At 71.9% G+C, this 53,581-nt stretch carries 49 protein-coding genes and 1 pseudogene (1 of these 50 only partly in view); 15 read left to right on the plus strand and 35 right to left on the minus strand.

All coding sequences use genetic code 11. The annotated features are described in order from the left end of the window. Window positions 1-442: the 5' portion of a right-handed parallel beta-helix repeat-containing protein gene (locus tag ABZ490_RS24925; protein WP_358993787.1), read on the minus strand. It extends 716 nt beyond the left edge of the window; the window shows 442 of its 1,158 coding nt (coding positions 1-442); its start codon is at window positions 440-442; the stop codon falls past the left edge of the window. Window positions 443-660: 218 nt separating this feature from the next. Here ABZ490_RS24925 and ABZ490_RS24930 point away from each other — a divergent pair. Then, window positions 661-2,133 (plus strand): annotated as a pseudogene (locus tag ABZ490_RS24930) (family 43 glycosylhydrolase); the annotation flags it as partial. Here the strand turns inward: ABZ490_RS24930 and ABZ490_RS24935 are convergent. The 21 genes from ABZ490_RS24935 to ABZ490_RS25035 form a co-directional block, all read right to left on the minus strand. Next, a complete protein-coding gene (locus ABZ490_RS24935; protein ID WP_358993790.1) occupies window positions 2,126-2,923 on the minus strand; it encodes an HAD family acid phosphatase in 798 nt (265 codons plus the stop codon). The pseudogene ABZ490_RS24930 and the gene ABZ490_RS24935 sit on opposite strands and share 8 nt — an antisense overlap. 119 nt (window positions 2,924-3,042) lie before the next feature. Further along, window positions 3,043-4,155: a chondroitinase-B domain-containing protein gene (locus tag ABZ490_RS24940; RefSeq protein WP_358993793.1), complete on the minus strand. Its 1,113-nt coding sequence runs from the start codon at window positions 4,153-4,155 to the stop codon at window positions 3,043-3,045. A gap of 49 nt (window positions 4,156-4,204) precedes the next feature. Beyond that, a complete protein-coding gene (locus ABZ490_RS24945) occupies window positions 4,205-5,266 on the minus strand; it encodes a dienelactone hydrolase family protein (RefSeq protein WP_358993936.1) in 1,062 nt (353 codons plus the stop codon). A gap of 424 nt (window positions 5,267-5,690) precedes the next feature. Then, on the minus strand, window positions 5,691-6,722 hold the full coding sequence (locus ABZ490_RS24950) for a pectinesterase family protein (RefSeq protein WP_358993939.1): 1,032 nt from the start codon (window positions 6,720-6,722) through the stop codon (window positions 5,691-5,693). Between the two features lie 7 nt (window positions 6,723-6,729). Then, window positions 6,730-7,845 carry a pectinesterase family protein gene (locus tag ABZ490_RS24955; protein ID WP_358993796.1) on the minus strand — a complete coding sequence of 372 codons (1,116 nt, stop codon included), beginning with the start codon at window positions 7,843-7,845 and terminating at the stop codon, window positions 6,730-6,732. Window positions 7,846-7,953: 108 nt separating this feature from the next. After that, the gene (locus ABZ490_RS24960) at window positions 7,954-9,228 is read right to left on the minus strand and encodes a pectate lyase (protein WP_358993941.1); all 1,275 of its coding nucleotides are present in this window, start codon (window positions 9,226-9,228) and stop codon (window positions 7,954-7,956) included. 73 nt (window positions 9,229-9,301) lie between these two features. Next, window positions 9,302-10,096 (minus strand): rhamnogalacturonan acetylesterase, encoded by a 795-nt coding sequence (locus tag ABZ490_RS24965; protein WP_358993798.1) that lies wholly within the window; start codon window positions 10,094-10,096, stop codon window positions 9,302-9,304. A gap of 99 nt (window positions 10,097-10,195) precedes the next feature. Then, complete coding sequence (locus ABZ490_RS24970; protein ID WP_358993801.1) at window positions 10,196-11,533, minus strand: sugar ABC transporter substrate-binding protein; 1,338 nt, start codon at window positions 11,531-11,533, stop codon at window positions 10,196-10,198. A gap of 170 nt (window positions 11,534-11,703) precedes the next feature. Further along, window positions 11,704-13,212: a family 43 glycosylhydrolase gene (locus ABZ490_RS24975; RefSeq protein ID WP_358993804.1), complete on the minus strand. Its 1,509-nt coding sequence runs from the start codon at window positions 13,210-13,212 to the stop codon at window positions 11,704-11,706. Continuing rightward, complete coding sequence (locus ABZ490_RS24980; protein WP_358993807.1) at window positions 13,209-14,060, minus strand: PmoA family protein; 852 nt, start codon at window positions 14,058-14,060, stop codon at window positions 13,209-13,211. Before ABZ490_RS24980 ends, ABZ490_RS24975 begins: the two co-directional genes overlap by 4 nt. Beyond that, entirely contained in the window at window positions 14,060-15,214 is a 1,155-nt protein-coding gene (locus tag ABZ490_RS24985; RefSeq protein ID WP_358993810.1) for a Gfo/Idh/MocA family oxidoreductase, read from the minus strand. The genes ABZ490_RS24980 and ABZ490_RS24985 overlap by 1 nt, the downstream gene beginning before the upstream one ends. Then, the gene (locus tag ABZ490_RS24990; RefSeq protein ID WP_358993813.1) at window positions 15,211-16,446 is read right to left on the minus strand and encodes a pectate lyase; all 1,236 of its coding nucleotides are present in this window, start codon (window positions 16,444-16,446) and stop codon (window positions 15,211-15,213) included. The genes ABZ490_RS24985 and ABZ490_RS24990 overlap by 4 nt, the downstream gene beginning before the upstream one ends. Further along, the gene (locus ABZ490_RS24995; protein WP_358993816.1) at window positions 16,443-17,342 is read right to left on the minus strand and encodes a carbohydrate ABC transporter permease; all 900 of its coding nucleotides are present in this window, start codon (window positions 17,340-17,342) and stop codon (window positions 16,443-16,445) included. Before ABZ490_RS24995 ends, ABZ490_RS24990 begins: the two co-directional genes overlap by 4 nt. Continuing rightward, complete coding sequence (locus ABZ490_RS25000; RefSeq protein WP_358993819.1) at window positions 17,339-18,274, minus strand: sugar ABC transporter permease; 936 nt, start codon at window positions 18,272-18,274, stop codon at window positions 17,339-17,341. Before ABZ490_RS25000 ends, ABZ490_RS24995 begins: the two co-directional genes overlap by 4 nt. Before the next feature lie 121 nt (window positions 18,275-18,395). Continuing rightward, complete coding sequence (gene araD / locus ABZ490_RS25005) at window positions 18,396-20,141, minus strand: L-arabinonate dehydratase (protein ID WP_358993822.1); 1,746 nt, start codon at window positions 20,139-20,141, stop codon at window positions 18,396-18,398. Then, on the minus strand, window positions 20,138-21,049 hold the full coding sequence (locus ABZ490_RS25010) for a dihydrodipicolinate synthase family protein (RefSeq protein ID WP_358993825.1): 912 nt from the start codon (window positions 21,047-21,049) through the stop codon (window positions 20,138-20,140). Before ABZ490_RS25010 ends, araD begins: the two co-directional genes overlap by 4 nt. Beyond that, window positions 21,046-21,702, minus strand: coding sequence for a GntR family transcriptional regulator (locus ABZ490_RS25015; protein ID WP_358993828.1), 657 nt, complete (start codon window positions 21,700-21,702; stop codon window positions 21,046-21,048). Before ABZ490_RS25015 ends, ABZ490_RS25010 begins: the two co-directional genes overlap by 4 nt. A gap of 106 nt (window positions 21,703-21,808) precedes the next feature. Next, a complete protein-coding gene (locus ABZ490_RS25020; protein WP_358993831.1) occupies window positions 21,809-22,561 on the minus strand; it encodes an MBL fold metallo-hydrolase in 753 nt (250 codons plus the stop codon). A gap of 113 nt (window positions 22,562-22,674) precedes the next feature. Further along, entirely contained in the window at window positions 22,675-23,295 is a 621-nt protein-coding gene (locus tag ABZ490_RS25025; RefSeq protein ID WP_358993835.1) for a TIGR03086 family metal-binding protein, read from the minus strand. Window positions 23,296-23,363: 68 nt separating this feature from the next. Next, window positions 23,364-24,527, minus strand: coding sequence for a hypothetical protein (locus ABZ490_RS25030; protein WP_358993838.1), 1,164 nt, complete (start codon window positions 24,525-24,527; stop codon window positions 23,364-23,366). Beyond that, window positions 24,524-25,471, minus strand: a complete 948-nt coding sequence (locus ABZ490_RS25035; RefSeq protein ID WP_358993841.1) for a 5-dehydro-4-deoxyglucarate dehydratase — start codon at window positions 25,469-25,471, stop codon at window positions 24,524-24,526. The genes ABZ490_RS25030 and ABZ490_RS25035 overlap by 4 nt, the downstream gene beginning before the upstream one ends. A gap of 182 nt (window positions 25,472-25,653) precedes the next feature. Here ABZ490_RS25035 and ABZ490_RS25040 point away from each other — a divergent pair, with 182 nt between their 5' ends. The 7 genes from ABZ490_RS25040 to ABZ490_RS25070 all read left to right on the plus strand — a co-directional run bounded on the left by ABZ490_RS25040 (window position 25,654) and on the right by ABZ490_RS25070 (window position 33,065). Continuing rightward, window positions 25,654-26,463 (plus strand): NAD(P)-dependent oxidoreductase, encoded by an 810-nt coding sequence (locus ABZ490_RS25040; RefSeq protein ID WP_358993844.1) that lies wholly within the window; start codon window positions 25,654-25,656, stop codon window positions 26,461-26,463. Window positions 26,464-26,781: 318 nt separating this feature from the next. Beyond that, entirely contained in the window at window positions 26,782-27,549 is a 768-nt protein-coding gene (locus tag ABZ490_RS25045; RefSeq protein WP_358993944.1) for a DeoR/GlpR family DNA-binding transcription regulator, read from the plus strand. A 116-nt stretch (window positions 27,550-27,665) separates the two neighbouring features. Further along, on the plus strand, window positions 27,666-29,036 hold the full coding sequence (locus ABZ490_RS25050) for a sugar ABC transporter substrate-binding protein (RefSeq protein ID WP_358993847.1): 1,371 nt from the start codon (window positions 27,666-27,668) through the stop codon (window positions 29,034-29,036). Continuing rightward, the gene (locus tag ABZ490_RS25055; RefSeq protein WP_358993850.1) at window positions 29,033-29,971 is read left to right on the plus strand and encodes a sugar ABC transporter permease; all 939 of its coding nucleotides are present in this window, start codon (window positions 29,033-29,035) and stop codon (window positions 29,969-29,971) included. The genes ABZ490_RS25050 and ABZ490_RS25055 overlap by 4 nt, the downstream gene beginning before the upstream one ends. Continuing rightward, window positions 29,968-30,792, plus strand: coding sequence for a carbohydrate ABC transporter permease (locus tag ABZ490_RS25060; RefSeq protein ID WP_358993853.1), 825 nt, complete (start codon window positions 29,968-29,970; stop codon window positions 30,790-30,792). Before ABZ490_RS25055 ends, ABZ490_RS25060 begins: the two co-directional genes overlap by 4 nt. Further along, window positions 30,789-31,778 carry a zinc-dependent alcohol dehydrogenase family protein gene (locus ABZ490_RS25065; protein ID WP_358993856.1) on the plus strand — a complete coding sequence of 330 codons (990 nt, stop codon included), beginning with the start codon at window positions 30,789-30,791 and terminating at the stop codon, window positions 31,776-31,778. The genes ABZ490_RS25060 and ABZ490_RS25065 overlap by 4 nt, the downstream gene beginning before the upstream one ends. A 63-nt stretch (window positions 31,779-31,841) precedes the next feature. Next, the gene (locus ABZ490_RS25070) at window positions 31,842-33,065 is read left to right on the plus strand and encodes a TerD family protein (protein WP_358993859.1); all 1,224 of its coding nucleotides are present in this window, start codon (window positions 31,842-31,844) and stop codon (window positions 33,063-33,065) included. Between the two features lie 61 nt (window positions 33,066-33,126). Here the strand turns inward: ABZ490_RS25070 and ABZ490_RS25075 are convergent, their stop codons facing one another. Then, window positions 33,127-33,693, minus strand: a complete 567-nt coding sequence (locus ABZ490_RS25075; RefSeq protein ID WP_358993862.1) for a helix-turn-helix domain-containing protein — start codon at window positions 33,691-33,693, stop codon at window positions 33,127-33,129. 166 nt (window positions 33,694-33,859) lie between these two features. On the opposite strand from ABZ490_RS25075, the gene ABZ490_RS25080 reads away from it, so the two are divergent. Then, entirely contained in the window at window positions 33,860-35,305 is a 1,446-nt protein-coding gene (locus ABZ490_RS25080; RefSeq protein WP_358993865.1) for an MFS transporter, read from the plus strand. Here the strand turns inward: ABZ490_RS25080 and ABZ490_RS25085 are convergent. The 4 genes from ABZ490_RS25085 to ABZ490_RS25100 form a co-directional block, all read right to left on the minus strand. After that, window positions 35,287-36,312: a 1-aminocyclopropane-1-carboxylate deaminase gene (locus ABZ490_RS25085; protein WP_358993868.1), complete on the minus strand. Its 1,026-nt coding sequence runs from the start codon at window positions 36,310-36,312 to the stop codon at window positions 35,287-35,289. The two genes, ABZ490_RS25080 and ABZ490_RS25085, sit on opposite strands and share 19 nt — an antisense overlap. A 14-nt stretch (window positions 36,313-36,326) precedes the next feature. After that, window positions 36,327-36,974: a GntR family transcriptional regulator gene (locus ABZ490_RS25090; RefSeq protein WP_358993871.1), complete on the minus strand. Its 648-nt coding sequence runs from the start codon at window positions 36,972-36,974 to the stop codon at window positions 36,327-36,329. A 113-nt stretch (window positions 36,975-37,087) separates the two neighbouring features. Then, window positions 37,088-38,536 carry an alkaline phosphatase PhoX gene (locus ABZ490_RS25095; RefSeq protein WP_358993874.1) on the minus strand — a complete coding sequence of 483 codons (1,449 nt, stop codon included), beginning with the start codon at window positions 38,534-38,536 and terminating at the stop codon, window positions 37,088-37,090. A 726-nt stretch (window positions 38,537-39,262) separates the two neighbouring features. Further along, window positions 39,263-40,693, minus strand: a complete 1,431-nt coding sequence (locus tag ABZ490_RS25100) for a hypothetical protein (RefSeq protein ID WP_358993877.1) — start codon at window positions 40,691-40,693, stop codon at window positions 39,263-39,265. Between the two features lie 273 nt (window positions 40,694-40,966). Between ABZ490_RS25100 and ABZ490_RS25105 the strand changes: the two genes are divergently transcribed. Further along, on the plus strand, window positions 40,967-42,793 hold the full coding sequence (locus ABZ490_RS25105; RefSeq protein ID WP_358993880.1) for an endonuclease/exonuclease/phosphatase family protein: 1,827 nt from the start codon (window positions 40,967-40,969) through the stop codon (window positions 42,791-42,793). Between the two features lie 18 nt (window positions 42,794-42,811). Here ABZ490_RS25105 and ABZ490_RS25110 read toward each other — a convergent pair whose 3' ends face one another. Together ABZ490_RS25110 and ABZ490_RS25115 are read right to left on the minus strand one after the other, a co-directional pair. Next, a complete protein-coding gene (locus ABZ490_RS25110; RefSeq protein WP_358993883.1) occupies window positions 42,812-43,546 on the minus strand; it encodes an SRPBCC domain-containing protein in 735 nt (244 codons plus the stop codon). Window positions 43,547-43,566: 20 nt separating this feature from the next. Further along, a complete protein-coding gene (locus tag ABZ490_RS25115) occupies window positions 43,567-44,205 on the minus strand; it encodes a winged helix-turn-helix domain-containing protein (protein ID WP_358993886.1) in 639 nt (212 codons plus the stop codon). A gap of 185 nt (window positions 44,206-44,390) precedes the next feature. Between ABZ490_RS25115 and dapA the strand changes: the two genes are divergently transcribed. After that, a complete protein-coding gene (dapA, locus tag ABZ490_RS25120; protein ID WP_358993889.1) occupies window positions 44,391-45,290 on the plus strand; it encodes a 4-hydroxy-tetrahydrodipicolinate synthase in 900 nt (299 codons plus the stop codon). Between the two features lie 12 nt (window positions 45,291-45,302). Here dapA and ABZ490_RS25125 read toward each other — a convergent pair whose 3' ends face one another. Then, on the minus strand, window positions 45,303-46,526 hold the full coding sequence (locus tag ABZ490_RS25125; RefSeq protein WP_358993892.1) for a WD40 repeat domain-containing protein: 1,224 nt from the start codon (window positions 46,524-46,526) through the stop codon (window positions 45,303-45,305). Then, window positions 46,523-47,080, minus strand: coding sequence for a SigE family RNA polymerase sigma factor (locus tag ABZ490_RS25130; protein WP_358993895.1), 558 nt, complete (start codon window positions 47,078-47,080; stop codon window positions 46,523-46,525). The genes ABZ490_RS25125 and ABZ490_RS25130 overlap by 4 nt, the downstream gene beginning before the upstream one ends. Window positions 47,081-47,220: 140 nt before the next feature. Here ABZ490_RS25130 and ABZ490_RS25135 point away from each other — a divergent pair, with 140 nt between their 5' ends. Together ABZ490_RS25135 and ABZ490_RS25140 are read left to right on the plus strand one after the other, a co-directional pair. Further along, a complete protein-coding gene (locus tag ABZ490_RS25135; RefSeq protein WP_358993898.1) occupies window positions 47,221-47,763 on the plus strand; it encodes an HAD domain-containing protein in 543 nt (180 codons plus the stop codon). Between the two features lie 56 nt (window positions 47,764-47,819). Continuing rightward, window positions 47,820-48,290 (plus strand): DUF6221 family protein, encoded by a 471-nt coding sequence (locus ABZ490_RS25140; RefSeq protein WP_358993947.1) that lies wholly within the window; start codon window positions 47,820-47,822, stop codon window positions 48,288-48,290. On the opposite strand, the gene dapD is transcribed toward ABZ490_RS25140, so the two are convergent. After that, window positions 48,214-49,203, minus strand: a complete 990-nt coding sequence (dapD, locus tag ABZ490_RS25145) for a 2,3,4,5-tetrahydropyridine-2,6-dicarboxylate N-succinyltransferase (RefSeq protein WP_358993901.1) — start codon at window positions 49,201-49,203, stop codon at window positions 48,214-48,216. The genes ABZ490_RS25140 and dapD overlap by 77 nt on opposite strands. Before the next feature lie 101 nt (window positions 49,204-49,304). After that, entirely contained in the window at window positions 49,305-50,534 is a 1,230-nt protein-coding gene (locus ABZ490_RS25150; protein ID WP_358993904.1) for an MFS transporter, read from the minus strand. 82 nt (window positions 50,535-50,616) lie between these two features. Here ABZ490_RS25150 and ABZ490_RS25155 point away from each other — a divergent pair, with 82 nt between their 5' ends. Beyond that, window positions 50,617-51,546: a winged helix-turn-helix transcriptional regulator gene (locus tag ABZ490_RS25155; RefSeq protein ID WP_358993907.1), complete on the plus strand. Its 930-nt coding sequence runs from the start codon at window positions 50,617-50,619 to the stop codon at window positions 51,544-51,546. On the opposite strand, the gene ABZ490_RS25160 is transcribed toward ABZ490_RS25155, so the two are convergent. Beyond that, complete coding sequence (locus tag ABZ490_RS25160) at window positions 51,518-52,072, minus strand: TetR family transcriptional regulator (protein ID WP_358993910.1); 555 nt, start codon at window positions 52,070-52,072, stop codon at window positions 51,518-51,520. The genes ABZ490_RS25155 and ABZ490_RS25160 overlap by 29 nt on opposite strands. Then, window positions 52,072-52,392, minus strand: a complete 321-nt coding sequence (locus ABZ490_RS25165) for a multidrug efflux SMR transporter (protein WP_358993913.1) — start codon at window positions 52,390-52,392, stop codon at window positions 52,072-52,074. Before ABZ490_RS25165 ends, ABZ490_RS25160 begins: the two co-directional genes overlap by 1 nt. Window positions 52,393-52,593: 201 nt before the next feature. Here ABZ490_RS25165 and ABZ490_RS25170 point away from each other — a divergent pair, with 201 nt between their 5' ends. After that, entirely contained in the window at window positions 52,594-53,472 is an 879-nt protein-coding gene (locus ABZ490_RS25170) for an AbfB domain-containing protein (protein ID WP_358993916.1), read from the plus strand. Window positions 53,473-53,581: the final 109 nt, after the last annotated feature.

The raw sequence follows: 53,581 nt of genomic DNA on the forward strand, positions 1-53,581 counted from the left end.
AGACACCGCCGGTGGAGGAGGTGACGACGAAGCCCTGGGCCGGGGAGTTCTGGAAGGTGAGGTTCTGGACGGTCCAGTAGCTGCCGTAGATGCCGGTGAGCCAGGAGCCGGCGGGCAGTCTGGAGCCGTCGATCTTCACCTTCTCGCCGCCGTGGGCCTGGAGCGTGATGCGCGACGTACTCGTCCCGCTGGCCGTGGACTTGAGGGTGGCCGCCGGGTAGTAGGTACCGGCGCGGACCTGGATGACCGTGCCGGCGACCGCGTTCCTCACGGCCGACTCCAGCTGCGCGGTGGTGGAGACGGTGACGGTGGCGGACGCGGCCTGGGCGCCGCCGCCGCCCGACAGGCCGAGGTAGACCCCGCCGCCCCCCGAGGCGAGCGCCACGGCGGCGGCGATCGAGAGGGTGCGCGTCCTGCGGTGGCGTCCGGTGCTCAAACGCACGGGCGTTCCTTTCAACGTGAGGCTGCCGGGAGGAAGCGGGCGGAGGGGCCGCCCCGGCCCGCTTCCGCACACCAGTCGCCGCCATGGCCGAAAAGGGTTGCCGCGCCGCACGAGAAAGACCGACGAAACTTTCGCTGTCCTCCCGCCCCGCCTCCACCGATTGACGCACCGTCCGCCACTGGTGACACTCCGAGGGCCCCACGCCCCACAGAACCCCCGGAGCCCCGTCCGTGACGCACCCGAAGCACGCCGGCCATCTCTTCGTCTACGTCACCGGCGGGGGAACCGCCGACGGCGAGCGGATCCGCTACGCCCTCAGCCGGGGCGGCGACCTCCTGCACTGGCGGGAGCTGCACGGCGGACGGCCCGTCCCCACCGCCACGACCGGGGAACCGGCCCTGCCCGACCCGTTCGTGATCGATCCGGACCCGGGCAGCGGAAGCGCGCCTGCGGACCACCGGCTCCCGGCCGACGCGCGCCACGGCACCGTGCTCCCTCTCACCCGGGCGGAGTACGACCGGCTGCTCACCGCGCACCCGAGCACACCGGCGTCGGTGACGGACGTGACGGCACCCGGGCAGCTGGCGTACGCCATCGTCACCGAGTCCGCCGCCAAGGTGGTGCTGCCGATGCGGCCGGACGCGGAACTGCACGCGCTCGCACCCGAGGTGTGGGTGAGCGAGGGGGCGACGGTGAGCCCGGGCTCCGGAACCCCCCGGGACTTCCGCACACCGCGGACGTACACGGTGACGGCGGCCGACGGGACGCGCCGCGCCTGGACCGTGGAGGCCGTCCCCACCCGCAGCCCGGTCCTGCCCGGCCTCACCGCGGACCCCGACGTGCACCGTCTGGACGGGGAGTACTGGATCTATCCGACGACCGACGGCTTCGCGGGCTGGGGCGGGACGCGCTTCACGGCGTACTCCTCGAAGGACCTGGTCCACTGGCGGGAGCACGGGGTGATCCTCGATCTGGTGACCGACGTGGACTGGGCGGAGAAGTACGCCTGGGCCCCGGCGATCGCCGAGCGCGACGGGACGTACTACTTCTACTTCTGCGCCGACCAGCAGATCGGGGTGGCCGTCGCGGACTCCCCCGCCGGTCCGTTCACGGACGCGCTGGGCGGGCCGCTGGTCGCGAAGGACGGCGCGTGGCGCGGTCAGATGATCGACCCGGCGGTGTTCACGGACGACGACGGGACGTCGTACCTCTACTGGGGCAACGGGCACGCGTACGGGGTGCCGCTCGACGACGGCATGGTGTCCTTCGACCCGGCGGGGGTGCGGGACATCACCCCGGCGAACTTCCGCGAGGGGTCCTTCGTGGTGAAGCGGAACGGCACGTACTACTTCATGTGGTCCGAGGACGACACCCGCAGCGAGGACTATCACGTGGCGTACGCGACGGGACCGTCCCCGCTGGGCCCGTGGACCGAGCGGGGGACGATCCTGTCCAAGCGTCCCGAGTACGGCATCCTCGCCACCGGGCACCACTCCGTGGTGAACGTGCCCGGCACGGACGAGTGGTACATCGTCTACCACCGGTTCGCGCTGAACCGCCCCGGCGGGCCGGGCGGTGACGGGACGCACCGGGAGACCACGATCGACCGGCTGCGGTTCGCGGCGGACGGCACGATCGAACCCGTCGTGCCGACGCTGGAGTCGGTCCGGCCGCCGCGGGGTCTCAGCTGACGAAGTACGTCGGGTTCGGCAGCTTGTAGCGCCGGTCGGCGTAGCCGCCCTCGAGGTCGGAGTACTGGTCGCCGAAGTTGGCGATGATCTCGTACCCGAGGTCGTTCTCGATGTGCTTGCGGGTGCCCGACTTGTACTGGACGGTGGTGCAGGTCCAGCTGTTCGCGGTGGCGCAGGCGCTCAGGTAGGACGGCGGGTTGGCCGCGTCCTTGAGGAACATGTGGTCGGCGTCGAGGTTCACGTCGGCGCCGACCTTCTTCAGGTTCTCGACGGCCGAGACGCGCTGCGACTCCTTCAGGCCCGAGTTGTAGAAGACCTCGACACCCTTGGACTTCGCGTACCGCACCAGCTCGGGGCTGCCGAAGACCGCCGGACGGTCCGCCTTCGCCACGTACTCGGCCCAGGTGGCCGAGTTGTAGGTGTAGTTGGTCTTCTTCTCGTAGTCGAGGCTGAGCAGCAGTGTGTCGTCGATGTCGAAGACGACCGCGGGCTTCTCGCCGTGGTGGCGGGCCTTGCGGGCCGCCTGGTCGATGTACTTCCGCGCGGACTTGTCGATCGCCGCGAGGTCCTTGGCGTACGGGCTGGTCGGCGAGGCCTGGTAGACGCCGTTCGCGTCCGCCGCGGTGCCGTAGTAGGTGTCGATGTCCTTCACCAGGAGCCCGATGTTGTAGGGCTCGTGGGTGGAGTTGGCCGTGGACTGGCCGGCCGTGGCCGCGCCGGCGCCGTAGAGCGCGGCACCGGCGACGGCACAGGCGGCCACGGAGGCCGCGATGCGCAGTGACTTATGCATGACAGGTTTTCTACGCGCGTCACGTGGTCGGGCGCGAGACCCGTTGCCCGATCGATACCCGTTCGGCGGGCAAAAATCGGGTCAAGCGCCCGGTTGGCTCAGTGGGGCCCGGTGGAAGGTCAGTCCATCGTCGCCCCGATCGTCGTCGAACCCGTCGTCAGGAACGTGGTGGTGGGCAGAGTGCCGCTGGAACTCCGGGCGTTGTACGTCGTGGAGGCGTCCGTCGACCGGAAGGCGGGCGTCGAGATGCCGCTGTCCCAGTTGTTGCCGGCCGAGGTGACCGACGAGCCCTTGCTGACCGAGCCGCCGCCGTTGCTCACCGCGAGGTTCTTGCCGAGCTTGGCGGAGCCGGTCGCGAAGTAGTAGCCCCACTTGCTGTTGGCGTAGGCGGTGGTGCGGTTGATGACGATCGCCCCGGTGTTGGAGTTCTCGGTGAAGCCGTTGCCCGCGTTGCCCCAGGCGGCGGAGTTGTTGACGACATGCGCGACGACCTCGCCGTCGCCGCCCAGCTTGTAGCCGTTGCCGTCGCCGGCGAACGCGGAGTCCGACCAGCGGTTGACGCCGTTGCCGAAGGACCAGGTGTGCTCGATGGTGACGGGCGAGGAGAAGGACCAGAAGTCGATCCCGTCGTCCGCGTTGTTGTAGAGACGGGCGCCGGTGATCAGGTTGCCGGTGCCGGAGCCGAACTTCACGGCGACCCCGTCGGCGTTCTCGCCGTGGTTGGCGGCGTCGTAGTTGCCGTAGGAGTCGATGTTCCTGACGGTGTTGTTGACCGTGCCGTCCCCGGTGAGGGTGAAGCCGGAGTCGCCGCCGTTGATGGTCTTGATGTTGTTCCAGACCGTGCCGGTGCAGGACTGGCAGACGACCGCGCTGTCCGGGGAGTTCTGGAATGTGATGTTGGAGACGTTCCAGTAGTCGGCGGTCAGCTTGAAGATCCAGTCGCCGTCGGGGAGCGAGGAGCCGTCGATCTTCACGGTCTCCGAGCCGTACGCGGTGAGCGTGATCGGCGAGGAGGAGCTGCCGTTGGCCGTGGACTGGAGGGTGGCCGTCGGGTAGTAGGTGCCGCCCCGGACCTGGATGACCGTGCCCGCGGTGGCGTTCTTGATGGCGTTGGACAGGTCGGTGGAGTTGCTGACGACCACCGTGGCGGCCTGCGCCTGGGTGGGGAGGACGGCGAGACCTGCGCCGAGGGCGAGGGCCGCGCCGAGCGCGAAAGCGGTGCGACGAGACATGGAGTGCGGGTCCTTTCTCGTGTGCTTCTCGTGTGGGGAGAGGGGTGGTTCACAGGACGCGGTCGAGCCAGTCGAAGACCTCGTCCTGCATGCGGTCGACGAAGACATGGCCGAGCTCGGGCCAGGTCTTCAGTCGCAACCGCTCCTCGGCGTGGCGCGAGCGCCAGACGGCACGCAGCTTCTCGTGGGCGGTACGGACACCGTCGGTGGGGAACAGCGGGTCCAGTGCGCCGGAGAAGAACAGCATCGGCCGGGGCGCGGCGATGCTCGCCACGTCGGGGAAGTCGAGGAACCGGGGCAGTCCCGGGTGGAGCATGTAGTACGACGACTGCCCGCGCAGGGTGTTGTTGCCGGGCACCATCATGTCCTTGAGGCCGGTCATCCAGCAGACGCTCGCGACGGCGCGCACGGCGTCGGTGAGGGCCGCGGTCTGCCAGGCCCGGTAGGCGCCCATCGAGAAGCCGACGGCCGCGACCCGGCGCGCGTCCACCCGGTCCAGGCCGGCCAGGAAGCCGGCGGCGCGGGCGTCCTCGCGGGCCATGAGTCCGGCCAGCGAGGAACCCAGGTTGAAGAAGTTCGAGGCGAGGGCCTGCTGCTGGTCGTAGGAGAGGGGGCCGCGGTCGCCCCAGCCGAGGGCGTCCGCGCACAGCACGACATGTCCGCGCCGGGCCAGCTCGTCGCCGACGAACCGTCCGCTGAAGTACTTCGCCGCCCAGGCCTGCGCGGACGCGAGCCGGACGTCGTCGTCCCAGGGGCGGACCAGTTTCTCCTTGCCGATGTCGAACTTCGCCCCGTGGTCGTGCAGCAGCAGCACCGCCGGGAAGGGGCCCGGGCCGTCGGGGGTGAGCAGGGCGGCACGGACGCGCTCGTGCCGGGTGAGCGAGAGGGTGACCGACTGGGCCCGGTAGCCGTCCCGCCGGACGGGCTCGCCGAACTCGGGGGCGTACGGCGTCCCGTCCTCCCGGCCGACGATCAGCAGCTCGTCCACCTTGGCCCGGGCGGCCCGCCGCCAGGCCCGGAAGTCCCGGATCGGGGAGGCACCCCAGGCGAGGGGAAAGGTCAGGGCGGCCTTGAGCGCGGGGTGGAAGCCGGGGAGGGGACCATCGACCACGGAGGCCCCGGCGAAGGTCCGGGCGGCGAAGGTCCGGGCGGCGAAGGTCCGGGCAGCGGAGGCCCCGGCAGCGGAGGCCCCCGCAGCAGCGGTGTTGGCGGCGATCTCGGCGCCAGCCATGTCGGCGCCAGCCATGTCAGCGGCTGCGGTTCCGGCGCCAGCCGTACCGACACCAGCCACATCGGCGGCAGCCGTACCGACACCAGCCGTGCCGGCGCCGGCCATATCGGCGCCAGCCGGCCCGGTGCCGGCCCTCGACGCGACGCCGGTCCGCCCCGCGCCGGTCGTCCCGGCACCGGTCGAGGAGGCGACGCCCGCCACCCCGGCGGGCGGCTCCGCTCCCTTCGCCGCCGCGCGCCCCGCCGCTCCCCCGGCCAGCAGGGCCGCCCCCGCGCCGGCCACGAACGCCCGCCGTCCCAGGGGGTCACGGCCGCCGGTCATACGGTCTCCAGTCCCCGAGGTAGGTCCGCCGGGTGTGCAGGGCTGCCTCCTCGGCCGTGAGCCGGGGCCGGTTCTCCGGTACGGAGATCTCCGCGCCGGGGCCGGAGTTGGCGTACTCGCGGAAGCGCATGGTCTGCCAGGGGTAGGCGTCCCGCATGTTGGTGTAGGGGGCGGCCGCGTCGATACCGGGGCCGATCCAGGTGTCCCGGACGACCAGGGAGGGCCAGGCGGTCGTCTCGTACGACGGCACCCAGGGCCGGGCGATCTTGTACGCCGCGTCCTCGGCGCCGGAGGTGATCCGGGAGCGGAGGGCGAGGAAGCCGTAGGGGTTGGCCCGGGCGGTGGAGGGGGCGAAGACCATGCCCTTGGGGGTGAAGGTCACGTCCCGCTGGAGGGTGTGGAAGCGGCAGCCCTCGAAGACGGCCCGGGCCCGCCCGAAGACGAAGTCGACGTCCCCCTCGATGTGGCAGTGGCGGTAGTACTGCCGGTCGAAGGCGTCGAGCGCGGTGGTGTCCGCGAAGAGGGTGTCCTGGTGGGCGAGCAGGCGCACGTTCTCGAAGTGGCTGCGGTCGCCGGTGACATACGCGGCGACGGCCTGGGTGCCGGTGATGTCCGGGTGGTCGGCGCGCAGCCAGTCGTTGGCGAGGGTGAGGCCGTGGACGGTGAGGCCGGGGGCGGCGGAGGTGAAGGTGGCGGAGCCCGCCGTGCCGTAGGTCCCCGAACCGTCGGGCTTCGGCGTCCCGTTGGCGTTGTCGTAGACGATGACCGCGGCACGTGGGTCACGGCTCGCGCCGCGCAGGGTCAACCCGCCCTTGTCGGCGGGGATGTCGACGACTTCCCGGTACGTCCCCGGGTGTACGACGATCGTCCAGCCGGGGCCGTCGGCCGTGTCCACCGCCGCCTGGACGGAGTCGCCGGGGCGGACGTGCAGGACGCGGCGGGACCCGGCGTGGGCGGGGGTGGTGCCGAGCAGTGCGGCGCCGGTGAGGCCCGCCAGGAGGGTGCGTCTGCGCAGCGGCATCTCAGCACTCCCCCCGCCAGGGCGCCCAGTCCCCGAGGTAGGTCTCCCGGGTCGCCGACCCGGCCTGTTCGTCGGTGAGCTGGGGCCGGTTCTCGGGGACGGTGATCTCGGCTCCCGGGCCGGTGTTGCGGTACTCGGCGAACCGCTGGTCCTGCCAGGGGTAGGCGGCCGACATGTTGGTGTAGGGGGCGACCGCGTCGATGCCGGCGCCGAGGTGGGTGTCCCGGACGGTCAGCGAGGGCCGGGCGGTGGTGTCGGAGCTGGGCACCCAGGGGCGGGCCAGTTTGTAGGCGGCGTCCGGGGCTTCGCTGCTGATACGGCTCCTGGTCACCAGGTAGCCGCGCGGGTTGGCGCCCGCCGTGGAGGGGGCGAGGACGAACCCGTAGGGGGCGGCGGCCAGGTCGGTGCGGTTCAGGGTGCGGAAGTGGCAGTGCTCGTAGACGGCGGTGGCCCGGCCGAAGACGAAGTCGACGTCGCCCTCGACATAGCAGTGGGCGTAGTACTGCCGGGCGAAGGCGGTCAGGGCGATCGAGTCGGCGTACAGGGTGTCCTGGTGACCGAGGAAACGGCAGTGGTGGAAGGCGGAGCGGTCGCCCTGGACCTTGATGGCGACGGCCTGGGTGCCGGTGATGTCGGGGTGGTCGGCGCGCAGCCAGTCGTTGGCGAAGGTGATCCAGCGGGCGGTGAAGCCGTCGGCCTGCACGGTGGTGGTGGCCGAGCCGGTGGTGCCGTAGGTGCCGCCGCCGGGCTTGGGGGTGCCGGCCGCGTTGTCGTGGACGATGACGACGGCCCGCGGATCCTCGGCGGCGCCGATCCAGGTGGCCTCGGTGCGGGTGGTGTCGAGGACGACCGTCTCGCGGTAGACGCCCGCGGCGAGGACGAGGGTCCAGCCGCTGCCGGTGGTGGCGGCGACGGCGTCGCGGACGGTGGTGAAGTCGCCCCGGCCCAGCGGGTCGACGTACAGGGTCCGAGGGGTGAGCCGGGCGGCCGGGCTGCCGTGGCGGCCGAACGGGCCGCGTCGGCCGGGGGCGGCCTGCGCGGGCGCGGCGGCCAGGGCGAGGGCGGCCACCGTGCCGCCGGTCGCGGCGAGGAACCGCCTTCGGGAAGGGGAGGACATGCGGGTGCTCCTTGGCGGGTGCGACGGGGTGCGGCGGGATGCGGCGGTGCGCGGAGGGGCCGGGGTGACGACGACGGGACGCCGCCCCGGCCTTCGGGAAGGGAGCGATCAGCCCAGGCGTCCCGCGCCCGCGCCGCAGTCGACGATCCGGGGCACGGACCGCGTGGGGTCGACCTTGGTGCGCAGGGTCGGGGTCCAGCCCGCGCCGGACTGGAGGACCTCGCCGGGGATCTCGGCGTTGTGGACGGCGATCAGGTCGGTGGCGGTGCCGTTGACGTAGTTGTCGTCGGCGGTCAGCGGCGAGACGTTCCAGCGCTTGAGCACCTTGGCCGCGCTGACCCCGTCGGGCAGGGTGAACGCGTTGTGCTCGGCGACGAGCTGGGACTCCTTGCCGATGCCGAAGCTGTAGGAGTAGTCGCCGTTCGCGACGAAGTGGTTGTTGTAGGAGTCGACCTGGCCGAAGCGGACGCGGGGGGCGCGCTCCACCAGGTTCGAGAACAGGTTGTGGTGGAAGGTCACCTTCAGGTGGCCCCGGTCGCCCGCCGCGGTCGACTCGCTGTCGCTGTTGCCGATGAGGATCGTCTTGTCGTGCTCGGAGAAGACGTTCCAGGAGGCGGTGACGTAGTCGGCGCCGCGGACGATGTCCAGCTCGCCGTCGTGCTGCTGGTAGAGCATCCCGAAGTAGGTGGGGGCGGCGCTGTCGGGGTGGGAGCCGTCGGTGAAGGTGTTGTGGTCCAGCCACACATGGGTGGACCCGTACACCACGGCGGTGTCGTACTCGGAGTTCCAGTTGCCGTTGGTGCCGTCGGTCGGGTCCCACTGCGGGAAGCAGTCGATCGGCGACTCGAAGGACAGATTGCGGACGATCACGTTGTCGACGGCCTTGATCTGGAGGCTGACGCCCTTGAACCCGGCGTCGCGGCCGATGCCGACGATGGTCGTGTTGGAGGGGACGATCGCCTTGATCGCCTTGTCCTGGTTGGCCTGCGAGACCCGGCGCAGCCCCTCCGGGCTGTCGTCGGGCTCGGCGCTGAGGTCGGTGTCCAGGCCCCAGGCCTCCGGTGAGTATTTCGCCAGGTAGGCGTCGAAGTCGTAGCCGGGCGCGGCGAAGGCGTCACAGCCCTCGGCGACGGCGTCGATGACGCCCTTCACCTTGATGATCTTCGGGGCGGAGCCGCCCGCGGCGAGGGCGTCCTTGAACTCGGCCCAGGTGGTGACGGTGTAGACGTGCTCGGCGTCGGCGGCCGACCCTCCCGTGGTGCCCGTCCCGTACGAGGCCCAGCCGTCGTTCGCGGCCAGGACCTGCCGGCCCAGGTCCCGGGGCGCGGCGTGGGCGGCGGCCGTACCGGTGACGGACAGCACCAGCGCGGTGCATCCCACCAGGGCTCCAATGACGCGTCCATGACACTTCTGTGTACGCACTGTGCGGTTCTCCTCTTGCTGACGGCAGGTCGGCTTACGAAGGGTCGGGCCAGGTGATCCAGGACGTGGGGATCTCGTCGTGCAGCCGGATGACGTCCCGCGGTCCGAGCACCCGGGTCCGCGGCAGCTCCCGCGCGAGAAGCCGCGCCACGGCGATCGCGCCCGGCGGATTGAAATGCGTGTTGTCCTGCTCGGTGTCGGTCCAGTTGAAGTAGGTCTTCGTCGCCTCGACACCCAGCTCCTGCCAGAGCGCCAGCGACAGCGCCTGGAGGTCGAGCAGCGCCACGCACTCCTCCTCGGCGAGCGCCCTCATGGCCGCCGGGTACTCCCCGTGCGTCGGCAGGGCGTTCCCCTCGGCGTCGAACCGCCGCCGCTCCACGGGCGTCGCGAGCACCGGCCGCGCCCCCTTCGCCCGGGCACCGGAGAGGTACATCCGCAGATAGTCCTGGTACGTCGTCCAGGGCTCGGTGTAGCGGGTGGGGTCGGCGCTCTTCTCGTCGTTGTGCGCGAACTGGACGATGAGGAAGTCCCCGGGCCGGACGGCCGCGAGGATCGCGTCGAGACGCCCCTCGTCGACGAAACTCTTGGAACTGCGCCCGTTCACCGCGTGATTGGCGACGACCAGACCGGACCGGAGGAAGAAGGGCAACGCCATGCCCCAGCCGGTCTCGGGCGCGGCATCGGAGTACTTCTGGGCGGCGGTGGAGTCACCGGCGATGAAGACCGTACGGGACCGGTGAGTACCGGCCCGCGCCGGTGCGGCGGCGACCGCACCGAGGGGAAGGGCGGCGAGCGCCGCGGAGGTGACTTGCCGACGGGTAAGAGACACGAAGGTTCACCTGTCCAAGTTGTCTTGTCCTGGGGGCGCGGGGAACTGCGCGGCCGGCCACGACGGACCCGCAGCCGCCCCGCGCCCGAACCACCCGAGTTATCCGTGGTTCTTCTTCCAGTCGGCCTGCGCGGCGTTCAGCTGCTCGGCCAACGTGTCCAGAAAGTCCTTCGCGCTCATCTTCCCGAGCAGCACCTTCTGGAAGTTCGGCTCGTTGTCGGCCTTGGAGATCGTGTTCCAGTCCGGCAGGTAGTACGGCAGCTGCACGATCTTCGTGCCGTCCCCCGACAGCGCCTCCGCGGCGAGCTTCGTCGGCTCCGAGGACTGCACCCAGCTGTCCTGCGCCGCCTCCAGGTTCGCGGGCACCTGCCCGGCCGTCTCGTTCCACTTGCTGTTCGCCTCGTGGCCCGCGGCGAACTCGATGAACTTCCAGGCGGCGGTCTTGTTCTTGCCGGACTTGAACAGCCCGAGCCCGTCGACGGGGTTGGACACCTGCACCCGCGTGCCGTCGTCCTGCGTCGGCGCGGGGATGCCCTTGAACTTGCCGGCGAGCGCCTTCTGGTGGTCGCCGTAGGAGCCGAGGTTGTGGCTCAGCATGCCGATGGTGCCGCTGTCCCACTGGGCGACCATCTTGGTGAAGTCGTTGTTGACGTCGGCGGCCGGGGTGTCCTTCTTGTACAGGCCGACGTACTTCTCCAGCGCGGCCACGTTCTTGGGGTCGTTGACCGTGGTCGAGTCACCGCTCCAGAACTCGGTGATGCCGCTCTGCCCGTAGGTGGCGTCGAGGGCCTGGGCGATGGAGCCGGCACCGCCGCGGATGGTGTAGCCGAACGCGTTCTTGCCCTTGTTCGTGAGCTTGTCGGCGGCCGTGTAGAACTTCGACCAGGTCGTCGGCGCCTCCAGACCGGCCTGCTCGAACAGGTCGGTGCGGTACCACAGGGTGCCGTTGTTGGCGGAGGTCGGCACGCTGTACGTCTTGCCGTCGACCCCGGCCGCCTTGACGCTGTCCAGGAACTTGGCGTTGAGCTGGTCCTTCAGGTCGCTCTTGGCGAGGCGGTCGTCCAGCGGTTCGAGGGCGCCCTGCGCCGCGACCTCGGCGAGCATCGCGGTGCCCACACCGCCCACGTCGGGCAGGCCGCCGCCCTGGATGGCGGTGTCGTACTTGGACTGGACGCTGTCGGCGGGGACACCGACGTACTTCACCTTGATGTCCGGGTTCGCCTTCTCGAAGTCGGCGATGATCTCCTTCCAGACGTCGGTGCGGACACCGCCGTTGTTGTCCCAGAAGGTGATCTCGCCCTTGCCCGAGCCGTCGCCTCCCTTGTCCCCGGCGCTGCCGCTGCCGTCGTCACCGCAGGCGGTGGCGGTCAGCGCGAGCACGGAGCCCAGGGCGACGGCCAGTGCGGCGCGCCTGCTTCTGCGGATGCTGCTCTTCATGTGCGGCTCTCCCTCGTGGGTACCCCCGGCTTCAACCGGGGAAGAAATCGAAGCTCCCGCGAAACGGAGCGGGAAGAATGAGGAACCCAGCGGGTGACCGCTGGAATCCCCCGCCGTCAGACAGGGGAGGAAGCCCATGCGGCTCCCGACAGGCGTACGGGGGAAGGGGGTCAGAGCGGTCTGATCCGGAATTCCGTGAACGAGGCCGCTCCGGCGTGTCCCGGTCCCGAGGGGGCGAGCGCGAAGAGACCGAGCAGGGCGCCGACCCAGCGCCAGGGGGTGGCGGCGAAGACCGGGCCGGACCAGCGCAGGCCCTCGCCGATGTCGTGGGCGAACCGGCAGCGGGCGCCCGCGCCGATCTCGATCCGCAGCCGGGCCCGGCCCCGGGGCGCGAGCCGTGGGTGGGCGGCGTCGCGTTCGTGTTCGGCGACCGGCTCGGCGAACCGGTGGACGAGGTGGACGCCTCCGTCACCGGCGCGCTCCAGCCCGATCCAGGCGAACGCGTCGCCGAGGACCGCGAGTCCGGCCCGGGCGCCGGGCTCCTCGCCGTGCAGGGTCAGCTCCACCTCGACGGCCGACGGGACACCGGGGAGCCGCTGGGTGAGGACGCTCGGCAGTCTGCGCAGGTCGTGCGCGTCGCCGGTGCGGACGCAGGACAGGCGCAGACCGTCGCCGGAGTGCTGGGTGGCCCAGCCGACCTGCGGGTTGGCGGTCCACTGCCACTGGCGGCCGAAGCGTCCGCCGGGGAAGTCGTCGTCGGTGGCGGGTGCGGCGGGCGGCTGCGGGGGCAGCGACGGCCTCCGGTGTACGGCGACGGGGGCGCCCTCGTCGCCGAGCACCGGCCAGCCGTCCGTCCCCCAGCGCATCGGCTGGAGGTGGACGACCCGGCCGTAGGCGCCGCGCTGCTGGAAGTGCAGGAACCAGTCCTCGCCGGCCGGGGTGCGCACCCAGCCGCCCTGGTGGGGGCCGTTGACCTCGGTGTCCTTCTGCTCCAGGACCACCTTCTCCTCGTACGGACCGAAGAAGTCCCGGGCCCGTAAGGCGCCCTGCCAGCCGGTCTCGACGCCCCCGGCGGGCGCCAGGATCCAGAACCAGCCGTCGTGCCGGTAGAGCTTGGGGCCTTCGAGGGTGAACCAGCCGGGGATGCGGTCCCCGTCGACGATCAGCTTGCCCTCGTCGAGCAGGGAGGTGCCGTCGGGGTGCATCCGGTGGCCGGTGAGCCGGTTCTTGACGCCCGCCCGGGACTTCGCCCAGGCGTGCACGAGGTACGCCTCACCGGTCTCCTCGTCCCACAGCGGACAGGGGTCGATGAGCCCCCTGCCCGCCTTCACGAGGTGCGGGCGGGTCCAAGGTCCCCTGATCTCGGGGGCGTTGACCTGGAGGATGCCCTGGTCGGGGTCGCCCCAGAAGATCCAGAAGCGGTCGTCGTGGTGACGGATGGACGGGGCCCAGACCCCGCAGTCGTGCCGGGGCGCGGTGAACTCCGAGGCGGGTTCCAGGCGTTCGAGGGCATGGCCGACCAGCGTCCAGTTGACGAGGTCCCGGGAGTGCAGCAGGGGCAGTCCGGGGGCGCGGCCGAAGCTGGAGGCGGTGAGGTAGAAGTCGTCGCCGACGCGGACGACGTCCGGGTCGGACCAGTCGGCGTTCAGGACCGGGTTGGTGTAGGAGCCGGCGGTCACTGGCTCACCGCCTTCCTGACCAGTGCCGCCGCCTCGTCGCGGCCCAGGCGGCCGTCGGCGACGACGGTGACGATCCGCCGTACGGCGGTGTCGCCCGGGGCGATCGGGAGGCGGGCCGCCGAGGCCAGCGAGGAGCCGACGCCCGGGTACTCGGCGGCGCGGACGAACCAGGGGTCGCGGCGGGTGGCGTCGGTGGCGCCCGCGAAGACCAGGGTCCAGCCGGTGCCGGCCAGCGCCAGCCAGTCGGCCCGGCTGCCGTGCACCCGCTCCTCGCCCTCGGTGTGCGCGGTGAAGACGTCCGGAGCGGTGTCCTCCTTGGGGGCCCGCCAGAAGAAGCCGCCGTAGGCCGCGCCGGGGCGTCCGTTGGTCGCCGGGCTGCCGAGGGAGAGGCCTGCTCCGGTGACGTTGGTGAGGGAGAAGGTGAAGTCCAGCGCCCAGGCGGTGTCGGTGAGCGCGGTGGCGGCGACCGTACGGCGCTCGCGCAGCAGCTCGGCTCCCGAGGCGGCCCAGCGCAGCTCCTCCACGAAGCCGTCCGGGTCGCTGAGCTGGAAGGAGTGGTGGTGCTGGACGCCGTGGTCGTCCAGCTCGGTCGGGCCCCGGTCGCGGACGTAGGTGCGGCCGCCCCAGAAGTTGTGCCCCTCGACGTCGGGTACGGCTACACCGACGCCGAGGTGGTGGAGGTGGTCGGCGGGGGCCAGCTCGGTGACCCGGGTGCCGGCCAGGGTGGTGACGGGGTGGAGGTGGGGGCGGGGGGAGAGCCGGGCGGGCAGTTCGGGCCGGATGACGTAGCGGCCGACCGGGCGGCCCGCGACGCGCAGCACGACCGGTGGGTCGGATGCCGGTGCCATCAGGTGCTCACCTCTTTCGGATGCGCGGTCGTGAGCGCCCAGGCGGCGCCCAGTTCGGAGTAGAGGGCGAGGGTGTCGGCGGCGGCGGCGACCAGACCGTCGATGCCGGGGACGACCCGGCGGTCCTCGTCCTTCAGCAGGTGCCAGGTGTCCTGGTCGAGCTGCACGGGGTCGGGGGCGGTCCGGATCGCTTCGACGACCCGCATGAACGCCTCGGTGGCGGCGGGCGGGACCAGCAGGTCGGCGCCGTCGGTGAGGTGTTCGACGAGGTTCTCCAGCAGATCGGTGCGGCCGTACTCGAACTCCTCGGGGCCGTGGCCGGCGCGCTGGAGCAGGACGCGGTCCTGCTTGTACCAGTAGGTGATGCGGCCCCGGTCGCCGTGGACGACGACATAGGGGTCGTCGGGGTCCTCGGCGCACAGGGTCGCGGCGACCACGATCGGCAGACCGTCCGTGGTGGTGACGCGGACGCAGGAGGTGTCGTCGGACTCGATGGCGTTGGCGTGGGCCAGCTCCGTCTCGATGCCGGCGACGTCCTCGGCGCGGGTGGCGCCGGCCAGGGCGAGGGCGGTGGCGACGGCGTGCGCGAGCGGGTTGGTGAGGGCGCCGTCGATGACGTCGACGCCGTTCAGCCGTCGCCTGCCGGCCCAGGGGGCCCGCCGGAAGTAGGCCTCGGCGCGCGCCCAGGCCCCGGCGCCGCCGACCCCGCCGATCTCGCCGATCGCCCCGTCGGCGAGCAGCCGGCGGATCGCGGGGACGGCGTGCGAGCCCAGCGACTGGAAGCCGATCTGGCAGACCGTGCCGGCCGCGGCGACCCCGTCGGCCATCCGGCGGAACTCGGCGTAGGACGGGGCGGGCGGCTTCTCCAGCAGGACGTGCACCCCGCGGGCGGCGGCCGTGAGAGCCAGGTCGGTGTGGGTCGGGATCGGGGTGCAGATCACCGCGATCCGGGCGCCGGTGGAGTCCAGCAGGGCGCCGAAGTCGGCGGACTGCTCGGGCGTGCCGAGGCCCTCGGGGAGCTCGTCCGGGGTCAGCGGGGTCAGCTCGCAGACGCCCGCCAGCCGGACGATGCCCTTGTCCTGGAGCCGCCGGATGTTGTCCAGGTGCCAGCGGCCGTGCCCGCGCGCGCCCGCCAGGACGATGTCGATGGTCATGGGATCCTCCCTGCGCCCGCGCCGTGGGCCACCTCGCGGTCGGCCACCGCGGCGCTGTCGATCTTTCCGTGCAGGGTAGGCGTCCAGCCGACGTCCGCGATGAGATCGCGCTCGCTGCCGCTGTTGTAGGCGTTGTGGAGGGCGAGGAGGTCGACGGGCCAGCCGTCGAAGAGGGTGCCGCTCTGGTGCAGGGCGGTGCCGTTCCAGCTCTTGACCAGGTCGGCGGCCTCGATGTGCCCGGGGGTGTGGAAGGCGTTGTTCTCGGCGTGGATCGCGGACTCGGTCGACACGCCGAGCGAGTAGCGGTACTCCGAACCCTCGGGGACGACGTACCGGTTGTGGTGCAGGGTGACCCGGAGCCTGCCCCGGTCCCCGGTGGCCGAGTCGCCGCTGCCGATCAGCATCGCCTTGTCGTGGTCGGCGAACCGGCTCCAGGAGACGGTGACCAGGTCGGAGCCGTTGGTGATGTCCATCAGGCCGTCGTGGCGCAGGTAGTTGCGGGCGAAGTAGGTGGGCTCGGCGGCGTCCGGGTGGCAATTGTTCACCGGAGGGTCCGGGGGCCGCCTTAGCTCGATCGTGTGATGGGCGGCCTGTGAGCTTGCGGCGTACTGGGCCGATCGGGGTAACGTCACTGTGCGATCTGGGACGCCGAGTGTGGTGCCAGCGTGCGGGGCCCCTGCTCCACCAGAGAGATGGTTCAGGGCCTCCTCGTCGCCTCTGGCCGCACTCACATGGCCAGGTCGTGAGGGACTCCGCCCTTCCGGGACCGGACCACGGACAGGATTCGTGTCGCCGCCCGGAGGCGAAAGCGGACGACCAGTGCGCCCAAGACCGTTCGGGGCGTGCCAGTGAGCGGACTCACTCCCGCTCACTGCCCAGGAACGGTCGTAGGCGGCCAGGTACTTCTTCGTCCTGGAGCCGCCCATGGCGTAGTCGGTGCAGTCCAGGTGAGCGCCGGTCTCGCCTGTGTTGGCGGCGATCGTTCCGGCGATCTTGATGCTCTCCGGAACGTCGTTGCCGCCGTCCAGGGCGTGGACGAGTTCAGCCCGGTCGGTGACGGTGCAGAAGTGTTCCGCGTCGGCGGCGGAGTCTCCTGTGGTGGCCACACCCTCGGCGGCCCAGCCGTCGTTCGCGGGCGGGGTGTCGCGGCTGATCTCTCGGGCCTCGGCTTGGGCGGGCACACAGAAGAGACCCAACATGCCTGACTCCGGGCTGATCTGATGAGGTCTCATCCCTTCACCGCCCCCGCGCTGAAGCCGGTGATCAGCCACTTCTGGATGAAGGCGAACACGATCACCACGGGGACGGCGGCGATGATGCCGCCCGCGGCGAGCGCGCCGAGGTCGACGCTGTCCGCGCTCATCAGGGTGTTGAGACCGACCGGGATGGTCTGCTTGGTCTGGTCGGAGAGGAACATCAGCGCGAACAGGAAGTGGTTCCAGGCGTGCACGAAGGCGAAGGAGCCGACGGCGATCAGGCCGGGACGCAGCAGGGGGAGGACCACGATCCGGAAGGCGGTGAGCCGGCCGCAGCCGTCGACCCAGGCGGCCTCCTCCAGGGAGTAGGGCACGTTCCGGATGAAGCCGCTGATGAGGATCATCGACAGGGGCAGCTGGAAGACCGTCTCGGCGATGATGACACTGCCCAGCGAGTTGATCATCTTCAGCTCGGCGAAGATCTGGAAGAGCGGGACCAGCAGCAGCGCGCCCGGGACGAACTGGGTGCAGAGCAGCGCCAGCATGAACCCGCGCTTGATCTTGAAGTCGAAGCGGGCCAGGGCGTAGCCGCCGGTCAGCGCGACGAGGGTGGTGAGCAGCAGGGTGGCGACGCCGGTGAGCACGCTGTTCTGGAAGTAGATCCCGAAGTCGCGTTCGTTCCAGACCTTCTCGAAGTGCTCGAAGGTCATCGGCCAGGGCACGAGCGAGGTCGAGCCGGCCGGGCGGAGCGCGAAGAGCAGGATCCAGTAGAACGGGATCAGGGTGAAGAGCAGGTAGATCGACAGGGGGACGTAGATCTGCCAGCGGGGGGCCTCGTCCCAGGCGCGGTGCTTCCTGCGCGGCCGCTGATCGGCGGCGGGGGTCACGGGCGCGGGTGCGGGCGCGACCTCGGTGGCCTCCTTGGTGATCACTTGCCTCCACCTCCGAACTTGCTGAGCCGCAGATAGACCATCGAGCAGAAGAGCAGGATCACGAACGCCACCGTGGTGAGGGCGGACGCGTAGCCGAAGTTGTGGGCGTCGACCGAGGTGTTGGCGATGTAGAGCGGGAGGGTGGTGGTCTCCCCCGCCGGGCCGCCGCCGGTGAGCGTGTACAGCAGGTCGACGTTGTTGAACTCCCAGACCGCGCGCAGCAGCGTGGACAGGACGATCGCGTCCTTGAGGTGCGGCAGGGTGATGTGCCAGAACTGCTTGAGCCGGCTCGCCCCGTCGACCTCGGCGGCCTCGTAGAGGTCCTTGGAGACGGACTGGAGGTCGGCGAGGATGAGGATCGCGAAGAAGGGGACCCCGCGCCACAGGTCGGCGACGATCGCCGCCGGGAAGACCGTGGAGGTGTCCGACAGCCAGCTGGTGCCGTACTCGCCGATGCCGGCGTCGGCGAGGTAACGGGTGATACCGGTCTGGGAGTTGTAGAGGAGCACCCAGATCGCGGAGGTCAGCACGCCGGAGACGGCCCACGGGGAGAAGACCAGGGCGCGGCCCAGCGCCCGGCCGACGAAGGTCTGGTTGACGATCAGCGCCAGCGCCAGGCCGAACAGCAGCTGCAGCCCGACCTCGACGACGACCCACTTGGCGCTGAAGGTCAGGGTGTCCCAGAACTGCGGGTCGTCGGTGAAGGCGTGGACGAAGTTGTCGAAGCCCGCGTAGCCGTTCCGCCACGGCTTGGTGGGGTTGTAGTTCTGCAGGCTGTAGTAGAAGACGCTGATCACCGGGTAGGCGATGAAGCCCAGCATCAGCAGCGCCGCCGGCGCGATCAGCAGGTACGGGAGCCTGCGGGGCGTGGCGGAGGCACGGCGCCGCCGGGGTGGCGCGGGCGGCTTCGCCACGGCTGCGGCTTGGGCCATGACTGTTCTCCGTTCTCGGGTGCGTCGTGCGGGAGGCGCGTGGAGGAGGCGCCTGCGGGAAGCTCGTACAGGAAGCGCTTTCTCCGTGTGCAGGGGTGTGCGCTGTCGTCCGTCCGGCGGGTCAGCCCGCGTAGGGGTCGGCGACCTTGCCCGGGCGGGCCAGGAACGCGAAGTCGCAGCCGGTGTCCGCCTGGGTGATCTGTTCGTCGTAGAGCGCGCCGTAGCCGCGCTCGGAGCGGGTGGGCGGCGGGACCCACCGCGCCCTTCTGCGCTCCAGCTCCTCGTCGTCGACCTCGAGGCGCAGGGTGCGCGCGTGCACGTCCAGGGTGATCGGGTCACCGCTCTCGACCAGGGCGAGCGGTCCGCCGATGTGCGACTCCGGCGCCACGTGCAGCACACAGGCGCCGTAGCTCGTGCCGCTCATCCGGGCGTCGGAGATCCGGACCATGTCCCGCACGCCCTGCTTGAGCAGGTGGTCGGGGATGGGCAGCATGCCGTACTCCGGCATGCCCGGGCCGCCCCTCGGGCCGGAACCCCGCAGCACCAGCACGCTGTCCGCGGTGATGCCGAGCTCCGGGTCGTTGATGGTGCGCTGCATGGTCCGGTAGTCGTCGAAGACGACCGCGGGACCGGTGTGCTTGAGCAGGTGCGGCTCGGCGGCGATGTGCTTGATGACCGCGCCGTCCGGGCAGAGGTTGCCGCGCAGTACGGCGACCCCGCCCTCGCTCGCCACGGGGTTGTCGCGGGGCCGGATGACGTCGTCCTGGTGGACCTCCGCGCCGGCGAGCTGCTCGCGCAGGGTGTCGTGGGAGACGGTGGGCCGGTCCAGGTGGAGCAGGTCCGGGATCCGGGAGAGGAAGCCGGGCAGACCGCCGGCGAAGTGGAAGTCCTCCATGAGGTACGTCCGGCCGCCGGGGCGGACGTTGGCGAGGACGGGGACCGTGCGGGCGATGCGGTCGAAGTCGTCGAGGGTGAGGCGGACCCCGGCCCGGCCGGCCATGGCGATGAGGTGGATGACGGCGTTGGTGGAGCCGCCGAGGCCGAGGACGGTGGTGACGGCGTCCTCGAATGCCTCGGCGGTGAGGATCTCGGAGAGGAGGCGCCCCCGGTGGACCTGTTCGACGATCGTGAGGCCGGCCCGTGCGGCCATCCGGTCGTGTCCCGAGTCCACGGCCGGGATGCTCGACGCCCCCGGGACCGTGACGCCCAGCGCCTCCGCGGCGGCCGTCAGCGTGGACGCCGTGCCCATGGTCATGCAGTGGCCCGGCGAGCGCGCGAGGCCGTTCTCCAGCTCGGCCATCTCGCAGTCGCCGATGAGGCCGGCGCGCTTGTCGTCCCAGTACTTCCACATGTCGGTGCCGGAGCCGAGGACCTCGTTGCGCCAGTGCCCGGGCAGCATCGGCCCGGCGGGCACGAAGACCGTGGGCAGGTCGACGCTGGCCGCGCCCATGAGCAGCGCGGGGGTGGTCTTGTCGCAGCCGCCCATCAGGACGGCCCCGTCGACCGGGTAGGAACGGAGCAGTTCCTCGGTCTCCATCGCGAGCAGATTGCGGTAGAGCATCGGGGTCGGCTTCTGGAAGGTCTCGCTGAGCGTGGAGACCGGGAACTCCAGCGGGAAGCCGCCCGCCTGCCAGACGCCCCGCTTGACCGCCTGCGCGCGATCACGGAGGTGCACATGACAGGGATTGATGTCCGACCAGGTGTTGAGGATCGCGATGACCGGCTTGCCCAGGTGCTCCTCGGGGAGGTAGCCGAGCTGGCGGGTGCGGGCGCGATGGCTGAAGGAGCGCAGGCCGTCGGTGCCGTACCACTGGTGGCTCCGCAGCTCTTCGGGCCGCTTGCGGGGAAGATCGTCGAAGCGCTTCACAGGGACCACCCGGCGGCGATGGCGGCGACCTCGGCGCGCTCGCCCTCGGGCAGCCCGCGGCTCGGCGGGCGGACCTCGCTGCGGCACAGCCCCAGGGAGGCAAGGGCTTCCTTGACCACCGTGACATTGTTGGCGGAGCCGTTGGCGGCCCGCAGCTCCTCGAAGCGGCGGATCTGCTCCCAGACCTTCATGGCCGCCGGATAGTCCCCTGATCGAAGCGCTTCAATCATGTTCAGCGAAACGGCCGGGGCGACGTTCACCAGCCCCGAGGTGAAGCCGGTGGCGCCCGCCGAGAAGTAGGAGGGGGCATAGGGCTCGGCGAGCCCGGCCACCCAGACGAAGCGCTCCAGGCCCGCGTCCCGGGCGAAGGCGGCGAACCGGGCCGCGTCCGGGACGGCGTACTTCACCCCGATCACATTGGGGCAGGCGTCGGCGAGTTCCGCGAGGCGGTCGCCGTGCAGCTGCGCGTTGCGGATGTACGGGACGACGCCCAGCTCGGGCACGGCCTCGGCGATGGCCCGGTGGTAGTCGACCCAGCCGCGCTGGGAGACGTACGGGTGGACGGGCTGGTGGACCATCACCATCGCGGCGCCCAGCTCCCGGGCGTGCCGGGCGGAGGCGACGGCGGTGGGCACGTCGTGGCCGACCCCCACGAGGATGGTCGAGCGGTCCCCCGCCTCGTCGACGGTCAGTTCCGTGACCAGCCGCCGCTCCTCGGGCGTGAGGGTGTAGAACTCGCCGGTGTTGCCGTTCGGCGTGAGCGTGCCGATCCCGCCGTCGAGCAGCCGGCGCAGCAGGGCCCGGTGGGCGGCCCGGTCGACGGTGCCGTCCTCGGCGAACGGGGTCACCGGGATCGCCACCACGTCGGCCAGGGCCGCACGCTGGGTCTCGAACGCCACGCTGCTCATTCCTGGCCTTCCTGGTGCGCTACCTCGGGGAACGCCCGTTCGACGAACGAGGCGATGTGGGCGTGCAGGGCGCGGGCCGCGCCGTCGGCGTCACCGTCGAGGGCGAGCCGCAGGATCTCCCGGTGCTCGCCGGCCTCGCGCTCCCAGGAGGGGGAGGCGGCCCAGGCGACGGCGGAGACCAGGGCGGCCTGGTCGCGGACCTCGTCGAGCATCCGGCCGAGCAGCGGATTGCCGCAGGGCAGGTAGAGGGCGCGGTGGAACTCCCGGTTGGCCAGGGAGCGTTCGGCGGTGTCGGCCGCGTCGTCGGCGCGGGCGAGCGCGTCCCGGGCGGCGTCCAGCGACGCCCCGCGCCGGACGGCCCGCTTGAGCGCCTCGGGCTCCAGCAGCAGCCGTACGTCGTAGACCTCGCGCGCCATGTCCGCGTCCACCATGCGCACCGTGACGCCCTTGTACTGGCTCATGACGACCAGTCCGGTCCCGGCCAGGGTCTTGAGCGCCTCGCGCACCGGGGTCTTGGACACCCCGAACTGTGCGGCGAGCTCGGTCTCGACCAGGGCCTGACCCGGCGTCAGCTGCCCGGTGAGGATGCGGCGTTTGATCTCCTCCAGCACGTACTGCGTGCGGGAGGGGATCGGCGTGGGCACAGAGGTCATGCGCGCCTCTCTGATCTCACATATCGCGTCTCATATATGACGTACGAAGTACGACGCGTTGAAGGTAGGGAGGCGCTCCGTGTTTCGTCAATGCTTCCGACAAAAGTCAGAAGGGGATGGTCTCGCCCTCGCGTGCCGTGCGGGCGGGTCCGCCGAAGGCCGCCGCGGCCCGCGCGGTCGCCTCCTCACGGGTGAGCGTGGGCCCGACATGGGTGACGAACAGATCGCGCACACCCGCCTTGCGGGCCGTGTCACCGGCGTCCTCCGGGGTCAGATGCACCTGTTCGCTTTCGCCATGCCGGTCGAGGTCCGCCTCGCACAGGAACAGGTCGGCGCCGGAGGCGGTCTCGGTGAGCGCGTCGCACGGGCCGCTGTCCCCGGAGTACACGAAGACGCTTCCCTGGGACTCGGCGCGCAGGGCGTACGCCTCGGTGCCGTGGGCCACCGCGCGGGAGGTGAGGCGGACGTTCCAGTGCCGGACGGTGTGGCCGTCGTACAGGGGACGGAAGTCGAAGACCTGGCTCAGGAACCGGATGTCCGGCCGTCCGAAGAACCCCGCCAGGCGCCGGGCGCAGTCCATGGGGGCGTACACCAGGAGGGGCACCGGCGGGGTCAGGCCGCCGTAGGCGAACGCATAGGCGGCGGAGAGCAGATCGGCGCAGTGGTCGGCGTGGAGGTGGGAGATCCAGATCGCCGTGAGCCGTTCCGGATCCGTGTGCCGCTGCAACTCGGCGAAGGTTCCGGGGCCCGCGTCCACCCAGATCTCGGCGCTCCCGCCGCGCAGCAGATAGCCCGAGCACGGGCGCCCCGGACGGGGGTGCGGGGAGGCGGTACCGAGGATGGTGAGACTCAGGGGCATGGTGGGGAGCGTACGGTCCGCCCCTGCCGGGCGGGCCCCGATCGCGTAGGTCTACGGCATCCGTAGAGGGCCGTCTACGGACGGCTACGACCCGGCGGAACCCGGTACGGCGGTCACCGGGGCGTCCGGCCCGGGTCCCGTCCGCTCAGGCCGACCGCCCGGTCCAGCAGCGGGGCGTCCTCCGGTACGGGCACCACGGGGCCGAAGATCCCGCCGCCGCGGCTCGGATCCTCGGCGGCGGCGGCGCGCAGGAAGGCGTGTGCCGCCTCCAGCGCGGCCGGGTCGGGGGTGTACTCCTGGCCGGTGGCCCGGGCGAGGTCCCAGCCGTGGATCACCAGTTCGTCTGCGGCGACGGCTCCGGCGACCGCGCCGGGGAGGTCGACGCCGCCCGCGCGGGTCATGCCGGTCCAGGCGGCGGGGTCGCGCCAGGCCTCGGCCAGTTCGCCGAGGACCCGGGGCAGCTCGGTGCGCCAGCCGGGCGCGAGCCGGGGCTCGGAGTCGGTCGGCGGGGTGTCGGTGGTGGCCCCCAGGTCCTTGCGCGCGGCGTCCCTGAAGGCGGCGGCGAGGCCGGTCAGATGGCCGAGCAGGGTGCCCACGGGGTAGGCCGGGCAGGGCGTGCCGTCCGTGAGCTGCTCGTCCCGGACGGCCGCCGCGAGACGGGCCACGATCCGGGTCTGGGGTCCGAGGTCGAGGAGGTGGGCCGTCGTATCGGTACCAGTCGTCGTGTCGGTCATGCAGGGTGGACCGACCGGGGCGCGGAAACTCATCGCTCCCGGACGGACCGGTGCCCCGGGGCCCCTGTTCAGCGTGCCGCCAGCGCCTCCCGTACGGCCGTCAGGTCCGCGTCCGACGCCAGGCCCGCGTGGTACAGCCGGATCTCGGTGGCCCCGAGGTCACGCGCGCGTGCCGTGTCGGCCGTGAGGGTGCCGGGGCTGCCGCCCATGCCGGAGACGACGCCGAGGTTGGCGGCGATCACCGCGTCCGCGCGGCCCTGCTCGGCGAAGGGTGTCAGCAGGCCCGGCCCGCCGGCGCACGGCACCACGACACCGTCCGCGACGGACAGGACGTGCCCGGGGTCGACGCCCGGGTTGGCGCCCACGTGGTGGGTCACGGGGTCGGCGTGCAGCAGCACCTGGAAGCCCTCGGGGGCGGCCGCGCGGACGGCGGCGACCGCGCTCTCCTGGAGCGTGCGGGCGGTGTCGTCGCGCCACGCGCGCGTGGCCGCCGCCGTCTCCTCCCCCAGCAGCTTCTCCACGCCCGCCCAGTCCCCGTCGTCCGGCGCCCCCCGCCACAGCGGCTCCAGCGCCTCGCGCACGGCGGCGGCGAGCGCGTCGGCGTCCAGGCCCTGTGCGCCGTAGCCGGCCCGGCAGTCGGGGCAGAAGCAGAGCGCCATCAGGTACTGGCCGGCGTCGCCGAGACCGACCCCGCCGGTCTTGTCGTGGGCGTGCAGATGCTGGAGGCCGTACCAGCCGAGGGACTCCAGTTCGGTGCCGCGCGCGCCGGGGCGTACGGCGGCCTCGGCGGCGAGGTCGACGAGGTACGCGCGCGTGGCGGGCTGGGCGATGCACGGCGCCCAGGGGTAGCGGTCGCCGTAGGCGTTGACGACGGAGGTGTCCGGGCGGTCGGCGCCCAGCCGGGAGTTGTGGGCGAGCACCACCCAGCTGTGCACCTCCAGACCGGCGTCCGCGAGGGCCTCGGCGGCCTCCCCGTAGGCGTCGCCGGGGGCCCAGTCGCCGGCCGGGTAGGGGCGCGGCTCCCGGCCCTCCCAGCGGGCGTCCGGCGGGTACAGGACGGCCGCGTGCTCGGCCGTGACGATGCGGTGGCGCGGGTGGCGGGGGGTGAGGGCGCGGGTGGAGTGGTAGGCGGCGGCCAGGGTCACCTGCTCCACGCCGAGGGAGGCGATCCGGGCGGGGGCCGCGGGATCGCCGTTGACGTCCCAGGGGTAGACGAACGTAGACGCCTTCACTTGGCGTGGTCCTCCTCCAGGAGCGCGTGGGCGCGCTCGATCAGCTGCGCGAGCTGCTTGACATGATCATCGCCCGGTTCGCGCAGCGGCGGGCGGACTTCGCCGACCTCGAGGCCGCGCAGCCGGACGCCCGCCTTGACGAGGGAGACGGCGTAGCCGCGGCCCCGTGCGCGCAGTTCGACGAACGGGCGGTAGAAGCCGTCGAGGAGGCGGTGGACGGTGGCGTCGTCGCCGGTGGTCAGCGCGCGGTGGAAGGCGAGGGCGATCTCGGGGGCGAAGCAGAACACCGCGGAGGAGTAGAGGGTGACGCCGAGGGCGCGGTAGGCGAGCTGGGTCTGCTCGGCGGTCGGCAGGCCGTTGAAGTAGAGGAAGTCGCCGGGGACCTCGGTGCGGACGGCGCTGACGATCCGCTGCATGAGGTCGAGGTCGCCGAGGCCGTCCTTGAGACCGACGATCCCCTCGGTGCGGGCGAGTCCGACGACCGTCTCCGGGGTGAAGACCGCGTTGTCGCGCTGGTAGACGATCACGGGGAGCGCGGTGGCCGCCGCCAGCTCCCGGTAGTGCCGCAGCAGGCCCTCCTGGGGGGCGTGGACGAGGTAGGGCGGCAGGGCGAGCAGCCCGTCGGCGCCGGCCTCCTCGGCGAGCCGCGCGTACCGCACGGCGAGCGCGGTCCCGTACCCGGCGCCCGCGACGACCGGGACCCGTCCCCCGGTCTCCTCGACGGCCGCCCGGACGCAGGTCTGGAACTCCTCCGGGGTGAGCGCGTGGAACTCCCCCGTGCCGCAGCAGGCGAAGACGGCCGCGGCGCCGTCCTCGACGCCCCGGCGGACATGCGCCCGGTAGACGGCGGGATCGACGGCGCCGTCCGGGCCGTAGGCCGTGACGGGGAAGAACAGCGGGCCGCTGGGGATGCCGAGTCGAGTGACCAGGTCGGCAGGCGTCACGGGCTCTCCCTGGAGTAGGACCGAGGTGCGCATGCTTCACAATCGTGCATGCTTCTGATTGGAGTTTATATTTATGAACATCGGTCGCGCCACCCTTGACCGGGCAGGGTGGTGATCCTTAACTTGTCCATGAATGTGAATACCGTGCATTCATGCAGCCTGTGACTCAAGGAGAACCGAGGATGCCTGCGCCCCGCACCGTCCTGCTCACCGGGGCCGCCGGCGGCCTCGGCACCCTGATGCGGGACCTGCTCCCCGCCCACGGCTACACGCTGCGCCTGCTGGACCTGCGCCCGATCGACGGCGAACCGGACGCGATCGTCGCCGACCTCGCCGACCGGGAGGCCCTGCGGGAGGCCGTCCGGGGCGTCGACGCGATCATCCACCTCGCGGGCATCTCGCTGGAAGCCCCCTTCGAGAAGATCCTGAAGGCCAACATCGAGGGGACGTACAACCTCTACGAGGCCGCCCGCGAGGAGGGCGTCGGCCGGATCGTCTTCGCCTCCTCCAACCACGCGGTCGGCTTCACCCCGCGCCCCCAGGGGGACGACCCCCTGATCCCGGTCGACACCCCGCGCCGCCCGGACACCTTCTACGGTCTGTCCAAGTCCTTCGGCGAGGACCTCGCCCAGCTCTACTGGGACAGGCACGGCCTGGAGACGGTGTCGGTGCGCATCGGCTCCTGCTTCGGCGAGCCCACCAGCGTGCGCATGCTGTCGGTCTGGATGAGCCCGGCCGACTGCGCGCGCCTCCTGGACGCGGCCCTGACCGCCGAGGACGTCGGCCACACCGTCGTCTACGGCTCCTCCGCCAACACCCGCCTGTGGTGGGACCTCGGCTCCGCGCGGGCGCTCGGCTACGAGCCGCAGGACGACTCCGAGCCGTACGCCGAGAAGCTGATCGCCGAACAGGGCGAGCTGGACCCGGAGAACATCGCGCACGCCCATCTGGGCGGCCACTTCGTGAGCGACCCGCCGATCTGGCCGTACTGACGGACCTCGACGGACCTCACACGACGCGGGCGGGCACCGAACGGGCCCGCCCGCAGCCGTGTTCGGGCAGGACCTCAACGACCCCGGCGGGGCGCGCCGGCGACCCCCGGGGGCGCGGGGAACGGCGCGACCAGCCACGAACGGCCCGCACCCGCCCGACGACCCCACCCGACTCCCCCGTGGGCGCACCCGGCCCGAACGGGCCCGCACGGTCACTATCACCCCCGCAACAGACCTGGTCACCACCACCCACCACCGGTACAACTTCCTCCACAGGGCCCGAACGGGCAGCCCGACGCAGGAAAGCGGGTGACGCACTTGACCGGCACCGCAGAAGAGCGCCAACGGCACATCGTCCGCGCCGCCCGCGCGACCGGCTCCGTCGACGTCAACACCCTCGCCACCCAGCTCGGCGTGGCCAGGGAGACGGTACGGCGGGACCTCCGCGCCCTGGAGGACCACGGACTGGTACGCCGTACGCACGGCGGCGCCTACCCCGTGGAGAGCGCCGGCTTCGAGACGACGCTCGCCTTCCGCGCCACCAGCCATGTCCCCGAGAAGCGCCGGATCGCCGCCGCGGCGGCCGCGCTGCTCGGGGACGCCGAGACGGTCTTCGTCGACGAGGGCTTCACCCCGCAGCTCATCGCCGAGGCCCTGCCCGCCGAGCGGCCGCTGACGGTGGTCACCGCGTCCCTGCCGGTCGCGGGCGCCCTCGCCGGGAACGGCAACGTGTCCGTGCTGCTGCTCGGCGGCCGGGTCCGGGCCGGCACGCTGGCGACCGTCGACCACTGGACGACGAAGATGCTGGCCGGTTTCGTCGTCGACCTCGCCTACATCGGGGCCAACGGCATCTCCCGCGAGCACGGGCTCACCACCCCGGACCCGGCGGTCGGCGAGGTCAAGGCGCAGGCCGTGCGGGCGGCCCGGCGGGTGGTCTTCACGGGCGTGCACACCAAGTTCGGGGCGGCGGGCTTCTGCCGGTTCGCCGAGGTCGGCGCCCTGGAGACGATCGTGACGAGCACCCTGCTGCCGGCCGCCGAGGCCCACCGCTACTCCCTGCTGGGCCCGCAGATCATCAGGGTCTGACCCTCGCCCACCCTCCGACGGCCCCACCCACCCGGGCATCCCTGTGCCCACGAATGCCCCTTATGTAACTGAACATCCCTTGCATCCCTTACATGCATTGAATCCAGGAGCGATCCATGCGCACCCAGAGCCGACGGAGGCCGCGAGCCGTACTCGCCGCGGTCGCCGCAGGGACGCTGCTCGCCCCACTGCTGACCGGCTGCTGGGCCGGCGCGGGCGGGGCCGGTTCCGGCGGTGACTCCCTGAACGTCCTGATGGTCAACAACCCGCAGATGGTCCAGTTGCAGAAGCTCACCGCCGCGCACTTCACCAAGGAGACCGGCATCCACGTCAGCTTCACCGTGCTGCCGGAGAACGACGTCCGCGACAAGATCAGCCAGGACTTCGCCAACCAGGCCGGCCAGTACGACGTGGCGACCCTGTCCAACTACGAGATCCCCATCTACGCCCGCAACGGCTGGCTGCGCGCGATGGACTCCTCCGTCGCGAAGGACCCGGCGTACGACGAACAGGACGTCCTGAAGCCGATGCGGGAGTCCCTCACGGCGGCCGACGGCAAGCTCTACGGCCAGCCCTTCTACGGCGAGTCGTCCTTCCTGATGTACCGCAAGGACGTGTTCGAGGAGAAGGGGCTGACCATGCCCGCCCACCCCACCTGGCGGCAGGTCGCCGACCTCGCGGCACGGGCGGACGGCGCAGAGCCCGGCATGAAGGGCATCTGCCTGCGCGGACTGCCCGGCTGGGGCGAGGTGATGGCCCCTCTGACGACCGTGGTGAACACCTTCGGCGGCACCTGGTTCGACCGGGACTGGAAGGCCCGCCTCGACGCACCGGAGTTCGAGCGGGCCACCAGGTTCTACGTCGACCTGGTGCGGGCCCACGGCGAGTCCGGCGCCGCCCAGTCCGGCTTCGCCGAGTGCCTCAACAACATGACCCAGGGCAAGGTCGCCATGTGGTACGACGCCACCTCCGCGGCCGGCTCCCTGGAGGCCGCGAAGTCCCCGGTCAAGGGCAGGATCGGCTACGCCCCCGCGCCCGTCGAGCGCACCGCCTCCTCCGGCTGGCTCTACACCTGGGCCTGGGGCATCCAGAAGGCCTCCCGCAACCCCGACAAGGCCTGGAAGTTCATCTCCTGGGCGTCGAGCAGCCGGTACGAGCGGCTCGTCGGCGAGCAGGTCGGCTGGGCCGACGTCCCGGCGGGCAAGCGCGCCTCGACGTACACGAACGCCTCCTACGTGCGGGAGGCCGCCGCCTTCCAGGAGATGACCAAGGAGGCCATCGAGGGGGCGCGGCCCGGCGACCCCGGGGTGCAGCCGCGGCCCGCCCCCGGCATCCAGTTCGTCGGCATCCCCGAGTTCACCGACCTCGGCACCAAGGTCTCGCAGGAGATCAGCGCGGCCATCGCGGGGCGCCAGTCCGTCGGGGCGGCCCTGAGAAAGGCGCAAGCACTCGCCGAACGGATCTCCGAGGAGTACGAGGGACGATGACCGCGACCACGACAACTCCCCTGGCCACAGCGCCCGTACGGATCGTGCGGCAGCCCTCGGACCGGCTGCGCGCCTGGGCCACCCGGGCCCCGCTGCTGCCCGCCCTCGTCTTCATGATCGCCGTGACCCAGCTGCCGTTCGTGGCCACACTGGTGATCTCCTTCTTCGACTGGAACGCCCTCTACCCGAAGGCCCGCCGCTTCACCGGCCTCGACAACTACCACCAGGTCCTCACCGACGCGGACCTGCGCCACTCGGTCTGGACGACCGTCCTGCTCACCGTGTCGGTGGTCCTGGTCAGTCTGCTCCTCGGACTGGGCCTGGCCCTGCTCCTGGACCGCCCCTTCCGGGGCCGGGGCGTGGTCCGCACCCTGCTGATCGCCCCCTTCCTGGTGGTCCCGGTGGCGGCGGCCCTGCTGTGGAAGCACGTCCTGTACAACCCCGAGTACGGCCTGCTCAACGGGCTGTTGCACGCCGTGGGCGGCCCCCAGCCCGACTGGATCTCCCGCACTCCGCTGCTCGCCGTCGAGGCCTCCCTCGTCTGGCAGTGGACGCCGTTCATGATGCTGATCCTGCTCGCCGGGCTCCAGAGCCGGGACCAGCAGCAGATCGAGGCGGCCCGGGTGGACGGCGCGAGCGACTGGCAGGTCTTCCGCCATCTGACGCTCCCGCATCTGCGCCGCTATCTCGAACTGGGCGCCCTGCTCGGCTCGATCCACATCGTGCAGAACTTCGACGCGGTCTTCACGCTCACCTCCGGCGGGCTGGGCACCGCGAACCTCCCGTACACCGTCTACCAGAGCTTCTACCAGGCCCATGAGAACGGCCTCGCCTCGGCCGCGGGCGTCCTCGTGGTCCTCGGCTCGATCGTCGTCGCGACCTTCGCCCTGCGCGTGGTGTCGTCACTGTTCCGCGAGGAGGCGGTGCGCTCATGAAGGCCGTACGGCACCACGGACCCGGTCTGCTGGCCTGGCTGGCCGGGGTGGTCTTCTTCCTCCCCCTCGCCTGGATGGCGCTGACGTCCTTCCACTCGGAGGCCGACGCGGCGACCAACCCGCCCTCGTTCACCGCCGCGCTCACCCTCGACGGGTACCGGGAGTTCTTCGGGACCGACGGCGGGGCCAGCCCCTGGCCCGCGCTGATCAACTCCACCGTGGCGTCGGTGGTCTCCACGCTGCTGGTCCTGCTGCTGGCGCTGCCGGCGGCGTACGCGCTGTCCCTGCGCCGGGTGCGGAAATGGACCGACGTGCTGTTCTTCTTCCTGTCCACGAAGATGCTGCCGGTGGTGGCGGGCCTGCTGCCGATCTATCTGTTCGCCAGGAACGCGGGCCTGCTCGACAACATCTGGCTGCTCGTCGTCCTCTACACCGCCATGAACCTGCCGATCGCGGTCTGGATGATGCAGTCCTTCCTGGCCGAGGTCCCGGTGGCGGTGATCGAGGCCGCGCGGGTCGACGGGGCGCGGCTGCCGACCGTCCTCGCGCGCGTGGTGGCGCCGATCGCCCTGCCCGGCATCGCCGCCACCGCCCTGATCTGCTTCATCTTCAGCTGGAACGAGCTGCTGTTCGCCCGGGTCCTCACCGGGGTCGTCGCCGAGACCGCCCCCGTCTTCCTGACCGGCTTCATCACCAGCCAGGGCCTGTTCCTGGCGAAGGTGTGCGCCGCGTCGCTCGTGATCTCCCTGCCGGTGCTCGCCGCGGGGTTCGCCGCCCAGGACAAGCTGGTCCAGGGTCTGTCGTTGGGAGCCGTGAAATGAAGGCCGCCGTCATCGAGTCCGTGGGCCGTGCCGTCGTCACCGAGGTCCCGGACCCGACGCCCGGTCCGCGCGAGGTCGTCGTGGAGGTCGCGGCCTGCGGCCTGTGCGGCACCGATCTGCACATCCTCCAGGGCGAGTTCGCCCCCCAGCTGCCGATCGTGCCGGGGCACGAGTTCGCCGGCGAGGTGGTCGGCCTCGGCACCCTGGTCACCGAGCTGGCGCTGGGCGACCGGGTCGCGGTCGACCCCTCCCTGTACTGCCACGAGTGCCGCCACTGCCGTACGGGCCACAACAACCTCTGTGAACGCTGGGCCGCGATCGGTGTGACGACGGCCGGCGGCGCGGCCCGGTTCGCGGTGGCGCCGGTCGCCAACTGCGTACGGCTGCCCGAGCACGTCCGCACCGAGGACGCGGCACTGATCGAACCCCTCTCCTGCGCCGTACGGGGCTACGACGTGCTGCGCTCCCGCCTCGGGGCGCACGTCCTGGTCTACGGCTCCGGGACGATGGGCCTGATGATGCTGGAACTGGCCAAGCGCACGGGCGCGGCGAGCGTCGACGTGGTGGACGTGAACCCGTCCCGGCTGGAGACGGCCCGCCGCCTGGGCGTGTCGGGTTCGGCGACCGCGGCGGACGAACTGGACCGCCCGCAGGGCTGGGACCTGGTCGTCGACGCGACGGGCAACGCGGCGGCCATCCAGGACGGGCTCGGCCGGGTGGCGAAGGCGGGCACGTTCCTGCAGTTCGGGGTGGCGGACTACGCGGCCCGGGTGACGATCGACCCGTACCGGATCTACAACCAGGAGATCACCATCACCGGCTCGATGGCCGTCCTGCACAGTTTCGAACGCGCGGCCGAACTGTTCGCGAACGGGGTGCTGGACCCGGAGGTCCTGATCAGCGACCGGGTCCCGCTCGACCGGTATCCGCAGGCGCTGGAGCAGTTCGCGGCGGGGGTGGGGCGCAAGATCGTGGTGGTGCCGTGACCGAACGACCCTGGGTAAGGGAACGGTAAAGCGGTTTCGTTCGTTCTACCCGGCATGACAGCTATGACCCCTGGCTCGAACATCCCTCTCACCGCCCCCCGCGTGGCGGTGGACGTCGCCGCCCCGGTGCGGCTCGACGTGTCGGGCCTGCTGCTCACCGGCGACGGCAAGGTGCGCTCCGACGACGACTTCATCTTCTACAACCAGCCCTCCGGCCCCGGCGTGACGTACCGCTCCGGCGGCGGTACGTCACCGGACGCGATCACGGTCGACACGGCCGCCGTCCCGCCGGGCATCGAGAAGATCGTCGTCACGGCGAGCCCGGACGCCGCGGGTCAGACCTTCCAGGGCATCGAACCGACGGCCACCCTCCGCAACGCGGACGACAACAGCGTCCTCGCCACCTTCACCCCGCCGCAGCTCGGCGCCGAGACGGCGCTGGTGGTCGTGGAGATCTATCTGCGCAACGGCGCCTGGAAGGCCCGGGCGGTGGGGCAGGGGTACGCCAACGGGCTGGCGGGTATCGCCACCGACTTCGGTGTGACGGTGGAGGAGCCGGCCGCGCCGGCCGCCGCGGCGCCTGCCGCTCCGGCGCCTGCCGCTCCGGCCCCGGTCGCCCCGGCTCCGGTCGCTCCGGCTCCGGTGGCGCCCGCCGCCCCGCCCATGCCGCAGACCCCGCCGCCGCCCGCCCCGCCCGCGCCCGGCGCCGGGAAGATCAATCTGGACAAGGGCCGGGTCAGCCTCCAGAAGAACCAGACCGTGTCCCTGGTCAAGGGCGGCCGGCCGCTGCTCTCGCAGATCAAGATGGGTCTCGGCTGGGAGCCCGCCTTCCGGGGCGCGGACATCGACCTCGACGCGTCCGTGATCGCCTTCGGCCCGCAGCGCAACCACATCGACAGCTGCTACTTCGGCAAGCTGTCCATCGTGAACGGCGCGATCAAGCACTCCGGTGACAACCTCACCGGTGAGGGCGGGGGCGACGACGAGGTGATCGCCGTCGACCTCGGCCGGCTTCCGCAGGAGGTCACCGGCCTGGTCTTCACCGTCAACTCGTTCTCCGGCCAGAAGTTCACCGAGGTCGCCAAGGCCTACTGCCGGCTCCTCGACGCCGTCACCGGCGAGGAACTCGTCCGCTTCGACCTCACCAGCGCCGAGCCCCAGACCGGTGTGCTGATGGCCAAGCTGATCCGCCAGTTCTCCGGCGAGTGGGACATGACGGCGATGGGCGACTTCGTCAAGGCCAGGACCGTACGCAACATGGTCAAGCCGGCGGCCCAGGCACTGTAGCGGTCCGCCGCCCGGATGCAGGTGGCGGGGGGCTGATCGCGCGGCTCCGCGCCCGCGGGGGCTACGCCCTCAGCCCCTCCACCAGCAGCCCCACGTACCGGCGGATCACCGTCCGCTCGCCCTTCGCCAGTTCCGACGCCGTGGCCACGCCGTGGGCCAGCCGCAGGACGTCGATCGGTTCGAGGTCGCCCCGTAGCACCCCGGCCGCCTGCGCGGCCGACACCAGGCGGGTCGCCGCGCCCTTCATGCTCGTCCCGCAGGCCGTCACCGCGGCCACGCTCCCGTCCGTGACGGCGGAGCCCAGCAGCGCCTTCATACCGCGCACCTCGAGCGTCCCCACGCACAGCTCGTTGAGCCACTCCACCAGGGCCTCCCCCGGCGGCAGCGTCCCGCCCAGCTCGTCGGCCCGCGCCGCGAGCGCCTCGATCCGGTCGACGTACGCCGCCTCCAACAGCGCCTGACGCGTGGGGAAATGCCGGTACAGCGTGCCGGAGCCGACCCCGGCCCGCTTGGCGATGTCGTCCAGGGACGCCCCCTCCCCATGCTCGGCGAAGGCCTCGGCCGCCGCCTTCAGCAACCGATCGTAGTTGCGGCGAGCGTCCGCGCGCATGGGTCTGACCTGCGTCATCCAGTTACTCCTTGCGAACCGGGGACTCTCTCCGTATTTTATCGAGCACTAAACGGAGACTGTCCCCGCTTACTGCGCTTGTCTCTGCGGGCTGGGTCGTGCTGCCCGCATGCTCCACCACTTCCCGCGGGGACACCAGACGGCGACACCAGACAGGGAGCACCCCATGTCCACCACCGGCGCACCCCCGCACCCGGCGGCCGAGTCCGCGACCCGCCTGCGGGCGGTCCTCCTCGTCGTCGTGACGGCGTATCTGATGGTCGGCGTCGACTCCACCGTCGTGAACGTCGCCCTCCCCGACATCCAGCACGACCTGGGCTTCTCCCCCACGGGGCTGTCCTGGGTGCTCAACGCCTACACCCTCGCCTTCGGCGGCTCACTGCTGCTCGGCGGCCGCACCGGCGACCTCCTGGGCCGCCGCCGCACCCTCACCGTCGGCGTCCTGCTGTTCGCCGGCTCCTCCCTGCTGGGCGGACTGGCCACGGGTGACGGCGGGCTGCTCGCCGCCCGCGCGCTCCAGGGCGTCGGCGCCGCCCTCACCGCGCCCAGCACCCTCGCCCTGATCACCACCCACTTCCCCGAGGGCCCCCGCCGCCACCACGCCCTCGGCGTCTACTCCTCCACGGCCGGCATCGGCGCCTCCGTGGGACTGGTCCTCGGCGGCATGCTCACCGCCTGGGCGTCCTGGCGCTGGGCCCTGCTGATCAACGTCCCCATCGGCCTCGCGGTCGCCCTCGCCCTGCCCCGCGTGGTCACCGAGACCCCACGCCACGCGGGCCGCTTCGACGCGGCGGGCGCACTGACCGGCACCGCCGGGACGACGTCCCTGGTGTACGCGTTCATCCGGGTGTCGGAGGAGGGCTGGAGCGACGGCCGGGCGTCGGCCGGCTTCGGTCTCGCGGTCGTGCTGCTGACGGGCTTCGCCCTGGTGGAGGCCCGCGCACCGCAGCCGATCATGCCGCTGCGGCTCTTCACCGACCGCGACCGCGCGGGCGCCTACGCCGGGGTCCTGCTCCTGCCGGCCGGTATGTTCGGCGCCTTCTACTTCCTCACCCTGCTCTGCCAGCAGGCCCTGGGCTACAGCCCGTTGCGCACCGGGTTCGCGTTCCTGCCGATGACCGTGGTGATGTTCACGACCGTACGGTGCGTCCCCCGGCTGCTGGCCCGGTACGGCGCCCGGCCCCTCGTACTGACCGGCATGGCGCTGCTCGCCGGGGCGGGCGCCTGGCTCTGGCGGCTGCGGCCCGGCGACGGTTACGCGACGGCCCTGCTGGGCCCGCTCGTCCTGCTCGGGCTGGGCATCGGCCTGGCCCTGATGCCGCTGAACGCCACGATCCTCGCGAAGATCCGCCCGCAGGAGGCCGGCGCGGCCTCCGGTCTGCTCCAGACCCTCCAGTGGATCGGCGGCACCGTCGGTCTGTCCGCGCTGGTCACGGTGTACGGCACGGCCACCCGGGAGGCCACCGGCACCCCGGCGGAGATCCTCGCCCACGGCGCCTCCCGTGCGTTCGGCGCGGCCGCCCTGATCGCCCTGGCCGCGCTCCTCACGGCGGCCGTCGCGATCAGGGCGCGCCGGGACGCCCCGACCGCCGGTCAGAACAGCGCGCTGTAGGCGTTCAGCGCCGGCTGGCCGCCCAGGTGCGCGTACAGCACGGTGGAGTCGGCGCCGATCTCGCCCCGGGCGACCAGGTCGATCAGACCGGCCATCGACTTGCCCTCGTAGACGGGGTCGGTGACCATGCCCTCGGTGCGGGCGGCGAGGCGCATCGCCTCCAGGGTGGTGTCGTCGGGGACGCCGTAGATGCCCGCGTGGTACCGCTCGTCGAGCTCGATGTCGTCGACCGTCAGCTCGCTCCGGACGCCGATGAGCTGTCCGGTGCGCTGGGCGATACGGGCGATCTGCTCGCGGGTCTCGGCGGGCTTGGCCGAGGCGTCGATCCCGATCACCCGGCGGGGGCGCCCGCCGGCCTCCTCCAGGGCGGCGAACCCGGCGACCATGCCGGCCTGGGTGGATCCGGTCACCGAACACACGATCACGGTGTCGAAGAAGACGCCCGACTCCCGCTCCTGCTCGGCCACTTCATAGGCCCAGCCGGCGAAGCCCAGTCCGCCGAGCGGATGGTCGGAGGCGCCGGCCGGGATGGCGTACGGCTTGCCGCCCGACTCCTCGACCTCGCGCAGCGCCAGTTCCCAGCTCTCCTTGAAACCGATCCCGAACCCGGCCCGCACCAGCCGTACGTCGGCCCCGGCCAGCCGGCTGATCAGGATGTTGCCGACCTTGTCGTACACGGCGTCGGGCCACTCCACCCAGCTCTCCTGCACCAGCACGCACTTCAGCCCGGCACGGGCGGCGACGGCGGCGACCTGGCGGGTGTGGTTGGACTGCACCCCGCCGATCGAGACGAGGGTGTCGCAGCCCTGCGCGAGGGCGTCGGCGACCAGGTACTCCAGCTTGCGGGTCTTGTTGCCGCCGTACGCGATACCGGAGTTGCAGTCCTCGCGCTTGGCCCACAGGGCGGCGCCGCCGAGGTGGGCGGTGAGCCGCTCCAGCGGGTGGACGGGCGAGGGGCCGAAGAGGAGGGGGTAACGCGCGTACGAGGAGAGGGACTTCGCGGACATGGAGCCTCCTTGGCTCATTCGGTGTCGGCCACATCGGCCAGGTCGGCGAGGGTGCGCCAGATCTCCGCCGTGATCCGGACCGCCTCGTCCGCGTCACCGTCGGCGCAGGCCCCGATCAGCCGTCCGTGCAGCCCGGCCGAGCGGCAGGTGCCGCCCTCGCCGAAGCGCCGTCGCTCCAGCCGCCGGATCAGGGGGGTGTAGCGGGCGACGGTCGCGGCGGCCGCGCGGTTGCCGGCGGCCCGGACCAGGACGTCGTGCAGTTCGTCGTCGGCGCGCAGGGCCGCGTCCACGTCACCGTCCCGTACGGCGGCCGTGAACCGCTCGTTGGCCGCGCGCATCGCCTCGACGTCCGCGGCGAACAGCCGCGGCACCGCGATCCTCGTCACCAGCTCGTGCATGGCGCCGACCACCGCCGCCGCGTCCCGCACGTCGGCCGCGACCACCGGCGTCACCCGGGTGTAGCTCTGCGGCTTGCTCTCCAGCAGCCCCTCGTCCACCAGCCGGGCGAACGCCTCCCGCACGGGCCCCCGGGACAGCCCGAGCCGCTCCGCGAGATCGCCGTCCCGCACCACGGACCCGGGCTCGATGGCCCCGGTCACGATGGCGTCCCGGATCGCGGCATAGGCGCGGTCCCTGAGCAGGGTGCGGGGTACGGCCTCCATGAACTGAAATGTTAGATGTCAGTCCGGGTCATGGACAAGGGGTGGAGCAACGGGACACGGCCCGCACCCCGGGTGGGGGTGCGGGCCGTGGGCCGGTCGGGGGTGCGGGTCGCTCAGCCGCGCTTCTGGCGCTTCCACGGGCCCGTGATCGCGAGCATGATGCCCGGGTCCTGGATGTTGGCGAAGAGGGTCCTGCCGTCCGGGGAGAAGGTGACGCCGGTGAACTCGCTGTACTCCGGGTCCTCCGCGGTGCCGATGTTGAGTTCGTTGCGGGCGATCGGGTAGGTGCGGCCGCTGTCGGTGGCGCCGAAGAGGTGCTGGACGCCCTCGCCGTCCTCGGCGATGACCAGTCCGCCGTACGGGGAGACCGTGATGTTGTCCGGGCCGTCGAAGTTGCCGTCCACGTCCGGGTCCGGGTTGACGCCGAGCAGCACCTTCAGGGTGAGGGTGCGGCGCTTGGGGTCGTAGAACCAGACGGCGCCGTCGTGCTGGACGGGGCTCTCGCTGCGGGCGTACGAGGACACGATGTACGTGCCGCCGTCGCCCCACCACATGCCCTCCAGCTTGCGGGCGCGGGTGACCTGGCCGTCGGCGAACTGCTTGCGGACGGCCGTCGTCCTGGCGTCGCGGTCCGGGACGGTGACCCAGTCGACGCCGTACACCGTGCCGATCTTCGTGGCGCGGGACAGGTCGTCGACGAACTGGCCGCCGGAGTCGAAGCACTTGAAGGCCTCGAGGACACCGGCGTCGTCGGCGAGGGTGCGCAGCTTGCCGCGCCCGTGGCAGAAGTGCTCCGGCGGGGTCCAGCGGTACAGGAGGCCGTTGGGGCCGGCCGCGTCCTCGGTGAGGTACAGGTGGCCGCGCTTGGGGTCGACGACGACGGCCTCGTGGGCGTAGCGGCCCAGCGCCTTGATCGGCTTGGGGCTCAGGTTCGCGCGGCGGTCCTCGGGGTCGACCTCGAACACATAGCCGTGGTCCTTGGTCATGCCGTTCTGGCCGGCCTTGTCCTCGGTCTCCTCGCAGGTCAGCCAGGTGCCCCAGGGGGTGTTGCCGCCCGCGCAGTTGGTGGAGGTGCCGGCGATGCCGACCCACTCGGCGACCTTGCCGCCGGGGCGGACCTCGACGACCGTGCAGCCACCGGAGGCGGCGGGGTCGTAGACCAGGCCCTCGGTGAGCGGGACGGGGTACTTCCAGTTGGCGCGCGGACCCTTGAGCTCGTGGTTGTTGACCAGCAGGGTCGCGCCGCGCGGGCCGTCGAAGGTGGAGGTGCCGTCGTGGTTGGAGGGGGTGAACTCGCCGGACTCCAGCTTGGTCCTGCCGCTGTACGTGATGATCCGGTACTTGAACCCGGCGGGCAGCGCGAGGATGCCGTCGGGGTCGGGGACGAGCTCCCCGTAGCCGACACCGCCGTGTGCGGCCGCGGACTCCTCCGTCGCGCTCTCGGTCTCGGTGGAGGCGAGGGCGTTCGGCGCGGTGGCGAGGGCGCCGACGGTGCCCGCCAGTGCCACCCCGGCACCGGTGAGCGCGGAGTTTCTGGCGAAGTCCCTGCGGGTGAGCGACATGAAGTCTCCTGTGACGGTGGACGTGCCGTGGAGGGTGGCGGACCTCGTTCGGGCGACACCGTCCCGCCCATGCGTGAACGGGAGTTGAACGGTGTACGGCGGACGGGGACCCGGTTCCATGAATCCGTACGGTTCCGGCCATGGAAGCCAAAAGAGACCCCCTGCGGGGGAGGAGGACGGCCGGGGCGGCCCGCGACCCGAGGGGTACCGAAGCGGGCACGGGACACGGCACTCCTCATCGGCCACCGAAGAACACCTGCCCATTCTCGCCCGCACCCCACCCCCGACCCCCGAAAGACACGACGAACCAACGGGCCGACGGGCCGACGGGCCTCGGGGCCAACGGGCCGACGGACCGAGGGGCCGAGGGGCCGAGGGGCCGAGGGGCCGACAGGCCAACGTGCCGAGGGGCCGACAGGCCGACGTGCCGAGGGGCCGACAGGTCGACGGAAGCAGTGTCCAACCGGCGGCCGCACCCGCGGCCGCCGCGGCCCCCGCCGCCGGACACGCGCCGCCGCGCCCCCGCCATGGCAGGCCCCCGCTCCCGCCGCGACAGACCCCCGCGCACGACTCACCGCGGCTGTGCCGCGTCACCCCCACACACGTCACCCCCACTCGTCGGCCCCACGCGCCGCCCCCCACACGTCACCCAACATGTCGCGCCACGCGTCGGCCCCGGCCCGGTCCCGGCCGGCGAAGAGGCCGGGGGACGCAGGGTCGGGGCAGTCAGCCGTTCTGCTGGGACCTCGCCTTGAAGGCCGCCTTGCGGGCCTCCTTCGCGATGCGCTTGTCCGGGTGGAGGCGGCCCATCGCCTCCAGGACGTCGGGGGTCGCCGGGTGGTCGACGCGCCAGGCCGCCGCGAAGAAGCCGCTGTGCTGGGCGGCGAGGCCCTCGACGAGGGCCTGGAGCTCCTCGGAGTTGCCCTCGGCGGCGAGCTGCGCGGCGACGGTGTCGATGGTGAGCCAGAAGACGAGGTCCTCGGAGGGCGCGGGGACGTCGCTCGCGCCCAGCTCGCTCAGCCACACCCGGGCGAGTCCGCCCAGCTCGGGGTCGTCGAGGACCTCGCGCACGGCCGGTTCGGCCGGGGCGCCGACGAGGGAGAGCGCCTCCTGGCAGCGGAGCCGGCGCAGCGGGGCGCCGGGGTCGGTACCCCGGGCGGCGGCGAGCAACTCCCGCGCGGCGTCGAGGGGTTCGCGCCGCTCCAGCCACTGTTCGGTCTCGGCGCGGGCGGCCCGTGGACCGTACCCGGCGCTGCCGTCGAGGAGGACGTCGGCGCCCTTGTCGGAGAGGTCGCCGACGGACGGCGCCTCGAAGCCGGCCTCGAGCAGTCGCGCGCGCAGCCCGTACTGGCCGAGCGGGGTAAGGCGGACCATGCCGTAGCGGGAGACGTCCGTCTCGTCGACGGGCGTCCCGGTGCCGTCCTCGTCCGTCTCGTCCATGAGCGCCTCGTCCACCGGCCGGTAGGTGACGAGACCGATCGGTTCCAGGAGCCGGAACTGGTCGTCGAGGCGCATCATCGCGTCGGAGACCTGCTCCAGGACGTCGTTGGTGGGCTCGCCCATGTCACCGGGGACGATCATGGAGGCGGCGAGCGCGGGCAGCGGGACGGGTCCGTCGCCGGGGCCGTCCTCGCTGGCGGTGAGCAGATAGAGGTTGCCGAGCACGCCGTCGAGGAAGGCGGCCTCGCCCTCGGGGTCCCAGTCCAGCTTGGAGAAGTCGACGGCACCGCCCTCGTCCATGGCGTCGATCAGACCGTCGAGGTCGGGCACGGCGGCGTCGGCGATCACCGACTCCAGCGCGCCGAGCCAGACGCCGAGCACGTCGTGCGGGGAGCCGCCGGTCAGCAGGGCGAGGTCCTCGCCGGGCGTGACGGTGTCGGCCTGCTCGTCGACGACCTCCAGCAGACCGATGTCCAGGGCGACCCGCCAGGCGTCCGCCACGTCGGCGGCCGCGTCGTCGCCGGTCAGCCCGAGTTCCCCGGCGGCGGCCGACAGCAGGTCCTCGGCCAGTCGGCCCCCGGCGTCGACGCGGGTGCCGGGGCCGGCCCAGCGGGCGAGCCGGGCGGCCCGGGAGAGCAACGGCGTGGACAGCGCGTCGCGCGCCAGCTCCGCTTCGGGGTGCAGCCGTACGGGCGGCAAGGGGGAGCTGTCTGACATCGGCTGGGTCTCCTAGGGCGTCGTACCACTCAGGCGTTCAGCCTAGAGGGATTTCCACCCATCCCGTCCGGTTCATCTCCCCGCCGGTGGTCATACATGGCTCAATCCTTGACAACTGGCCTGATCAAGCAGGAGATTGACGCGCGTAGAAGTCGGGGGAACGACTGTTCACTCATTTCTGCGTGCGTTTCCGCGTGCGTTTCTACGCGCGTCATACGCGCTGCACGCTCCACCCTCGTCCCGGCACCCACGTATGTCCCCGGAGGGATCCCGTTGCCGAGCAAGAAGTCCGCGCGCGTCGCCGCGCTCACCGTCGCCGCCGTCTGTTCCGCGGCGTCCACCGTCGCCCTCACCTCGCCCGCGCACGCGGACACGGTGGCGATCCATGACATCCAGGGCACGACCCGGATCTCGCCGTACGCCGGCCAGGCCGTCACGGGGGTGGCCGGAATCGTCACCGGCGTACGCACCTACGGCTCCTCCAGAGGCTTCTGGATCCAGGATCCGAACCCGGACGCCGATCCGGCCACCAGTGAGGGCGTCCTCGTCTTCACCAGCTCCACCCCGAAGGTCGCGGTCGGCGACGCGGTCACCGTGAACGGCACGGTCTCCGAGTACGTGCCCGGCGGCACGTCGTCGGGGAACCAGTCCGTCACCGAGATCACCAAGCCGACGGTGACCGTCGTCTCCGGCGGCAACGCCGTCCCGGCCGCCACGGTGATCGACGCGCGGTCGGTGCCGGCCGCGTACGCCCCGGCCGGCGACAGCGCCGCGAACAACTCGATCAACGCGCTCACCCTGGAGCCGAAGAAGTACGCCCTGGACTACTACGAGTCCCTGGAGGGCATGAACGTCCAGGTCGCCGACGCCCGGGTGGTCACCGCCACCGACCCGTACAGCGAGCTGTGGGTCACGGTGAAGCCGCACGAGAACGCCAGCCGGCGCGGCGGCACGGTGTACGGCTCGTACACCGCGCAGAACACCGGCCGGCTCCAGATCCAGTCGCTGGGCGCGACGGCCGACTTCCCGGCCGCGAACGTCGGCGACACGCTGACCGGCACGACCGCGGGCCCGCTGGACTACAACCAGTTCGGCGGCTACACGCTGGTCGCGAACGCGCTCGGCACGCTGAAGAGCGGCGGCCTGGAGCGGGAGACGACCCAGAAGCAGAAGAAGGGCGAGCTCGCGGTCGCGACGTACAACGTCGAGAACCTCGACCCGTCCGACACCACGTTCGCGGCGCACGCCTCCGCGATCGTGAACAACCTGCGCTCGCCCGACATCGTGTCCCTGGAGGAGATCCAGGACAACACCGGCGCGAAGGACGACGGGACGACCGCGGCGGACGTCACCGTGACCAAGCTGATCGACGCGATCGTCGCGGCGGGCGGTCCGGCGTACGACTGGCGTTCGATCGCCCCGGCGAACGACACGGACGGCGGCGAGCCGGGCGGCAACATCCGCCAGGTGTTCCTGTTCAACCCGCAGCGGGTGTCGTTCACCGACCGCGCGGGCGGCGACGCGACCACGGCCGTCGGGGTGGAGAAGGTGCGCGGCAAGGCGCGGCTGACCGTGTCCCCGGGCCGGATCGACCCGGCGAACGCGGCCTGGAACGCCAGCCGCAAGCCGCTGGTGGGCGAGTTCGTCTTCCGGGGACAGACGGTCTTCGTGATCGCCAACCACCTCAACTCCAAGGGCGGCGACCAGGCGCTGCACGCGCAGTACCAGCCGGTGGTGCGCAGCTCGGAGGTCCAGCGCCACCAGCAGGCGACGCTGGTCAACGGGTTCGTCAAGGACCTGCTGAAGGCAGAGCGCACCGCGGACGTCATCGCGCTCGGCGACATGAACGACTTCGAGTTCTCCGACACCGCGAAGATCCTCGAGGGTGACGGCGAGCTGTGGTCGGCGATCAAGTCGCTGCCCAGGAACGAGCGGTACAGCTACGACTACCAGGGCAACCAGCAGGTGCTGGACCAGATCCTGGTCAGCCCGTCGGTGCGGCGGTCCTGCGACTTCGCGTACGACAGCGTGCACATCAACGCGGAGTTCCACGACCAGATCAGCGACCACGACCCGCAGGTGCTGCGCTTCGCGCCGTAACCCGGCCCGGTCACCCCGTCAGGAGGCCTGGCTGTACACCGCGTCCAGCCAGGTCCGCCAGGCGCTCTCGTTGGCCTCGGCATCGGCGTCCGCCGCGAAGTCGTGGACGCTGATGCCGACCGGGGCGCCCCAGTGGTTGCGTCCGAAGACGCGGATCAGGGCGTCGTCGGTGCGCAGTCCGATGAAGTAGGGGTTGCGGTAGTCGAGCACGGCGTCGAACTCCTTCGGACCGCGCACGGTGACCCGGGCGCCCTCCGCGGCGTCCTCGGCCAGGCCGAGCGCCCGCTCGACCTCGGTGAGCGCGCCGGGGGCGGTCGACGCCTCCGGCCCGTCGAGCTGGGCGAACGTGACGGGGCGGGGCGCGAAGTGGGTGAGGTACTCGCGCAGGGTGTGCAGATAGAAGTCGGTGTGCCGGCTCGCCCCGTCGTACTGGTTGTCCCAGTCGTCGGTGAAGATCCCGCTGTGCACGTACCGCACCCAGGCGCGCCGGCCGCCGTCGCGCGCCTCGATGACGTGCTCGAGCTGGTTCAGGCTCTGGATCGGGATGCCGACGTCGTCGCTGCGGATGACGAGGTGGTGCGGGGCGTCGTACGCCGTGACGGTGGACCCGAAGGCCGCCGTGCCGCCGACCTTGGGCTCCGGGGCCTCCATCGGCCACAGGTACGCGCCGGTGCCGTGGGTGATCGCCTCCCACACCTCCTCGGGCGTGGCGTCGACCTCGAACTCACGGACGATCTCGAATTCCTTGGACATCTTCAGCTCCTGGACTGGTCTCACGGGTGGGGATGTTCGGGGTCCTGCGGGGTGACCGCGGGCGGTTCGGGGTCCTGCGGTTTCGGCGTGGGATGGACGGCGACGACGATCCGGTGGTCGCGGCCGCCCTCCGCGTCCGGGGAGTCGTACCTGCGGACGAGGGCGGCGACCCCCGCCGTGAGTTCCTCGATGAACGCGGCGCGGTCGGCGGCGGAGGCGAAGCGGACCTCGCCGTCCAGGGCGTAGGTCGCCAGCCGCTTGCGGGCCTTCGCGGCTCCGGTGATCAGCGAACCGACGTCCCGCACCAGACGCGCGCCGAGCGCGAGCAGCCAGCGCGCGGAGAGCTGGTCGCGGAAGCGGTCGGGGTCCGGCTGCACCTCGGCGAGGGCGAGCGGCGAGATGACGTACGAGGCGGCGGTGGCCCGCATCAGCCGCTCGGTGACATTGCCCTTGCGGCGCTCGCCGGCCAGTTCGACCAGGCCGTGCCGCTCCAGGGCCTTCAGGTGGTAGTTCACCTTCTGCCGCGGCAGGCCGACCTTCCCGGCCAGCATCGCCGCCGAGGCGGGCCCCGCGGCCAGCTCGGCCAGCAGCCTGGCCCGTATGGGGTCCAGCGAGACGGCGGCGGCCTCGGGGTCCTCGATCACGGTCACATCCAGCATGCGTCCACCGTCTCACCGAAAACTTTTTTTGTCCAGGAGGGGTAAGTTTTCGGTGAGGCGGCAGGTACCGGGTGCGGGTGAGTCGTGGCTGGTCGCGCAGCTCCCCGCACTCATCAGCATCACTTAGCGATATCTCGTAGCAGATTTAAGTGGAGCTTCACTGTGAGGATGCCGAGACTGCTGTCATGACATACGCGGCTTCCCTGACCCCACCCTTCGGCCGAGCCCTCTGCGCGATGGTCACGCCCTTCACCGCGTCGGGTGCGCTCGACCTCGACGGGGCGCAGCGGCTCGCCGCGTGGCTGGTGGAGCACGGCTGCGACGGACTGGTGCTGTCCGGCACGACCGGCGAGTCGCCCACCACCTCGGACGCCGAGAAGGCGGAGCTGGTCACGGCCGTACGGGAGGCGGTCGGTGACGGGGTCCCCCTCGTCACGGGCGTCGGCACCTTCGACACCCGGCACACGGTCGCACTCGCCCGGTCCGCCGAGCAGGCCGGCGCCGACGGGGTGCTCGTGGTCAGCCCGTACTACAGCCGGCCCCCGCAGGACGCCCTGGAGGCGCACTTCCGGGAGGTCGCCGACGCGTCCGGGCTGCCCGTGATGCTGTACGACATCCCCGGCCGCACCGGCACCCGGATCGAGCCGGAGACCCTGCTGCGGCTCGCCGGGCATCCGAGGATCGTCGCCGTGAAGGACTGCTCCTACGACTTCCTCGGCGCCCAGAAGGTGATCGGGGAGACCGGGCTGGCGTACTACGCGGGATGCGACGAGCACAATCTCGCGCTGTACGCGGTGGGCGGCGCGGGGTACGTCAGCACCGTCGCGAACGTGGTGCCGGCACAACTGCGCGCCGTCCTGGACGCGTTCGAGGCGGGCGACACCCCCGTGTCCGCCCGCCTCCAGCAACGCGCCACCCCTCTCGTCTCCTCGATGATGGCGGCGGGTCTGCCCGGCGCCGTCACCGCCAAGGCGCTCCTCGGAGCGCTCGGTCTGCCCGCGGGCCCGGTCCGCGCCCCGCTGCGCCCGGCGGACCGCGCGGCGGTCGACGGACTGCGGGACGCCTACGAGCGCTGCGTCGCCTGACGTCGGGGACCGTCATCGGTCCGCGAACACCGGGTCCCAGCGGCCCAGGGTGCCGTCCTTCGTCGAGCGGAAGTCGCTGAGCGGGACCACCTTGTCGCTGTGGAGCGTGACCAGGACGAGCCGCTGGTGGAACTCGTTGCCGTCCTTGCCGATGTCCCAGGCGACCAGCGAGTCGTCGCTCGCCCAGGCGAGCAGCTGCTGACCGTGCGTCTCGGTGATCTGCCGGCCGGTCCTGGGGTCGAGGATCCAGGAGGACGTCTTGTACTTCTTGCCCGCGAAGTCCCCGGCGAGCAGGCTGCCGTCGGGCGAGAGGCCCGCGTCGACGTACCAGCGCTGGTACTTCGCGTCGGCGGGCGGAGCCACCTCGGTGCCGTCCCGGTCGTAGTACTGGTAGCCCGGATCCATCGGCCTGCCGGACCAGACGAGGCTGCCGTCACGGCTGAAGGCGAAGTCCTGGCGGGGGTTGATCATGTCGTCGGAACCGACACCGCCACCCGCGCCGACCTCGCTCCACGGCTCCGCCTTCCCGGACGCCACGTCGATCACGGAGAAGCCGGTGCGGTGCGAACGTGTCTCCACGGTCACCTCGCCGCCCCCCTTCAGCTTCTTCGGGATGGGCCTGAGGTCCGGGTTCTCGCTGTACGTCGTCGCGACGAGCTCCCGTCCGTCGCGGGAGAACGCGAGCCCGCCGACGGTGTGGTCGACCTCGATCCACCGCTTGACCTCGCCGCTCGCCAGGTCGAGCAGGCCGATCCGGCTCGCGGGCAGGTTCTGCTCCAGGACGGCGGCGGTCTTCAGCCCCGGGGCGACGGCGACCCATGACCACTTGGTGGTCTTCACGTACTTCTTCGTCACCGGGTTCAGCAGCCAGTACGTGCGGGTCGCCACCTCCGTCTCCTTGGACCGCGCGACCTGGACCGTGCCGTAGTACGCGGCCAGCGCCGTCCGCCCCGCGGCGATCAGATCGCTCGGCATGGACTGGTCGGGGTGCGCCTCGGTCCGGTGCGGCTGTGTGACGTCCGCGGGGCGTACGTCCCTCGTCCCGCCCGATTCCAGCATCGGCACCGCGACGGAGACCGCCACCACGGCGGCGACCGTGGCCGCCGTCGACACCAGCCTGCGGGTACGGCGGCGCCGGCGCAGCCCCAGCACCCGGTCGGCGAGGCCCGGTGCGGCCGGCGTCTGCCCCTCGGCCTGTTCGCGCAGGGAGTCACGCACGAGTTCGTCGACGTTCACGGACGCACCTCCACGGGCGAGAAGTCACGGGACGACGGCTGTTCGACGTCCGCGGGACCGAGGGCGGCGAGTTCCGGCGCGAGGGAGCGCAGCCGGGCCAGGGAGCGGTGGGTGGTGGACCGTACGGTGCCCACCGAACAGCCCAGGATCCGGGCCACGTCGGCCTCCGGGAGATCCTCGAAGTAGCGCAGCACGAGGACGGTGCGCTGGCGGGCGGTCAGCCGGGACAGGGCCGCGCGCATCAGGAGGCGCAGATCGGCGGCGGACGAGCCGTCCGGGTCGGCGCCGGGTTCCGGCGGCTCGGCGACGCTGACCTCACGTCGGCGCCACTTCAGCCGCCAGCGGCTGACCTGCTGGCGGTACAGCACCTGTCGTACGTACGCCTCGGGTTCGTCGATGCGGTGCCAGCGGCCCGCGGCCTTGGCCAGAGCGTTCTGGAGCAGGTCCTCGCCGGCGTGCCGGTCGCCGCCGCTGAGCAGGACGGCGGTCCTCAGCAGCGCGGACGACCTGCTGTCCACGAAGTCGCGGAAGCTCTCCAGTCCCTCGGCATCCATCGTCACCTTCTCTGCCCCCGGAGCGGACCCGCTGCCCGATCCCTCTGCCCCCTGTGACGCGTCCGGACGGGCGCCGCTATGCCTGTCGGCACGGAAATAATTCCGCCGCCCCGGGAAGGGGACTGCCCTACGGTGGCCGCATGAGCCGTCCGCTGCTGTTCCTCGACGTCGACGGGCCGCTGAACCCGTACGCCGCCAAGCCCGAGCGGCGCCCCGACGGCTATACGACGATCAGGGCGTCCGTGCGACCGGGGCGGCCGTTGCGGGTCTGGCTGCACCCGGGACACGGGGCGGCGCTGCTGCGGCTTCCCTACGAGCTGGTCTGGGCCACGACCTGGATGTCCCTGGCCAATCGCTGGATCGCGCCGGTGGTGGGGCTGCCCGACCTCCCCCACGTCGACTTCGGCCCGGACCTCCTCGCCGAGCGGACCGACGGCGTCCACTGGAAGACGGAGACCCTCGTCGCCCATGCCGCGGGCCGCCCCTTCGCCTGGGTCGACGACGAACTCACCCCCACCGACACCGACTTCGTCACCACCCACCATCCCGCCCCCGCTCTGCTGCACCACGTGAGCCCACGCGTGGGCCTGCGGGAGGAGGACTTCGAGGCGCTGCGGGAGTTCGCGCGGGGGCTGGGCGGGGGGTTCCGGGGGCGCTGCGGCTCGCCGAGGCTGCCGTCATGACCGACGACCCGGTGGTGTTCCTCCGCGCGCGCCTGGACGAGGAGGCCTAGCCGGCCCTGCGCTGTGGCGGGGCCGGGTCCCGTGGCGCGTGGACCGCGCGCGGGGACGCCGTCGACTTCGGCCCGGTAGGGATCACGGGGTTCCCTCCCGCGGTGGCGCGGCATGCGACCCTGCATGATCCCGCCCGCGTGCTGCGCGAGGCCGAGGTCAGGCGGCGGGTACTGAACCGCCACACGCCCAGTCCGGCCGAAGGCGACACGACGTACGGATTCACGGCACGGCTCGCCTGTGCGCTCGATGAGTCCGACCGGGGGGACTGTGTGAGGGCGGGAGTGGCCGAGGCGGGCGAGGTGGAGCTGGGCGGCGAGGCGTCGGCCGCGCATCCTGGCGTACGGGCGCCCGGATGCGCGGCCGAGGCCGGTCGAGCTGTAGCCCCCTGCCCCGCGTGGGTCAGTTGTGGCTGTGGAGGATGTCGTTCAGGCCGCCCCAGACCGCGTTGTTCGGGCGGGCCTCCACCGTGCCGGTGACCGAGTTGCGGCGGAAGAGGATGTTCGAGGCGCCGGAGAGTTCGCGGGCCTTGACGAGCTGGCCGTCGGGCATCGTGACACGGGTGCCGGCGGTGACGTAGAGGCCGGCCTCGACCACGCACTCGTCGCCGAGCGCGATGCCCACGCCCGCCTCGGCGCCGATGAGGCAGCGCTCGCCGATGGAGATGATGACGTTGCCGCCGCCGGAGAGCGTGCCCATCGTGGAGGCGCCGCCGCCGATGTCCGAGCCGTCGCCGATGATCACGCCGGCCGAGATGCGGCCCTCGACCATCGAGGTGCCGAGGGTGCCGGCGTTGAAGTTGACGAAGCCCTCGTGCATGACCGTGGTGCCCTCGGCGAGGTGCGCGCCGAGGCGGACACGGTCGGCGTCGGCGATCCGGACGCCCTTGGGGGCGACGTAGTCCGTCATGCGCGGGAACTTGTCGATGGACGTCACCTGGAGGTGCAGGCCCTGCGCGCGGGCGTTCAGGCGGACCTTCTCCACGTCGTCGACGGCGACCGGGCCGAGGGAGGTCCAGGCGACGTTGGCGAGGTGGGCGAAGATGCCGTCCAGGCTCTGGCCGTGGGGGCGGACCAGACGGTGGGAGAGGAGGTGGAGGCGGAGGTAGACGTCGTGCGCGTCGAGCGGCTTGGCGTCGAGGGAGGCGATGACCGTACGGACCGCTACCACTTCCACACCTCGGCGGGGGTCCGGGCCGATGGCCGCGGTCGCGCCGTCGCCGAGGAGCTCCGCGGCCCGGTCGGCGGAGAGGCGCTCGGTGCCGGAGGGGCCGGGGTCGGTCACGAGCTCGGGGGCCGGGAACCAGGTGTCGAGGATCGTGCCGTCGGCGGCGAGGGTGGCGAGGCCGGTGGCCACCGCGCCGGTGGTGCTCGGAGCAGTCGTATCGGTCATAGGAAAAACCTAACCGGACGAAGAGTGCGGAGGCCAACCAGCGGGGCATTGTCTCAGGTAGCGGGCCAAGGGGGCGGCAGGTCGGGGGAAGCCGCCGGCTGTCAGCCGACCGCCTGCTGGGTGCTGTCGGTCCGGGGCGCTTCCTTCAGCTTCCCCTTCTCGCTCGCTCGCGGTGCGCGGCGGGCGGTGGTCAGTACCGCCGCTCCCGCCAGTGCCGCGAGGGTCGCGCACAGGGGCCACAGGGTGGTCGGGTGTGCTGCGTAGAGGGTGCCGCCCAGGGGAGCCGCCAGGACCACGCCGGTGATCGACGCGCCCGCGTAGAGGGACTGGAAGCGGCCCTGGACGTGGGCTGGGGCCTCGTCCGCCATGTAGGCGGTGGCCGTGGTCTTGTAGAGGAGTTCGCCGAGGGTGAGGAGGGTCATCATGACGGCCGCCGTGGTGATGCTCGCGCCCAGGAGGAGGGTCGCGTAGCCGGCGCCCACCAGGAGGAGGCCCGTTCCGACGATGCGGAGGGGGGCGTGGCGGCGCAGGGCCAGGGCCGCCGGGAGTTCCAGGCAGAGGAGGACCGCTCCGTTGACCGCCAGGAGTGCGCCGTACACGCCCGTGTCCATGTGGTGGTCGGCCAGGTAGAGGGGGAACGTGCTGTATTGCTGGCGGTAGACGATGTCGGTGATCACTATCGCCAGGAGGAGGGTCAGGACGGCCGGGCGGGTGCGCAGTTCCGGCCAGAGGCCGCCCGTCTCGTGGCGGGGTGCGCGGGGGTGGGGAGTGGTTCCGGCGGGGAACACGCGGGCCGTCCACGCCGCCAGGGCCAGGCTGCCGATGCCCTCGGCCGCGTACAGGTAGTCGTAGGAGAGATGGGTGGCCACGAAGGCGCCCAGGACGGGGCCGATGGTGAAGCCGCCGTTCGCCGAGGCCCGGATCAGGGCGAAGGCCTGGCGGCGGGCCCCGTCGGGGACGATCACCGCCACGAGCGCGGCGTTGGCGGCGCGCTGGACCCCGGCGGTGTACTGGGCCAGGGGGAGGACGGCGTAGAGGGCGGGGGTGGGGAGGGCGGGGACGGCGGCCAGCAGGGCGCCGGAGGCGGTCGCGGCGGTGAGGAGGACGCGGCGGTGGCCCAGGTGGTCGCCGTACCAGCCGCCGGTGAAGTTGCCCGCCAGCAGGCCGGTGCCGCCCAGGCCCACCAGGAGGCCCGCCTCGCCGGGGCTCAGGGCGCGGGGGCCGGTCAGGTAGAGGAAGACGAAGACGAAACTGACGCTGACGGTCATGTTGGCGAACGTGCCGGCCGCCAGCAGCCATACCGGTCGCGGTAATTCCCTCAGTCCTCGCACCCGTCCCCCTTGAGTGAGTTCCTTTTGGGAACTCACTGTGTCAGCATGACAGCCTCGCGTCAATGGAGAGGGGAGGCCTGTCATGGCCCGCAGGACGAGCCTCGAGGACTCCACCTGTGCGATCGCGCAGGCCCTGGACGTCGTGGGCGACTGGTGGACGCTGCTGATCGTGCGGGACGCCGCGCGCGGGGTGCATCGGTTCGACGCGCTGCAGGGTGAACTCGGTCTGTCCCGCAAGGTGTTGACCGAGCGGCTGCGGCTGCTCGTGGAGGCCGACGTGCTGGTGCGGGTGCCGTACCAGGAGCGGCCCGTGCGGTACGAGTACCGGCTCACCCCCAGGGGGCGCGCACTGCTGCCGGTGCTGGTGGCCCTTCAGGACTGGGGGGACGCCTGGGTGCTGGGGGACGGGGAGACCACGGCCACGGGCGAGGAGGCGTCCGCCGAGGGGCGGCGGGTGCACGCCCTCGCAGGGACGCGGGTGCCGGAACTGCGGCTCGTCGACGATCGGGGGGAGCTGCGGGATCCGGTCGACGACGCGTCGCCGTACACCGTTCTGTACTGCTTTCCCGGGGCCTTCGCCCGGGGGGCGTCCTATCCGCCCGGTTGGGGCGACATTCCGGGGACCGCGGGGTGCACGCTGGAGTCGTGCACCTATCGGGACCGGAGAGAGGAGTTCCGGGAGGCGGGCGCCGCCGTACGGGGCGTGTCGACCCAACGGGCCGACGAGCAGCGGGAGTTCTCCGCGAAGGAGGGGCTCGGGTTTCCGTTGCTGTCCGATGCGGAGCTGTCGTTCATCGGCGCCCTGCGGCTGCCCACGTTCCGGGCGGCCGGTGCCACCCGGCTGAAGCGGCTGACGCTGGTGGTGGACCGGGAGCGGGTGGTGCGGGACGTGCAGTATCCGGTGACCGACGTGGCGGGGAGCGTGGCGGCCGCGCTCAGTGCGGTCCGGCGGTTGCGGAGGGGTGCGGAGGAGGAGAAGGGGGCTACGGGGACAGAGGGGACGGGGGGATGAGGCGGGAGAGTGCCTCTCGGGCGTACTCCTCGTCGTAGGGGGTGTCGGTGAGGAGGACCTGGAGGCAGATGCCGTCCAGGAGGGCCACCAGGGCACGGGCCGTCAGCGGATCGGTGCGCGGGGCCAGGAGGGCGGCCATCGCGTCGGCCCACTCGGCCGCCACCGGGCGCAGGGCGGGGCGGCGCAGGGCGGCCAGATAGAGCTCGTACTCCAGTTCCACGCCGGTGCGGTCGCCGGCCAGCCATTCGCCGAGCCAGGCCGCCAGTTCGGTGGGCAGGTCGGCCTGTGGGTCCGAGAGGGCGCCGCGGGCCGCGACCACCTTGGCGAAGCCCTCGTTGGCCTGGCGCAGGGCGGCCGTCATCAGGTCGTCGAGGGTGGTGAAGTGGTACGTGGTGGAGCCCAGGGGGACGTCCGCCTCGGCCGCCACCGAGCGGTGGGTGAGGCCGGCCAGACCCTTGCGGCCGACCACGCGGATCGCCGCGTCGATGATCCGCTGGCGGCGCTCGGGGTCGTAGCGGCGGGCCATCAGTGCGCACCACCGAGGTTCAGGACCACCACTCCGCCGATGATCAGGACTATTCCGGCGATCTTGGTGACGGTGAGGGACTCACCGAAGAGGGCGAGGCCGAGGACGGCGATGGTCGCGGTGCCCGCCCCGGACCAGATCGCGTACGCCGTGCCGATCCCGACCGACTTCAGGGTCTGGGAGAGAAGGAGGAAGGAGACGGCGTAGCCCACCGCCGTCAGCAGCGTGGGCCAGAGCCTGCTGAAGCCCTCGCTGTACTTCATGGCGGTCGTCGCGGCCACCTCGGCGGCGATGGCTCCGGAGAGCGTCAGGTATCCCATGTGTACGAGCGTACACAACGAATGGGGGTGATATGTACGGACGTACGCATGCAACCTGCGGACAGCTACGAAAGCGTTATCGAAAGCGCTCACTCAAACGGCTGAACGTGAGCCACAGCGTCCACTACTGTTTCACCGTTCATACACCGGGCCATCGCAGGCCGCGGCCGCCGTCAACAGCGCCGCTGGAGGAACTAGCGCATGCCAATCAACAAGTCCCGGCCGCCCCAGGAGCAACCATGGGAGAACGGCTGGGCCCCGGACACCTCCCGGGCCCCCGGAACCCGACGGCTCTGGCTGGCCGGCGGACTCGCCGTGGCCACCGTCGTCGCGTGCGTGACCGCGATCGCGGTCAACGACCGGGATTCCGGCGGGAGTTCGGAAGCACGTGAGGGGCGGGCCCTGTCCGGCGACCCCGACTCGGACGGGCTGATCTCGTTCGCCACGCCCTCGGTCTCCGCCGACGGCACCGCCTCCTCCACGGCGGGCGGCCACCAGGGCACCGACAGCCCCTCCCCGTCCGTCTCCTCCTCGCCCTCGGCGGCCGGAGAGGCCTCCCCGGGCGCCGACGAGACGGACGGCAACGGCAGCCCCACGCCGCACACCTCGGGCAAGGCCTCGACGTCGCCGACCCCGAAGACCTCCGAGCCCGCGCCGACCAGCTACGAACGGTCGGTACAGTCGGTCAACTACCCGGACCGCTACTGGCATCTGAGCAGCGGTCTGGTCAAGCTCGACCCGCTGCGCGGCTCGGAGTCCCGCGAGGACTCCACGTTCACCGTGGTCAAGGGGCTGACGGACAGCTCCTGCTACTCCTTCAAGACGGACGACGGCCGGTACCTGCGGCACCGCAACTTCGTGCTGCGCGCCGACAGTTACGACGGCTCCTCGCTGTTCAAGCAGGACGCCACCTTCTGCGCCCGCTCCTCCTCCTACTCCGGTGCCGTCATGCTGGAGTCGGTGAACTACCCGGGCCGCTATCTGCGCCACAAGGACTTCCAGGTCCGCCTCGACACCTACCAGAACAGCCAGCTGTTCCGCTCCGACTCGGCGTTCAGGTTCGTGGCCGGACTGGGCTGAGGCCTCGGACATACGACGAAGTACTCCCTTCCCGGCAGTACCCGGGATCAGGACCCGGTGCTGCCGAACTCACGCTCCAGGGAGGCGATCTGGTTGGAACCGAGACCGC

Source organism: Streptomyces sp. NPDC005811, assembly GCF_040630405.1.
Taxonomy (GTDB): Bacteria; Actinomycetota; Actinomycetes; order Streptomycetales; family Streptomycetaceae; genus Streptomyces.

Bases quoted from the DNA above. Each gene is read 5' to 3' on its own strand.
- ABZ490_RS24935 (WP_358993790.1), bottom strand. From the start codon at position 2,923: ATGCATAAGTCACTGCGCATCGCGGCCTCCGTGGCCGCCTGTGCCGTC.
- ABZ490_RS24940 (WP_358993793.1), bottom strand. From the start codon at position 4,155: ATGTCTCGTCGCACCGCTTTCGCGCTCGGCGCGGCCCTCGCCCTCGGC.
- ABZ490_RS24955 (WP_358993796.1), bottom strand. From the start codon at position 7,845: ATGTCCTCCCCTTCCCGAAGGCGGTTCCTCGCCGCGACCGGCGGCACG.
- ABZ490_RS24970 (WP_358993801.1), bottom strand. From the start codon at position 11,533: ATGAAGAGCAGCATCCGCAGAAGCAGGCGCGCCGCACTGGCCGTCGCC.
- ABZ490_RS24980 (WP_358993807.1), bottom strand. From the start codon at position 14,060: ATGGCACCGGCATCCGACCCACCGGTCGTGCTGCGCGTCGCGGGCCGC.
- ABZ490_RS24985 (WP_358993810.1), bottom strand. From the start codon at position 15,214: ATGACCATCGACATCGTCCTGGCGGGCGCGCGCGGGCACGGCCGCTGG.
- ABZ490_RS24990 (WP_358993813.1), bottom strand. From the start codon at position 16,446: ATGAGACCTCATCAGATCAGCCCGGAGTCAGGCATGTTGGGTCTCTTC.
- ABZ490_RS25000 (WP_358993819.1), bottom strand. From the start codon at position 18,274: ATGGCCCAAGCCGCAGCCGTGGCGAAGCCGCCCGCGCCACCCCGGCGG.
- ABZ490_RS25010 (WP_358993825.1), bottom strand. From the start codon at position 21,049: ATGAGCAGCGTGGCGTTCGAGACCCAGCGTGCGGCCCTGGCCGACGTG.
- ABZ490_RS25015 (WP_358993828.1), bottom strand. From the start codon at position 21,702: ATGACCTCTGTGCCCACGCCGATCCCCTCCCGCACGCAGTACGTGCTG.
- ABZ490_RS25020 (WP_358993831.1), bottom strand. From the start codon at position 22,561: ATGCCCCTGAGTCTCACCATCCTCGGTACCGCCTCCCCGCACCCCCGT.
- ABZ490_RS25025 (WP_358993835.1), bottom strand. From the start codon at position 23,295: ATGACCGACACGACGACTGGTACCGATACGACGGCCCACCTCCTCGAC.
- ABZ490_RS25040 (WP_358993844.1), top strand. From the start codon at position 25,654: ATGCCTGCGCCCCGCACCGTCCTGCTCACCGGGGCCGCCGGCGGCCTC.
- ABZ490_RS25050 (WP_358993847.1), top strand. From the start codon at position 27,666: ATGCGCACCCAGAGCCGACGGAGGCCGCGAGCCGTACTCGCCGCGGTC.
- ABZ490_RS25055 (WP_358993850.1), top strand. From the start codon at position 29,033: ATGACCGCGACCACGACAACTCCCCTGGCCACAGCGCCCGTACGGATC.
- ABZ490_RS25060 (WP_358993853.1), top strand. From the start codon at position 29,968: ATGAAGGCCGTACGGCACCACGGACCCGGTCTGCTGGCCTGGCTGGCC.
- ABZ490_RS25065 (WP_358993856.1), top strand. From the start codon at position 30,789: ATGAAGGCCGCCGTCATCGAGTCCGTGGGCCGTGCCGTCGTCACCGAG.
- ABZ490_RS25070 (WP_358993859.1), top strand. From the start codon at position 31,842: ATGACCCCTGGCTCGAACATCCCTCTCACCGCCCCCCGCGTGGCGGTG.
- ABZ490_RS25075 (WP_358993862.1), bottom strand. From the start codon at position 33,693: ATGACGCAGGTCAGACCCATGCGCGCGGACGCTCGCCGCAACTACGAT.
- ABZ490_RS25080 (WP_358993865.1), top strand. From the start codon at position 33,860: ATGTCCACCACCGGCGCACCCCCGCACCCGGCGGCCGAGTCCGCGACC.
- ABZ490_RS25085 (WP_358993868.1), bottom strand. From the start codon at position 36,312: ATGTCCGCGAAGTCCCTCTCCTCGTACGCGCGTTACCCCCTCCTCTTC.
- ABZ490_RS25090 (WP_358993871.1), bottom strand. From the start codon at position 36,974: ATGGAGGCCGTACCCCGCACCCTGCTCAGGGACCGCGCCTATGCCGCG.
- ABZ490_RS25095 (WP_358993874.1), bottom strand. From the start codon at position 38,536: ATGTCGCTCACCCGCAGGGACTTCGCCAGAAACTCCGCGCTCACCGGT.
- ABZ490_RS25100 (WP_358993877.1), bottom strand. From the start codon at position 40,693: ATGTCAGACAGCTCCCCCTTGCCGCCCGTACGGCTGCACCCCGAAGCG.
- ABZ490_RS25110 (WP_358993883.1), bottom strand. From the start codon at position 43,546: ATGTCCAAGGAATTCGAGATCGTCCGTGAGTTCGAGGTCGACGCCACG.
- ABZ490_RS25115 (WP_358993886.1), bottom strand. From the start codon at position 44,205: ATGCTGGATGTGACCGTGATCGAGGACCCCGAGGCCGCCGCCGTCTCG.
- dapA (WP_358993889.1), top strand. From the start codon at position 44,391: ATGACATACGCGGCTTCCCTGACCCCACCCTTCGGCCGAGCCCTCTGC.
- ABZ490_RS25130 (WP_358993895.1), bottom strand. From the start codon at position 47,080: ATGGATGCCGAGGGACTGGAGAGCTTCCGCGACTTCGTGGACAGCAGG.
- ABZ490_RS25135 (WP_358993898.1), top strand. From the start codon at position 47,221: ATGAGCCGTCCGCTGCTGTTCCTCGACGTCGACGGGCCGCTGAACCCG.
- dapD (WP_358993901.1), bottom strand. From the start codon at position 49,203: ATGACCGATACGACTGCTCCGAGCACCACCGGCGCGGTGGCCACCGGC.
- ABZ490_RS25155 (WP_358993907.1), top strand. From the start codon at position 50,617: ATGGCCCGCAGGACGAGCCTCGAGGACTCCACCTGTGCGATCGCGCAG.
- ABZ490_RS25160 (WP_358993910.1), bottom strand. From the start codon at position 52,072: ATGGCCCGCCGCTACGACCCCGAGCGCCGCCAGCGGATCATCGACGCG.
- ABZ490_RS25165 (WP_358993913.1), bottom strand. From the start codon at position 52,392: ATGGGATACCTGACGCTCTCCGGAGCCATCGCCGCCGAGGTGGCCGCG.
- ABZ490_RS25170 (WP_358993916.1), top strand. From the start codon at position 52,594: ATGCCAATCAACAAGTCCCGGCCGCCCCAGGAGCAACCATGGGAGAAC.